The sequence below is a fragment of the Pseudoalteromonas sp. BSi20495 genome (assembly GCF_000241185.1).
In the GTDB taxonomy this organism is placed as follows: domain Bacteria; phylum Pseudomonadota; class Gammaproteobacteria; order Enterobacterales; family Alteromonadaceae; genus Pseudoalteromonas; species Pseudoalteromonas fuliginea.
In genome coordinates, this window is the sequence record NZ_BADY01000095.1 from 1 (window position 1) to 57,671 (window position 57,671).

At 38.4% G+C, this 57,671-nt stretch carries 44 protein-coding genes and 2 pseudogenes; 13 read left to right on the forward strand and 33 right to left on the reverse strand.

Features of this window, described 5'->3' with window-relative positions:
* Positions 1-36: 36 nt before the first annotated feature.
* Positions 37-3,057 carry an immune inhibitor A domain-containing protein gene (locus P20495_RS07530; protein WP_008137080.1) on the reverse strand — a complete coding sequence of 1,007 codons (3,021 nt, stop codon included), beginning with the start codon at positions 3,055-3,057 and terminating at the stop codon, positions 37-39.
* Between the two features lie 487 nt (positions 3,058-3,544).
* On the opposite strand from P20495_RS07530, the gene P20495_RS07525 reads away from it, so the two are divergent.
* The gene (locus tag P20495_RS07525) at positions 3,545-5,269 is read left to right on the forward strand and encodes an acetolactate synthase 3 large subunit (RefSeq protein WP_008137081.1); all 1,725 of its coding nucleotides are present in this window, start codon (positions 3,545-3,547) and stop codon (positions 5,267-5,269) included.
* Positions 5,269-5,766 (forward strand): acetolactate synthase small subunit, encoded by a 498-nt coding sequence (gene ilvN / locus P20495_RS07520; protein WP_007376319.1) that lies wholly within the window; start codon positions 5,269-5,271, stop codon positions 5,764-5,766. Before P20495_RS07525 ends, ilvN begins: the two co-directional genes overlap by 1 nt.
* Before the next feature lie 91 nt (positions 5,767-5,857).
* Here ilvN and P20495_RS07515 read toward each other — a convergent pair whose 3' ends face one another.
* From P20495_RS07515 to P20495_RS07445, 15 genes are all read right to left on the reverse strand, one after another.
* Positions 5,858-6,133 carry an HU family DNA-binding protein gene (locus P20495_RS07515; RefSeq protein WP_002962474.1) on the reverse strand — a complete coding sequence of 92 codons (276 nt, stop codon included), beginning with the start codon at positions 6,131-6,133 and terminating at the stop codon, positions 5,858-5,860.
* Between the two features lie 206 nt (positions 6,134-6,339).
* Positions 6,340-6,879 (reverse strand): DUF3833 domain-containing protein, encoded by a 540-nt coding sequence (locus tag P20495_RS07510; protein WP_007376320.1) that lies wholly within the window; start codon positions 6,877-6,879, stop codon positions 6,340-6,342.
* Position 6,880: 1 nt separating this feature from the next.
* On the reverse strand, positions 6,881-7,369 hold the full coding sequence (locus P20495_RS07505) for a chalcone isomerase family protein (RefSeq protein ID WP_007376321.1): 489 nt from the start codon (positions 7,367-7,369) through the stop codon (positions 6,881-6,883).
* 53 nt (positions 7,370-7,422) lie between these two features.
* Positions 7,423-7,923 carry a DUF2878 domain-containing protein gene (locus P20495_RS07500; RefSeq protein WP_033016037.1) on the reverse strand — a complete coding sequence of 167 codons (501 nt, stop codon included), beginning with the start codon at positions 7,921-7,923 and terminating at the stop codon, positions 7,423-7,425.
* Positions 7,901-9,163: a cyclopropane-fatty-acyl-phospholipid synthase family protein gene (locus P20495_RS07495; protein ID WP_008137087.1), complete on the reverse strand. Its 1,263-nt coding sequence runs from the start codon at positions 9,161-9,163 to the stop codon at positions 7,901-7,903. Before P20495_RS07495 ends, P20495_RS07500 begins: the two co-directional genes overlap by 23 nt.
* A 39-nt stretch (positions 9,164-9,202) precedes the next feature.
* Positions 9,203-9,940, reverse strand: coding sequence for a DUF1365 domain-containing protein (locus P20495_RS07490; RefSeq protein WP_008137089.1), 738 nt, complete (start codon positions 9,938-9,940; stop codon positions 9,203-9,205).
* Positions 9,933-11,189: an NAD(P)/FAD-dependent oxidoreductase gene (locus tag P20495_RS07485; protein WP_008137090.1), complete on the reverse strand. Its 1,257-nt coding sequence runs from the start codon at positions 11,187-11,189 to the stop codon at positions 9,933-9,935. Before P20495_RS07485 ends, P20495_RS07490 begins: the two co-directional genes overlap by 8 nt.
* Complete coding sequence (locus P20495_RS07480; RefSeq protein WP_008137092.1) at positions 11,186-11,896, reverse strand: SDR family NAD(P)-dependent oxidoreductase; 711 nt, start codon at positions 11,894-11,896, stop codon at positions 11,186-11,188. Before P20495_RS07480 ends, P20495_RS07485 begins: the two co-directional genes overlap by 4 nt.
* Positions 11,897-11,898: 2 nt before the next feature.
* Positions 11,899-12,327: a nuclear transport factor 2 family protein gene (locus tag P20495_RS07475; protein WP_007376327.1), complete on the reverse strand. Its 429-nt coding sequence runs from the start codon at positions 12,325-12,327 to the stop codon at positions 11,899-11,901.
* Position 12,328: 1 nt separating this feature from the next.
* Positions 12,329-13,723 carry a deoxyribodipyrimidine photo-lyase gene (gene phrB / locus P20495_RS07470; RefSeq protein ID WP_008137094.1) on the reverse strand — a complete coding sequence of 465 codons (1,395 nt, stop codon included), beginning with the start codon at positions 13,721-13,723 and terminating at the stop codon, positions 12,329-12,331.
* Positions 13,723-14,676, reverse strand: a complete 954-nt coding sequence (locus P20495_RS07465) for a DUF523 and DUF1722 domain-containing protein (protein ID WP_007376329.1) — start codon at positions 14,674-14,676, stop codon at positions 13,723-13,725. Before P20495_RS07465 ends, phrB begins: the two co-directional genes overlap by 1 nt.
* An 8-nt stretch (positions 14,677-14,684) precedes the next feature.
* On the reverse strand, positions 14,685-15,365 hold the full coding sequence (locus P20495_RS07460; RefSeq protein ID WP_008137096.1) for a ChrR family anti-sigma-E factor: 681 nt from the start codon (positions 15,363-15,365) through the stop codon (positions 14,685-14,687).
* On the reverse strand, positions 15,358-15,981 hold the full coding sequence (locus tag P20495_RS07455) for a sigma-70 family RNA polymerase sigma factor (protein WP_002962457.1): 624 nt from the start codon (positions 15,979-15,981) through the stop codon (positions 15,358-15,360). The genes P20495_RS07460 and P20495_RS07455 overlap by 8 nt, the downstream gene beginning before the upstream one ends.
* A gap of 68 nt (positions 15,982-16,049) precedes the next feature.
* Positions 16,050-16,628, reverse strand: a complete 579-nt coding sequence (locus P20495_RS07450) for an LON peptidase substrate-binding domain-containing protein (protein ID WP_008137099.1) — start codon at positions 16,626-16,628, stop codon at positions 16,050-16,052.
* A gap of 235 nt (positions 16,629-16,863) precedes the next feature.
* The gene (locus tag P20495_RS07445; RefSeq protein ID WP_007376333.1) at positions 16,864-17,136 is read right to left on the reverse strand and encodes a hypothetical protein; all 273 of its coding nucleotides are present in this window, start codon (positions 17,134-17,136) and stop codon (positions 16,864-16,866) included.
* 302 nt (positions 17,137-17,438) lie between these two features.
* On the opposite strand from P20495_RS07445, the gene P20495_RS07440 reads away from it, so the two are divergent.
* Positions 17,439-19,130 (forward strand): alkaline phosphatase, encoded by a 1,692-nt coding sequence (locus P20495_RS07440; protein WP_008137102.1) that lies wholly within the window; start codon positions 17,439-17,441, stop codon positions 19,128-19,130.
* Between the two features lie 64 nt (positions 19,131-19,194).
* Here P20495_RS07440 and P20495_RS07435 read toward each other — a convergent pair whose 3' ends face one another.
* From P20495_RS07435 to P20495_RS07425, 3 genes are all read right to left on the reverse strand, one after another.
* Positions 19,195-20,673, reverse strand: coding sequence for a cellulase family glycosylhydrolase (locus P20495_RS07435; protein WP_008137104.1), 1,479 nt, complete (start codon positions 20,671-20,673; stop codon positions 19,195-19,197).
* Between the two features lie 322 nt (positions 20,674-20,995).
* The gene (locus tag P20495_RS07430) at positions 20,996-21,349 is read right to left on the reverse strand and encodes a hypothetical protein (RefSeq protein ID WP_007376336.1); all 354 of its coding nucleotides are present in this window, start codon (positions 21,347-21,349) and stop codon (positions 20,996-20,998) included.
* A 93-nt stretch (positions 21,350-21,442) separates the two neighbouring features.
* Entirely contained in the window at positions 21,443-23,794 is a 2,352-nt protein-coding gene (locus tag P20495_RS07425) for a TonB-dependent receptor (protein WP_008137106.1), read from the reverse strand.
* A gap of 219 nt (positions 23,795-24,013) precedes the next feature.
* Between P20495_RS07425 and P20495_RS07420 the strand changes: the two are divergent.
* Positions 24,014-24,644: pseudogene (locus tag P20495_RS07420) on the forward strand (hemolysin III family protein).
* Positions 24,645-24,842: 198 nt separating this feature from the next.
* Positions 24,843-27,113, forward strand: a complete 2,271-nt coding sequence (locus P20495_RS07415) for a DUF2971 domain-containing protein (RefSeq protein WP_008137110.1) — start codon at positions 24,843-24,845, stop codon at positions 27,111-27,113.
* 340 nt (positions 27,114-27,453) lie between these two features.
* On the opposite strand, the gene P20495_RS07410 is transcribed toward P20495_RS07415, so the two are convergent.
* Positions 27,454-27,765 (reverse strand): MGMT family protein, encoded by a 312-nt coding sequence (locus P20495_RS07410; protein ID WP_008137114.1) that lies wholly within the window; start codon positions 27,763-27,765, stop codon positions 27,454-27,456.
* The gene (locus P20495_RS07405; protein WP_008137116.1) at positions 27,755-28,651 is read right to left on the reverse strand and encodes a LysR family transcriptional regulator; all 897 of its coding nucleotides are present in this window, start codon (positions 28,649-28,651) and stop codon (positions 27,755-27,757) included. Before P20495_RS07405 ends, P20495_RS07410 begins: the two co-directional genes overlap by 11 nt.
* Before the next feature lie 122 nt (positions 28,652-28,773).
* Here P20495_RS07405 and P20495_RS07400 point away from each other — a divergent pair, with 122 nt between their 5' ends.
* Positions 28,774-29,856 carry an efflux RND transporter periplasmic adaptor subunit gene (locus tag P20495_RS07400; protein WP_008137119.1) on the forward strand — a complete coding sequence of 361 codons (1,083 nt, stop codon included), beginning with the start codon at positions 28,774-28,776 and terminating at the stop codon, positions 29,854-29,856.
* 2 nt (positions 29,857-29,858) lie between these two features.
* Complete coding sequence (locus P20495_RS07395; RefSeq protein ID WP_008137120.1) at positions 29,859-32,927, forward strand: efflux RND transporter permease subunit; 3,069 nt, start codon at positions 29,859-29,861, stop codon at positions 32,925-32,927.
* A gap of 120 nt (positions 32,928-33,047) precedes the next feature.
* On the opposite strand, the gene P20495_RS07390 is transcribed toward P20495_RS07395, so the two are convergent.
* The 11 genes and pseudogenes from P20495_RS07390 to P20495_RS07340 form a co-directional block, all read right to left on the reverse strand.
* Positions 33,048-33,371 (reverse strand): PBPRA1643 family SWIM/SEC-C metal-binding motif protein, encoded by a 324-nt coding sequence (locus P20495_RS07390; RefSeq protein WP_033016038.1) that lies wholly within the window; start codon positions 33,369-33,371, stop codon positions 33,048-33,050.
* 333 nt (positions 33,372-33,704) lie between these two features.
* Complete coding sequence (gene rluF, locus P20495_RS07385) at positions 33,705-34,742, reverse strand: 23S rRNA pseudouridine(2604) synthase RluF (RefSeq protein WP_033016048.1); 1,038 nt, start codon at positions 34,740-34,742, stop codon at positions 33,705-33,707.
* A gap of 86 nt (positions 34,743-34,828) precedes the next feature.
* Positions 34,829-35,899 carry a DUF418 domain-containing protein gene (locus P20495_RS07380; RefSeq protein WP_033016050.1) on the reverse strand — a complete coding sequence of 357 codons (1,071 nt, stop codon included), beginning with the start codon at positions 35,897-35,899 and terminating at the stop codon, positions 34,829-34,831.
* 30 nt (positions 35,900-35,929) lie between these two features.
* Positions 35,930-37,144 carry an EAL and HDOD domain-containing protein gene (locus tag P20495_RS07375; RefSeq protein WP_008137128.1) on the reverse strand — a complete coding sequence of 405 codons (1,215 nt, stop codon included), beginning with the start codon at positions 37,142-37,144 and terminating at the stop codon, positions 35,930-35,932.
* A gap of 90 nt (positions 37,145-37,234) precedes the next feature.
* The gene (locus tag P20495_RS07370) at positions 37,235-38,770 is read right to left on the reverse strand and encodes a glycogen synthase (protein ID WP_008137130.1); all 1,536 of its coding nucleotides are present in this window, start codon (positions 38,768-38,770) and stop codon (positions 37,235-37,237) included.
* Positions 38,771-38,856: 86 nt separating this feature from the next.
* Positions 38,857-40,158, reverse strand: a complete 1,302-nt coding sequence (glgC, locus tag P20495_RS07365; RefSeq protein ID WP_008137132.1) for a glucose-1-phosphate adenylyltransferase — start codon at positions 40,156-40,158, stop codon at positions 38,857-38,859.
* 14 nt (positions 40,159-40,172) lie between these two features.
* Positions 40,173-42,710, reverse strand: coding sequence for a glycogen/starch/alpha-glucan phosphorylase (locus P20495_RS07360; RefSeq protein WP_008137134.1), 2,538 nt, complete (start codon positions 42,708-42,710; stop codon positions 40,173-40,175).
* On the reverse strand, positions 42,703-44,766 hold the full coding sequence (gene glgX / locus P20495_RS07355) for a glycogen debranching protein GlgX (RefSeq protein WP_008137136.1): 2,064 nt from the start codon (positions 44,764-44,766) through the stop codon (positions 42,703-42,705). The genes P20495_RS07360 and glgX overlap by 8 nt, the downstream gene beginning before the upstream one ends.
* Positions 44,759-46,988: pseudogene (gene glgB / locus P20495_RS07350) on the reverse strand (1,4-alpha-glucan branching protein GlgB). The gene glgX and the pseudogene glgB overlap by 8 nt, the downstream one beginning before the upstream one ends.
* Positions 46,988-48,979, reverse strand: a complete 1,992-nt coding sequence (gene malQ / locus P20495_RS07345; RefSeq protein ID WP_008137143.1) for a 4-alpha-glucanotransferase — start codon at positions 48,977-48,979, stop codon at positions 46,988-46,990. Before malQ ends, glgB begins: the two are co-directional and overlap by 1 nt.
* Positions 48,980-48,988: 9 nt before the next feature.
* Complete coding sequence (locus P20495_RS07340) at positions 48,989-49,291, reverse strand: isoamylase early set domain-containing protein (RefSeq protein ID WP_008137144.1); 303 nt, start codon at positions 49,289-49,291, stop codon at positions 48,989-48,991.
* Between the two features lie 391 nt (positions 49,292-49,682).
* Between P20495_RS07340 and P20495_RS07335 the strand changes: the two genes are divergently transcribed.
* Positions 49,683-50,627: a hypothetical protein gene (locus P20495_RS07335; protein WP_008137145.1), complete on the forward strand. Its 945-nt coding sequence runs from the start codon at positions 49,683-49,685 to the stop codon at positions 50,625-50,627.
* A gap of 31 nt (positions 50,628-50,658) precedes the next feature.
* Here the strand turns inward: P20495_RS07335 and P20495_RS07330 are convergent, their stop codons facing one another.
* Positions 50,659-51,087: an Lrp/AsnC family transcriptional regulator gene (locus tag P20495_RS07330; protein ID WP_007376357.1), complete on the reverse strand. Its 429-nt coding sequence runs from the start codon at positions 51,085-51,087 to the stop codon at positions 50,659-50,661.
* A gap of 197 nt (positions 51,088-51,284) precedes the next feature.
* On the opposite strand from P20495_RS07330, the gene P20495_RS07325 reads away from it, so the two are divergent.
* From P20495_RS07325 to P20495_RS07305, 5 genes are all read left to right on the forward strand, one after another.
* Entirely contained in the window at positions 51,285-52,490 is a 1,206-nt protein-coding gene (locus tag P20495_RS07325) for an aspartate aminotransferase family protein (protein ID WP_008137148.1), read from the forward strand.
* Positions 52,491-52,540: 50 nt separating this feature from the next.
* Positions 52,541-53,575, forward strand: a complete 1,035-nt coding sequence (gene astA, locus P20495_RS07320; RefSeq protein WP_008137149.1) for an arginine N-succinyltransferase — start codon at positions 52,541-52,543, stop codon at positions 53,573-53,575.
* Between the two features lie 7 nt (positions 53,576-53,582).
* Positions 53,583-55,049: a succinylglutamate-semialdehyde dehydrogenase gene (astD, locus tag P20495_RS07315; protein WP_008137151.1), complete on the forward strand. Its 1,467-nt coding sequence runs from the start codon at positions 53,583-53,585 to the stop codon at positions 55,047-55,049.
* A gap of 35 nt (positions 55,050-55,084) precedes the next feature.
* Positions 55,085-55,888, forward strand: coding sequence for a DUF1338 domain-containing protein (locus P20495_RS07310; protein ID WP_008137152.1), 804 nt, complete (start codon positions 55,085-55,087; stop codon positions 55,886-55,888).
* A gap of 93 nt (positions 55,889-55,981) precedes the next feature.
* The gene (locus tag P20495_RS07305; RefSeq protein ID WP_008137154.1) at positions 55,982-56,809 is read left to right on the forward strand and encodes a hypothetical protein; all 828 of its coding nucleotides are present in this window, start codon (positions 55,982-55,984) and stop codon (positions 56,807-56,809) included.
* The last annotated feature ends 862 nt before the right edge of the window (positions 56,810-57,671 follow it).

Genomic DNA, 57,671 nt, shown 5'->3' on the forward strand with positions numbered 1-57,671 from the left:
TAATTTAGCGGGCTTTTTTATGTTTGCTAACTACGTTTATACTAACCTAGTGTATTTATGCAAGTTAGTATTAAACCTAAATAAGCCCAAAAGTAGTAATCCTAATAAACCTGAAAGTGATCCGCCACTTGAACCCGAACTACTTTGTTGTTTTTGCACAGTAGCAGATAACTCTTTAGTAAAAGTATCATTGGTTTGAGTATCAGTAACATTCAACGTTACGTTATATGTCCCGTCAGTTTGATAAGTATGTATTGGGTTTTGTAAATTTGATAACGCACTGCCATCACCAAAATCCCAACTGTAAGTATAACTATTAAAGCCGCCGGTTACTTGGGCATTAAATTGTGCGCTTAAATCACTAACGGTAGCGTTTGCGTTTATGCTAAGCGGAACAGTTGCAGTTACATCAATCGCTTTAGTTTGCTCCGTGCCTTCGTTATCCGTCACTGTAAGCGTTACTTGGTAATCACCAGAGTATAAATAATTATAAGTAAGCGATTGCGTCGTTAAAGTACTTCCATCCCCTAGCTGCCAATTATAAGTATACGGTGCGACCCCACCTGTAAGCGAAGCCTCAGCTGTTAAAGTTCCTTGGTTTATTTCATATTCAATTTCATTTACAGATAATGGTTCAGCTAGTGTAACTTGAACTACAGCTACTTGATCTGAAGTACCATTACTTGCCATAAACTCAACGTTGTAAGTGCCATAGTCTTGGTATTCATGAGTAGGGGTTAACTCTATGCTTGAGCTACCATCATCAAAATTCCACGTAAATGTATCCGAAGGCGTGAGTGCAAAACCTTCTACATTAAAATTAACGGTTAAACCTGTTTTGGTAAAATTAATACCCTTAGTGACATCGTAATTAAGCTCTACTTCTATGTCTTCACTATCAGCTGACTGATTTATAATATTAAACCCAAAACCAACCTGTGGAAGCATAACACCCGATGGTTTTTGCGCTGAAAAGCTATAATCGTTTTTATCAGTGAACTGGGTAATAGCTGATAAATCATCATCACCTAACCCTGCCCTTTGTTGGTATAGACTAAAAGCAGCATCACGTATTTGAATTGCTGAAGCAGCCGGAGTTTGCGTACTGCCTTTATTTATTGAGCGCTGATCGGCATCTACCACTAATGCAAAACCACTGCCTGGATGCTCGGTAGTGTTATTATCTGCTTGAGATTCATTGCTGTACCACAATAATAACCCCGGTGAGTACTGCTCTGCTTGTAAGCTACTGTCAACGTCTGTGTATGAACGCAATTGTAAATAGTAATGTGATGGTGATGCATATGTGTAATTACCAATTTTTTCAAAGCCATTAAACTCAGTGTTAACTTGATCTTGTGCATTATTTTGCCAAATTAAAGTATCACTTTGCTCAATGCGCATATCATCAACAACAAAACCATAATAATGTGTGTTCGCATCTGTTATGTATTCAATTTTTAAATCAATTGTTTGCCCAGCATAAGCTGATAAATCAAACTTATGGGTCAAATAGCCGTTAGGTTGCTTAGCATCACTATTAAGAAATGAATCACCTGAAATATACGGACCAATATCACCGTAGTATGGATTAAGCGCTTGCGTATAATTACTCGCGATTGGCTCGCCATTTACTTTTACTTGAACTAAATCGTAATCGCGCTCAATACTGTAATAAGCAATAAAGCTTAAAGTAAGTGTCTCAGTTGTGCTTGGTAGCGCTATTGTATTCGCTAAGCTGTTGCTAATATTGTCGCCCGTATTTGAATAGTATTGAAAATCACCTTCTACTGGAGCTCTAAATTTTTCGAGCCTTGGTGGCAGTGTTATTTTTATTTGATTTTGCAGTTGTGAAGTACTCGCAGTATTAATTAATGTTTGCTGTGAGTTAGCCTCTATCTCATCCATATCAAGCGTAAGCTGGTTAACCCAGTTACCCCGGTATCGTTTTTGTAAATACTCAAGCGCATAAGGACTAAACATAACCGGCTCTGAGCCTCTTGGCGAACCAGCCCAACTTCCTGTCGACATAACTGACCAAGACGCGACAGGCTCACCTACCGTGTTAGATTGCAAGTCGTATTCATCCAATAATCCTAAGTTATGTCCAAACTCATGCACTACCACACCAATCCCTGCATCAATAGGGTTAATGGTATAACCAAAGAGCTTAATATTGCTGCCTGCAATCTCGCTCGGCCCGCTATTTTCATCAAACACATAGTAGCGGTGCGACCAAATAGCATCGGTGCTTAGGTAACCGCCACCTGCTTCCTCACCAATACTTGAATGAAAAATCATTACATGGTCAATGATGCCATTAGGTTCATTAACAATACCGTCGCCATCAATATCATCTAAATCGGTTAAATCATAATCCGCTAAATTAATATTAAACTTTGCAACCGCCTTCTCCACAGCCTCTTTAATTAAAGCGGGTGCATTTATATCCCGTGTACTGCCTTGGCGCTCACCATATATTTTTGCATTGCTATCAGCGGTTACCCAGCCATATACCTGTCCGTTAAAGTTTAAGCTGTTCCCCGAAGCCACTTTATAATAATCAGCAGCCGTTTTTAAGCTTTGTCCATCAGGGCCCGTATAACCTTGAGTATTAAAAAGCATTTGCTGATAGTGCTCAGTTGAATATTCAGCGTAAAACATGTCGGTGTCTTGCTCTACAAGCTGATTGTCGTCATGTTTTAGATCAGGAAAATCAATTAAGATAGCTAACACTTTTACATCATTAACACTTTGATCTGGCACTAGTGACGTTGAAAAAGCAACCTGCTGTTTATTTGTGTTTGAAAAAACGTTGGAGGAGGATTTAAATTGCCTAAAGCCATTTTTAATTGAGTGATTGGCAGCTTCTTTATTACTCATATATGACTTAAATGAACTATCTAACTCACTTGAAGATATTTGGTCTCTTTTTTTAAGCCAATATAAAATACGTTCTTCGTTAGTTATACCAACATCATGCGGACTTATATTATTAGCTGCCACTATTGGGCTTAATAGCGTAGTTAAAAGCGCAATTAACATCACTTTTTTCACTGTGTCTTCCTCAAACATAATTATGTAGTAATCATACCTAATAATAGGAATTTAAACAGGCGATAAAAACATATAGTTAACATATGCAATAAAAGTTAATGGTCTCTCACTATTTTTATATCTAAAATCGAACCCACAACCTAAAGTGCATAATTTCTGCTAGTAAACTCAGTTAAACACAGAATTTCTGCAGATTTAAATTAAAAAAAGCCACAAAACGAATTTAAAATGCAAAAAACCGCTTTCAAGGTTGACATAAAGGCTCAAAACCCTTAAAAATAAACCTATACAGAATTTTTAATTTAAAAGCAGTGTTTTGCTAAGTAGAGTAAAAACTATGAACACACACATTAATCTTTTAGTCGTACTCGTACTGGTCTTAGTTATAAGCCCAGCGGGGATGTATTAAAAGGTGATACTGCTTTTTAAAAACCCTCGCACTACGCGGGGGTTTTTTTATGCATAAAAAGCGCACAGAGGAATGAGGATGAGCAAACAAGAATATAATGGTTCTGAACTAGTTGTTCAGGCATTAAAAGATTTAAAGGTTAAATACATATTTGGCTACCCCGGTGGTTCAGTATTAGATTTATACGATGCACTTTTTCAACAAGATGATATTGAACACATACTCGTGCGTCACGAGCAAGCTGCTACGCATATGGCCGACGGCTATGCACGAGCAACTGGTGACGTGGGTGTTGTGCTTGCAACCTCAGGCCCTGGCGCTACAAACTGTATTACAGGTATTGCAACGGCCTACATGGATTCAATTCCTATGGTTGTATTATCAGGCCAAGTACCTACAAATTTAATTGGTGACGATGCATTCCAAGAAACTGATATTGTTGGCTGTTCTCGCCCTATAGTTAAACACAGCTTTAATTGTAGAAGTGCTAAAGACATCCCTGCAATACTCGCTAAAGCCTTTTATATAGCCAGTACAGGTCGTCCAGGCCCAGTTGTAGTTGAACTCCCTAAAGACATGCTAAACCCTGCGATTAAGTTTGAATACGAATTTCCTCAAACAACAGAACTTAGAACCTACAGTCCTAATACTAAAGGTCACTCTAAGCAAATTCGGAAAGCGGTTACTGCCATTTTAGAAGCTAAAAAGCTTGTTATTTATTCGGGTGGCGGCATTGTTATTTCAAACACGTCAGAGCAATTAACACACTTAGTTGAATCGTTAAATGCGCCAATTACAAACACACTAATGGGATTGGGTGGTATTTCAGGTGTGCACCCTAACTTTGTCGGTATGTTAGGCATGCACGGTACACTAGAAGCAAACAAAGCAATGGCTAACGCCGATGTTATTTTGGCATTAGGTGCCCGATTTGATGACAGGGTAACTAATAATGTTCAAAAGTTTTGCCCTAATGCCACAATTGTTCATGTTGATGTTGACCCAACTTCAATTTCTAAAACAATTAAAGCACACATACCAGTTGTAGGTTGTTTAGCAACCGTACTTGAACAACTACAAGCGGGTATTGATAAAAGCCCAATTAAAATAGACCGCAGCGCGCAAGAAGATTGGTGGCGACAAATTATCAGCTGGCGCGAACAAAAGTGCTTAAGCTACAACACTGCTGGCGACAAAATTAAGCCACAAGCTGTAATTGAAGCGGTTTATAAAGCTACTAATGGCGATGCTTACGTAAGTTCTGACGTTGGTCAGCATCAAATGTTTGCAGCGCAATATTATCCATTTAAGCATCCTCGTCAATGGATCAACTCAGGCGGCCTAGGCACCATGGGCTTTGGTTTACCTGCTGCAATGGGCGTAAAGCTAGCCTTTCCTGATAAAGAGTCTGTGTGTATTACGGGTGATGGCTCTATTCAAATGAATATTCAAGAACTATCAACCTGTTTACAGTACAACCTAGCGGTAAAGGTTGTATCACTTAATAACCGCTCTTTAGGTATGGTACGTCAATGGCAAGATATGGTTTACGGCGGACGCCATTCATCATCTTACATGGATTCCCTCCCTGATTTTGTTAAGTTAGTTGAAAGCTACGGACATGTAGGTATTCAAGTAAATACGCTTGATGAACTACAACCTGCAATTGACAGGGCGATGAGCATAAACGACCGCTTAGTCTTTTTAGATATTCTTGTCGACGAAAAAGAGCATGTATATCCAATGCAAATTAAATTAGGTGGCATTGATGAGATGTGGTTACGTAAAGGAGTAAAAGCATAATGCGTCGTATTTTATCTATATTATTAGAAAATGAACCCGGTGCTCTATCACGTATTGTTGGGCTTTTTTCACAACGTGCATACAATATTGATAGCCTGACTGTAGGTACAACTGATGATCAATCATTATCGCGTATCACTATTACCACCATGGGTGATGACCGTGTTGTTGAGCAAATAACAAAGCAAGTTAATAAACTTGTTGATGTATTAAAGATTATAGATTTAACCGAGATGAGTCACATTGAACGCGAGCTTTTATTAGTTAAAGTATTCGCGCAAGATGAATCAACCCGTGCTGCAGTAACCCGTGTGGTCGATGTTTTCCAAGGCGCTATTTTAGATATGGGACGTCAAAGTTACAGCCTACAACTTGTTAGTAGCACAGATAAGATAGAATCATTTTTAGATACGTTGCGACATGAAACTGACATTATTGAAGTTGTGCGCTCAGGTGCTGTAGGCATAGGAAGAGGCGATAAAGCCTTAAAAGCATAACTTACCTATAATTAAGCCATTGAAATTTGGCTTTTTAATAGATAAAAAAAAGGGCTAATTAGCCCTTTTTTTATTTAATTTGTTAAACCTATTAAGGGTTTACTTGGTCTTTAAGACCTTTACCTGCTTTAAAGCTTGGGATAGTTGCTGCTGCGATTTGGATCTCAGCACCCGTTTGCGGGTTACGACCAGTACGTGCCGCACGTTCTTTTACTGAGAAAGTACCAAAACCAACTAACGCTACTGAATCACCTTCTTTTAAAGAAGAAGTTACAGCACCGGTAAACGCGTCAAGAGCACGAGTAGCGGCAGCTTTAGAGATTTCTGCATCAGTAGCAATTTTTTCAACTAATTGAGCTTTATTCATTGTTAGATTCCTATTCGTTATTATTTTGCCTTCGCAAATCCTATCTTTATGTATTTTTAAACAGTTAGCAACAGCAAATTGCATTTTTTGTTTAAAATCTTCAAAAACACATAAAATTTAAATAATTCTCGGTAAAATACAGCATGTTGAGTTAACAACAACTTAATTTAAGTACAATTTTGGTGCAACTTAGGCAACATAATAAACTATATTTTTTCGATAACTAAGGTCACTTCCCCAACCTCGACACCAAACTTAACAATAGATGTGCGGTTTATCAAGCGCGTTTGTGTAACCAAGTACATCCAATCGTCAAAATTAACGTTTAAAGTGCTGTCATCATATGCAAGTTCAACATTATAGTTCCAATGAAATACACTGCCATTACTTTTCCCTTTAGCTACACCAATAACATCATCAGCAGTGCCCGTTAGGCTGTTATCGTTATTAAGCGTTACTTTCCAAATACGTTTTTGTGTTTCACCATCATCGTAAACAAAATCTTCCTCAATAACACCCTGGTTACCATCCCACGTTGCATTCATATCTACGACAAGCTTGCGGGTCAATTCACCCTTAAAGTCTTGTACAACACCATAGGCTTTTAAATTTCCACTAAAAAATGTTTTAAAGTCAAAGTTTGGCGATGTATTTTTATAATGTTCAACATTTGGCGCTGAACAGCTAATTAAAAGTAGAGCTGATAAGCAGATCAATGCTGTTTTTAACGTGTTTAATATATTCATATTAATTCCCTAATAATTGCTTTCGTAGTTTTGGCTCAGAAGTTTTTTCGTCAAGCCAAATTGCTAAAAAGTCACTTGAAAATTGAAGTTCATTTATTTCACCAATTTGTTCATCATTATGATAAAAAACACTCATTCCCTGCTCATTAGTTATCAGCGTTAGCGAATCGCCTTTTCTAATATCAGGCCAAATAGACAATAATTCACTGTCATATTTATCAGCTAGCTCTTTTTTTCCAATATGCTCCCACTGCTCATTTGTTGCTTTTACGATTTCTTTAGCTTCAAAGTCACGTAAATAGGTAAGTTTAAATTTAATAGGATGCGTTCCTGCGCTGTAATTACCTGAAGGGGTAAATAAAACCGCGTCATATACATCCCAAAATAAATACTCCATTCGTGCTTCGCCTACTTTATTAAACTGTGTGTCAGCTAAAACAATTGAAGTTGTAAGCAAATAAAAAGTAACTGCCTTTAGTATAAGTTTCAAAATAAGCTCCCTCGAGTCAATGAGTAATGTTACGAAATGGGAATTGTGGGCGATCAGCGGTTGATGAATAACTTAATTTTTTGGTTTATAAAAAGAATAGCAGTAAACACAGTAGACCAAAGCGCACCGTACACGAGCCAAAACTGCCATAAAGGTAAGCCTAAACTTATTACTTCAAAGCGCGCCCCAGCCCAATAACTTGCTGGCGCAAAAGCTATGCATACTAAAAAGGCCTGCCAAAGTTTTAACCTACCTAAAAAGATCATTGAGGTGTTTAAAGAAAGTAATAATGCAACCCATAAAAAGGCGAGCCATAGAGGAATGGGATAAACTTTAAATTCCAACAAGCCTAACTTTACCGCTATAAACTCTAACAACATTGCTAGAGGTAGGGCTTTAATTAGTAATAAGGTGTCTTGTTTTTTCTGCTTTGACAAACAAAACATTAAAACAATAATTAATCCGCTAAAAAATAGCGAATCAGCCTCAAGCAGCAATGATAAAAACCACACTGCTTGAAATAAAACAAAATTAATAACCGAGCGCAATATCATCGTTATCGCTCATAAACCTCGGTTTACGTGCCATTAAATGCACTGTGCTTGTAGCTCTAGCTCTAAACGCACCTTCGCAATAAGCAAAGTAAAATAACCACAAGCGATAAAAGCGTTCATCAAATTTTGAACGGTCCAAATCTGGCCAGCTTTTTATAAAACGGGTTCGCCAATCAGCTAATGTTCGTGCGTAGTGAGCGCCAATATCATTAACAGTATGAATTACCATGTCGGTATTATTTTTAATCTGCTCACTCATTTCGTTAAGTGATGGCAAACATCCGCCCGGAAAAATATACTGTTGGATAAAGTCAGAATTTTTTAAGTAGTGTTTATAACGCTGATCGCCAATAGTTATAGCTTGTATGAGCATAGCACCATCATCTTTCAACAGTTCACCACATTGGGTGAAAAAGCTAGGTAAGTACTCATGGCCCACCGCTTCTATCATCTCAATAGAAACAAGCTTGTCGTACTTGCCTTTTAATAGTCTGTAATCGAGCTTGAGTAACGTTATTTTATTTTCAAGACCAAGCTCAATAATTTTATTTGCTACGTAATCGTGTTGTTCGTCAGATATGGTTGTTGTTGTAACATGGCAATCATAATGCGTGGCTGCATATATAGCAAAAGCCCCCCACCCTGTACCAATCTCAATAACTGAGTCATTTTTTTGAAGCTCAACTTGCTCACAAATGCGTTTAAGCTTGTATAGTTGAGCCTCTTCAAGTGTCGCTTCTTTTGTAGGATATACAGCACTTGAGTAAAGCATTTCTTTACTTAAAAATGATTCGTACAAATCATTACCTAAGTCGTAATGAGCAACAATATTCTTTTTAGATCCTGATTCAGAATTTTTATTTTTTATATGATTGAACCGGTGTGCGACATTGCTAAAAAATGCGAATTTTTTTTCAAACTCATCAAGTTGCTTTTCATTTATAGCAAATATTTCTATAAATGAGGTTAAGTTATCGCAAGACCAATGCCCAAGAATATACGCTTCGCCTGCGCCAACACTGCCTGACAGAGCAAATGCTTTATACATTGCTTTATCATTTACTGTAACAGTTGCTTTTAGTTCTGAAGATGAATCCCCAAAAATAGTTCTTTCGTTTCCTTCAATCAAAACTATTTGACCAGTTTTAATTGACGAAAAGGCTTTAGTTACTAATTTTTTATATATGTTAGTTAACCAACTCGTGCTTTGTTCACAATTTAAGCTCGACACTTTATCCATTAAAATACCTATTTATTGTTCTAACTATCTGTATATGTTTTATGGCCTACCTGAGTGACCTAAAAAAGGCACTCGCTTTATAAATAACTTTAGCGCTTGATGGTAAATACCTTTAAAGATCGACCACGTCATGGCCGGAAAACGTTTTAGTAACTTACTGACTTCTTGATTAGTAAGCTCTGCACGTTTCAAACGAAGTGTTGCATCAAATAATAATACTTCATCTCGTTTATTTTCAATATGTATCAATGTTTTATCAGGCGACTGTCGAATATGCCAATGATAGTTCATATCTAAATTCATAAAAGGTGATACGGAAAAAACCTTCTTAAAGTTCACTTTTTTCTCTAGGGAGACTAAATAGTAATGGCGTTCATTCCACGGTGTATTACTTACTTCAGCAATCATATACGTAAAGCTATTATCGTTATTACCAAAAAAGTAAAAATTAACAGGGCTAAAATAAACCCCTAAACAGCGTAGTTGCCCAAGCATATAAACATGAGTAAATGTTTCCTTTATACCTAATGAAGAAAGTTGCTTATGAGCACGTTCAATAATGGGAGATTGGTCAGAAGCTGATAAACTTTGTAGGTAATCTGCCTCGTTAAACTTTAAGGCTTTTAAGCCTGATGTACCTAAGTTTTTATGTACACCATTTAATTGCTGAGGATTGTTTAGATCGACCCACATCATATACAAAGGATAGCTAAAACGATGTTCTTTAACAGCAAAACGGCGATGTTTTACATCGCCTAAATAAACTGCACTAGTCAAATTCGACCCCAAGCTGTTTAGCCACATCTACACCACTGTGTACACCATCTTCATGGAAGCCATTGTACCAATAAGCACCACAAAAATAACTATTATTGTTCCCATCAATACTGTGTTTTAATTTTTGAGCAGCAATAGATTCTTGGTTAAATACAGGGTGATGATAGGTAAACTCGCGCAAAATTGTACTTTGACTTATTCCTTCAAGATGATTAAGCGTTACACAAAACTGTGTATCCGATTGTATACCTTGCAAAATATTCATTTGGTAAGTAACAACAGCTGCTTTATCAGTGTTGTTATTAAGTAGGTAGTTCCAGCTTGCCCATGCCGCTTTTCTATCTGGTAAAAGGTTTGTATCGGTGTGCAGCACCACTGAGTTCTCAGTGTAAGCTATTGCACCCAATACTGACTTTTCTTGCTCCGTAGCATCACCAAGTAGTGCAAGCGCCTGATCTGAATGACAAGCAAATATTACTTTATCAAATTTACTTTGCTCACCATTGGCAAACTCTATTGTTACTTCATCATTTTGACGCGTAACAGATTTAATATTTGTATTGAGGTTAATTTTATCGGCAAAGCCTCTGATCAGCGGCTTAATGTACTGACGAGAGCCTCCTGGTACTACATACCACTGTGGTCTATTGGTTACATCTAAAAGCCCATGATTAAAGAAAAACTTAACAAAAAACTCAACGCCTACGTTTTCCATTTCTTTAATACTGGTAGACCAAATAGCCGCGCCCATAGGAAGAATATAATGGTATTTAAAAAAGTCATTAAACTGGTTATCGTTAAGCAATTGCCCTAATGATTGATCAGACTGGTAATCACCTTTTTCATGCATTGCTTTGCACAGTTTATTAAACCTAATAATGTCGTACAATAAACGCCAAAATTTTGGTCTGAAAATATTACGGCGCTGTGCAAACAAACTTGTAAATGTATGGCCATTATATTCAAAACCAGTGGCTTCGTTGTGAACACTAAAGCTCATTTCTGTTTTTTGTTTATTGACACCAATACGCTTTAGCAGTTTTTCAAAGTATGGGTAAGTTCGGTCATTAAACACAATAAAGCCTGTGTCTATTGCGTATTTGAGGCCGCTTACATCAACATCAACTGTTGCAGTGTGACCACCTATGTAATCATTCTTTTCAAAAATGGTTACATCATAATGTTTGTGAAGCAAATGCCCACATGTTAAACCAGATACACCAGTTCCTATTATTGCTATTTTTTTCAACGGGCTAATCCTTTTGCGATTCTAAGCCAAAGTGGGAGTGGTAAAATACGTAATGCTTTTAATATAAGTGTAAAACGATAAGGGAAATGAACGTCTTTGCGGCGTTTTTGAATACCCTTAATCATGTAGTCAGCGGCTTTTTCAGCAGTAACGGCCATAGGCATCGGGAAATCATTTTTACTAGTGAGCGGGGTTTTTACAAAACCTGGATGAACTAAAGTCACATCAACATCATTTAAATCAACAGCTAAGCTTTTTGCTAAATAACTTACACCCGCTTTTGATGCACCATAAGCTTCTGAACGAGGTAGCGCAAGATAAGTAACACTTGAGCTAACTAAAACAAGCTGGCCGCCTGGATTTATTTTAGGGAGTAACGCCTCAAGGCAATACCCCATAGAAAGTAAATTGACGTTTATTACACGCGCAAATAATGCACTATCAAAATTTCGCGCATCATCTATATATTCACAGTTACCGGCGTTTAAGATAACTCGATCAAAATGAGGAAAGCCAATAGTAGACTCTTTTATATCTTGCAGGTTAGTTGCATCAAATTTACAAGCTTGAATATTGTCGTATTTAGCAAGCTCGGCGAGCTTTTCACTATTACGTCCGCAAGCTATAACAGTGTCTCCTAGCTGCGCATATTTAATTGCTAGCTGCTCGCCAATACCTGATGTAGCACCCGTTATAAGTGTGATCATAATTAACCTGTCCTTTTATCAATTAGCTTTATAACGCTACCAAGTAAAGGAATGTGTTTGTATAACAACTCGCCCACATTAAAGTAGTCTCTGTGCTTGATAATTTTGCCATCTTTAAAAATAAGCTTGCTATGACCTTCTACCGAAATAGTTTTACCTGATGAGAGCTTTGGATGTGCATAATGCATAGTCCAATAAATAAAAGCATTGTTACCGCTATTAAACGAATCACTAATATCAAACTGACAATGCTTAACATTGCTGTATAAGTTAGCAAAGTACCTGCGCAATTCTACAATGCCATTAATTTCATGCATCGGATCTATAAACTGTATGTTGTCACAGTAAATATCACTCAATAAATCAAGATTAGTGCTATCAAGCTGTTGGTATATTTCAACAAATTTATCTACTGGTAACTGGTTATCCATATCACACCTTAAATGCAGCAAGTGCACGTTCTCGTGCCGCTTTATGATCAACTATTGCTGGCCAGTAACATTCCTTATCTTTGCCTGTTGCGGCTAAATAAGTGTGTGGAAAATGAATGTGTTTATCTGGCACGTTTTCAAGCTCTGGCAAATACTTACGGATAAACTTGCCCGTTGGATCAAAGCGCTCGCTTTGTCTGATAGGGTTAAAAACTCTAAAGTAAGGCTGAGCATCACACCCAGTACTTGCAGCCCACTGCCAACCACCATTATTAGAGGCTAAATCGCCATCAATTAGGTGCTGCATAAAAAAGCGCTCACCTTCGCGCCAGTCTATTAATAAATGCTTAGTTAAAAAGCTTGCAACAACCATTCGTAAACGATTATGCATCCAACCGGTTTGCTTAAGTTGTAGCATTGCTGCATCCACTAACGGGTAACCTGTACGCCCTTCGCACCATGCTTTAAAATCGCTTTCGCTTTTACGCCACACTACAGCGTTATACTTTTCGTTAAAGTTATCGCCACGCGAAAGCTTCGGAAATTCAGCAATTAAATGCCTGTAAAATTCGCGCCAAACAAGCTCGTTAATCCACGTAAACGTTTTGCTTTTTGATGTAGTTAAAATATCAGGATAACGCTGCTGAATATTAATAAGCAGTTGCTTTGTGCTTACAATACCTAGTGCTAAATACGGGCTTAAACCCGATGTGCCTTTTACACTAGGAATATCACGCTGGTCGTCGTAACTTGTAAGTTTGTCGCATATAAAATTATCAACTACGGTAGAGAGTGTTTCGTCGTCAACCGGCCACTTATCTGAGCACCCATCATTTTTTAGTAAATCACTCTCGTCAAACTCAATAGGGTCAGAAGTTAATGGCCATTGTGTCAAACTAAAGTGTGTATCTTGATACTGCTTTAACCACGCACGTTTAAATGGAGTAAACACTTTATACATTTCATTACTTTGATTTTTTACTGAGCCTGCAGGCGCAATTAAATCACCTTCGTACAAAGTAAAAGTAATAGAAAGCTCATCGCATTCATGCAAAATTGCTTTATCGCGGTTTACTTCATTAAGCTCATATTCTGTATTAGCAATTACGTGTTTTACATCGTTTGCTTTACAAAAGTTAATGAGCTCGCGCGTACAATCACAAAAGCTAGGCGCTTCAATAATATGTAAAGTAATACCGTAATCAGCAAGTTGGGATTGAAGATAAGTAACTCGGCGCTTGAGTAAGTCAATCTGAATAGGCGCTGTTTGGTGTTGTTGCCACTGCTTTTCAGACACAAAAAAAATGGCGTGTTTAGCGCCATTGTTTAGCGCTTGAATTAACGCTTCGTTAGAAAAAAGGCGCAAATCGCGCCTAAACCAAAATAATGTATCCATTAAATACCAAATCGTAGTTTTAAATCGTGAGGGTATGGGTTAAAAAACACTTGTTTTTCGAGGTACTCATTTGGATGAACTTTCAAATGATGCTTTAACAAGGTAAGTGGTACATACAATGGCACCAATCCTTCGCGGTATTCATCTATCGCATCACGAAGTTCTTGTTTTTCAACCTTCGATAAATCAGTTTTAAAGTAGCCTTGTAAATGCATTAGCGTATTGCAATTATTTCTGCGAGAAGCTGGCTTTTTAAGACCTGTCATCAAACCTAAAATATATTCATCAGCAACTGCATTTATATCGTCACCTACAAACGTTCCAAGCAGGTTACCCAAATCACGATAAGCTTGATAATTGTGAGCCATCAACAAATACTTATACTGAGAGTGAAATTGAGTAAGCTTGTGAACCGTAAGCGGCTCTTGTACTAACTTTTGCCAGTTTTTAAATACGTAAATTCTCATTACAAAGTTTTCACGTAAATGCATATCGTTTAAACGCCCGTTTTCTTCACATGGCAATAATGGGTTGTGCTTCATTATTTGCTCAGCAAAAAAACCAACGCCTTCTGAGGTATTACCCGTGCCTGCTTCATTGTATATTTTAATGCGTTCCATACCGCAACTTGGACTTTTCGCGCAAAATACAAATCCACTCAACTCTTTAGCTTGTTCTGTTGCAACTTTTTTACCATATTCGGTAAGTTGTTGACCTACTTCGCCAGTGCCATCTGGGCGACATACTTTAATAGTATCGCCCACTTTAACTTGGCGAATAGTTGGGCGAGGTATCGGTAAACCAACAGCTACTTCCGGACAAAACCGTGTGTATTCAACGTGTTTACCTAGCTCATCCATACAAAAATTTGATTTTTTATGACCCGTATCAAATCTAACTTTTTCGCCTGCTAAGCAGGCGCTTATACCTATTTTTATTATATCTGTGTGCATATATTCTCTTAGTAAATCAAATTACCTATTGGATTTAGTAACTTGCTGAAGCCCTTATTAAAATGTAGCGCACTACTGACAACTGTAAAGCACAAACACCCGTCTTTCGTTAAAGGTGTATGCTGATGACTACCATCTTGCCATATAAAGTCGCCTGGTACGTAACTACCATCTTCGTCACTAAACTCACCATCTAGGAGTAAAGTAACTTCAAATCCAGTATGCGTGTGCTCTGGTATTTCACCACCCGCATCAATGTGTAACAGGCTAGAACGTAGCGCACCATCATCAAGCGAAACTCGAGATCGCGCTAACTTACCAACTTGTGTAAATTTACTATGAGAAATACGCGTTAAAGCACGTGGAAGCTGGTAGTTATGTTCATTTACTTTAATAGAAACAGGCTCTACCTCATAAACTTCGTCGATAGAATCATCAGATGTGATCATATCAAGAACATTCAATTCAAAGTCTTCAAATAACTCAGATTGCTCAGTTTGAACTATCTCAAATTGGACTGGCTCTTCACTAAATAACGCGTCTGCATTACTTGCTTCAATTTTAGCGACTTTAGCTTGGCACACAGGGCACATATCTACATGTATAGAAACGGCTAAACTCAGTGATGTAGCAAGTGATGCATCGCAATACTGTGTCAGTAGAGTTTCACTCGGGTGATGTTTAATCATGCTGATCTCCCATTTCATTACGTAATTTTTGCAAGGCCAAACGTAACCGTGATTTTACCGTGCCTACTGGAATGTTAAGTTGATGTGCAAGTTGCTCTTGCGACATATCTTGAAAATAAACGCCTCTTACCACTTCACGTTGAGCGATTGGTAGCTTGTCTAAATAGCGCTTAATTTGCTTATCTTCTAAATGATCACTGTATTCGTGATGTGTATCCTGTGATTCGTTTAATAACGGCCAAATATCTTCGCTTATGTTTTCTTCTTTGTTACTTTTCATTTTGCGAAGCATATCGAATGAAGCATTACGCATAACGGTATAAACCCACGTAGTCGCTGCACCTTTATCACTGTGATACAAATGTGCTTTACGCCAAACAGACGTTAACGTCTCTTGAACAAGCTCCATTGCTTGAGCTTCAACACCAAACTGCTTAATTCCAAAGCGTTTAATTTTTGGCGCAAAATATTCAAATAAATAGGAAAACGCTTTTTTGTCGCGTGATTGTGCAACGTCTATGAGCGCTTGCATGAGCTCTTTACTCGGCGTTTCTGGCATGGCAGTGTACTTACCTGTATTAGGTTCACAACGTGGTGACTGTTGTTGACTTACCATAATAATTTATCCCGTTATTGCTTTTGTATTAAGTAATACGGGCAATAATTAATTTAGGATCATAAAATTTAGGCAAATTCGTTATTAATCACAGTATGGAGGAAATTCAGTAAGTTATCAAAGTTCGTTTCAAACGCAAGTTGCTGTTTTTTCTCGATAGAAATAGGCAGGAGCTCAAGCCAACGTGCTGCAATCCAAGGCAACTTGTCAAAATGAGTTTTTTTGTACAGTAAACTAAGTTCCGGATTACTTTCAAAGACGTTTAAAAGCGCATCATGTAATAGGTAATGTTTGCCAATTGAGTTGTTAATGTCCTTGTACCAATAAGGCGTCTTACAAGGCGATACCAGCCCATGTCGCAGTTCGTCTTCGTCTTGGTAAGCATCATTAATTTGCACGTTTTTAGATGCATATACATCAATTAATAATACATCGTTATCGTCTTGATCAAAATCGATAATATCAACAAGACAACCTTGCGCACTTATATTAAAAGGCGTGTCATGCTCGAATGTACAAAGCACAAACCCTGTATTATTTTTTAATGCGTTTTTAACCATATTTAAATAGCGAGGCTCAAATATGCGTAATCGCGTATAACCTTCAGGTAACATAAAAATGGGTAATGGAAAAATCGCACGTTTCATAAAGTCTACTTATTTCAAACACTCTGCTTTTACTTACGTGCGCTTTTGCTAAGTCGATCAGCTTTGCATGAATCGAATTAATTACCTACTCCACCATTGGTTAAATATTAAACCAGCTCCCCATGCTTTTTAGTACTTGGACTGAGTAATATGCACTTATCATACTGGCTACTGGCGCTAACATTAAAGCAAATAACCCAAATTCACTGCTCATCGTTTTAATCCTTTAAATGGTTTATTTAACGTTTTTAACACTCGCGTCAGTATTTTTAGACGCAGTATTCTCGGTTAAAACAGCCTCATCTAATATTCCAACTAAAACAGTTTTAGCATCAAAATAAAGCGTTTCTTTTAATGACTTTTCAAGTTCGAATGTTGTTTGCTTAACGTAGCTTGTTACACTTTGAGCTAATATATCAGTAACATCTAGGTCCACTTCTGTTGCGTGTACTTGCGCAGAACCTAATACTAATAAACTTGCCATAGCGATTTTAATTGAATGTTTCATAATGGTATTCCTTGTTTGTATATTGTTTGATTAGACGAAGTTATATAATCAAGGGTTGTGCCAACATGAAAATAAAAATTAAAGTGTTGTAATTAAATAGGTTTTTATAAATTTAATTAATTTCAAAAATTCACACTCTATTAATCTAACCACTTAATTTTATTTTTTGACCAATATTTGGTTAATAATTAAGATCTATTTACCCACGTTAATAAAAGTCACAGTAAATACATTTAGCGTTTATAAAAACGTCATATCTAAACGTTAAAGTTCCATTACTATAAATAATTGAAAAGTGCAGTATGTCTATCTTATCTCGTCGTGGTTTTTTAAAAACATCAGTAGCCAGTGTATTTACCGTTGCTATTTCCAGCGCTATAACAGGCTGCGCTCAAACACTAGCTGACAGACCATTATCAGCAATTGAGTTTAAGCATGGTGTTGCCAGTGGTGATCCACTCAGTAATGCTTTAATAATTTGGACGCGAGCCACAACCTCTCAACCATCTTCCATTGCGACTGTTACATGGGAGCTGGCAAGTGATCCTGATTTTAAAAATATATTACGCAGCGGTTACGAACAAACAGATAAAAGCCGCGACTTTACTATAAAAATAGACGTGCAAGATCTTGCACCAAATACCGAATACTTTTACCGTTTTATGGGTTTGCAAACACAAAGCCCTATAGGCCGAGCTAAAACACTGCCAATAAGTAATGTTGAACAAATAAAAATGGCTGTTGTGTCGTGCTCAAACTACCCTGCTGGGTACTTTAATGCCTACACTGATGCCGCCAAGCAAAAGGATTTAGATGTAGTACTGCATTTAGGAGACTATATTTACGAGTACCCAATGGGTGGATACGCCACTGATAATGCTGAAAAAATTGGCCGCCAATTAGCTGCCGATAACAGCGGTGAAATTATTACTTTAAGTGACTACCGCAAACGCTATGCAATTTATAGAACAGACAAAGGCCTACAAGCACTTCACGCAGCAGCGCCTTTTATTGCAATATGGGATGACCACGAAGTTGCTAATGATACATACAAAAATGGCGCGGAAAATCACAACATTAATGAAGGTGACTTTTTTAAACGTCGTGCAGCGGCTATTCAAGCTTATTACGAATGGCTGCCAATTAGACCGCCTATGGGCGAACAAAGCCCGCAAATATATCGCACGTTTGATTTTGGTAATTTAATAAGCTTACACATGCTAGATACGCGCGTAATAGCACGCGATAAGCAACTCGCCTACAGCGATTACAAAAACCCCGAGACCAAGCAAATGGATATTGCGCGCTTTGTCAGTGATTTAAATAATCCAAAAAGGCAGTTACTAGGTAACACACAACTAAACTGGCTCACGAGTGCAATAACTGAGTCAAATGCAAAGTGGCAAGTATTAGGGCAGCAAGTACTCATGAGCAAAATGTGGCTGCCTACTGAAATATTCTCGCAATCCGATCGCACTAAAATCCCGCTGGTATTAAAAGAGCTTGTTGCCATTAAAAAAGCCGTGTTAGCTAATAAAGCGGTAACACCCGCGCAACTCGCACGCGTAAATACTTTAATGCCTTATAATTTAGATGCGTGGGATGGTTACCCAAGCGAGCGCGAAGCATTATACAAAAGCGTTACCGCATTAAATAAAAAGTTAGTAGTGGTTGCAGGTGATACGCACAATGCGTGGCATGGCACATTAAAAAATGCAAAAGGCGAAAGTGTGGGAGTAGAATTTGCAACACCTGGTGTTACATCCCCGGGTATGGAGCATTATTTAGCGCTTAATACAGCACAAGCAAAGCAGATGGCTGACTCGCTTTCATTGTTAATAAACGACTTAAACTATTGTGACTTATCACACCGTGGGTATATGTTACTGACTATTACTAAAGAGCAAATCACAACCGATTGGCGCTATATAGATAACATAAACTCTCCAAGCTACAACATTGCTGCTCAACACCAAAGTGTCTATAAGGGCTAACATTTTGTATAAAAAGAGAAGGTAAACACATTATTTACCTTCTCGTTTATTTTATTAAACGCGCTTAATTACAACTATAAAGAAGCGTCCACGAAGCATCACTTCCTGGAAGGCTGTTTGTATACCAATTTGCACTGTATGCATTGCCTTGATATTGTATTTTGTCGTCGGTGTTATTGTGTGTAAATGGACCGGCCGAATAATCCTTTTTCACCCAATTAGGGTATGTATTAATACCATTACAATCGGTTGAACTCACAACACTACATCCATTTGCATCAACATTTGTACCTGCGGGTGTATCTGGGCACTGATCAATATCATCATTCACTCCATCATTATCCGCATCACTTTGTGGTTCAACTACTTCAACAGCACAACCCACATCATTAACAGTTTCCCCTGCAGGTGTATTTGGACATTGATCAACACTATCGCTAATACCATCAGCATCGGCATCAGTTACCGCACAACCAATACTATCAACCACTGTATCTGCAGGAGTATTATCACACTGATCAAGGCTGTCACTTATACCATCGCCATCAGAGTCTAAAGCAACGGTACTGCCACCCCAACCTTGAATGATCTCTTTAACTTTAGTGCCTGAAGCGGTTAATGAATTCCAACTGCCGCCAGGGGTGAATAACGAAGCCCCTTCGTTTTTATCATTAATAGACCAGTTAGCGTGACTAATATTGTTTGTTTTAAAAAATGCCATCCATGCATCTGTTTCATTAGCATTAACACCACCATTGCCATCAGCATTAACTGTCCCCCACTCTGTAGCAAACAATGCAATACCGTTGTCGAGTGCTGTTTGCGCTTTATTTCGATATGATTGTCCGTGCGTGCCAGCATAAAAGTGCAGAGTGTAAGCAATATTGGCGCGATCTATCGGATCTTGTGATGCCACATCAACGTCTTGAGACCATGTTGGTGTACCAACCACAATTAAATTATCAGGATCGATTGCTCTAATTTTATCAATTACAGTTTCGGCGTAAGGCTTAATATCGTTAGCCCATGAAATTTGTAACGGCTCGTTATAAATCTCATAAATAACATTATCGTATTGCCCATACTTTGTAGCTACGTCTTCAAAAAATCGAACGGCAGTTGCCTGATCTGTATGTGCTTCATGGCTATGAAAGTCAATAATAACGTACATATCCTCAGCAATAGCAGCATTTACAACAGTATCAAGACGGCTCATATTGCCATCCCAGTCATAATTTAAGCTACCACCAGCACTTGACCCATGGCCTATTGCCGCGCGAATCAATGTTGCATTAAATTCAGACTTAGCACGTGCTACTGTTTCTGCGGTATAAAATTTTTCAGCCCCCCACCCCGTGTTACTCCAGAATAAGCTGGTACCTGCAAAGCTCGTATTTTCACCACCAGCAAGAATTTGATTACCACTAACCGTTAATTTCTCAACAGCGGCATTAGCCATTGTTGAACAACCTAATAATAAAGCTAACGATAAGCTCGTCACTTTAAAGTTCCTTTTGTTGTGATTAATTAAACTGTTATCCATAATATTTCCTTAAATTGAAGTTATCAGTCGTCATTTCGCTGATGTAATAAAGTAAAACCGCAAAAGCAATACAAAGTAATTGTCAATTATATTTTACGTAAGTTAAAAGTACCAACTTATTATTAACATTAACTGAACAAAAAAATTCACGAAGCACTGCCGTGAATTAGGAAAAGGAGAATAAAAGGCATGTTTAACGAAGTTCGAAGATTTTGTCGGGGATATATTGTTTTTTACACTTTTTTTACATTAGGTAAAAATAAAATGTTTAAGTAGAGTAAATAGGTAGCCATCGATTAAGAAACACCACCTTGCATACATTTTAGTCAATTATATTGGGCAACACCTTACGTCCTAAACGATAGGCATCTGCAATACTCAATATCCAAATAACAATCATTAAAGGTACGTACTTATATTCAGCGAGCTGAGCGCAGGCGTTAGATGGTTGTTGCGCGGCTTTTAAAATGGCCGTAACCGACATAGGGATTTTTCCGTGTACAATTTCATTTGCAGTACACTGTGCAATCGCAAATATATCTTGAAAGGTTAAAATTAAAAGAACAGAAAATACCCCCGCAAAAATAGCGCCTATAAGGTGTTTTTTTAAAGAAAAATGCCCCGCTCCAGGATAAACAATGGCGGTAAGTAAAGCAGCTTTAAGATCTGGTTTCATATTTATCCAATATAGAAATTACACTTTTTAAAGTGGTCACATAAAAAAGCCACTTTGCAGTGGCTCAATTAAAATATCAAGTAGTTAAATGTATTATTGTCCGCCAAACCCGAGAGTTAACTCAATACCAACAAAGCGAGGTGCTCCTGCAACAAATGTTGGGTTGCCAAATCCTCCTCCAGTATTACCAGCATCAACTAAATACTCTTTATCTAATAAGTTACTAGCAAATACACTAACAGCCCAGTCATCACCATTTGCGATACCTAAGCGCGCACTGACTAATCCAAGCGCTGGTTGGCTAATATCTAAGCCTGATATTGGCGCATTTGCTGGCTCAAAAAACACTTCAGAGCGGTAGCTATATATCAAAGAGCTCGTTAAATTAAGTGAGTTTGACAATTCTGTTGAATAAAACAGCCCCGTACTAAATGTCCACTCTGGTTGTAATCTAAATTTATTGCCAGCGAGGTTACCGTTATTACTGTCATCATCTATTTCAGCATCAAGGTAAGCCGTATTGGCAAATACCTCAAACTCATTATTAATTAACGCCCTTACTTCAGCCTCTGCGCCAACATTAGTGGCAGAGCCCGCATCTGCAGAAAACGCAACGCCTTCATCATCCTGTAACGTAACCTGAAAGTTAGAGTAATCTTGATAAAATACAGCGACAGAGTAATCTAAACGCCCGTCAAGCGCTTTGCCTTTAATACCGGTTTCGTAGTTCCAAATAATTTCCGCTGGAACTTCTGATATTGAGGCTTCGACATTCCCTTGTTCATCGTTAGCCGAACTTACTTCAAGTACTTCCGAACGACGCCCTTTTGAAACAGTCGCATACATATTTGTGGTAGGGTTTATTATATAAAGCGCATTAAAACGTGGCAGCCAATCATCATAATCAGCATTGCCATAGAATGTTTCACCATTAGTATCAACCGTAAACAATGGCGCTTGCGTCAAAACACTATTGGGTGCAGCAGAGCTATAACCACTGCGCTTTTCTTCTTTTATATAACGAAGACCCGCTGTTAACTCCAGTGCCTCAGTTGCAGCATAAGTTACATCAGCAAACGCTGAGTACGCTTTGTTTTCACCATAGTTTGTAAACTCTAATGAATATGGCAACTCGTTTATTGCACCACCTGTTAATACTGGCGTTAAAATATTAACGCTACCATCATTATTAATACAAGGAACACCTGTACCCAATACGCCTAAGCAATTTAAGAATATAGACTCCTCTGTACTAAATGGAATACGCTGGCTACCCTCTTCTTCAAAGTAACTCACACCAAAAATACTAGTAAACTTATTCTGCGTATAAACAGCGCGTAATTCTTGGCTAAATTGATCGCCCTCAGCAGCTTCTGCAAATTCTAAAAACCATGCCTGCGTACCATCAGCATCAAACACTTCTAAAGAATCAAAGTTACGCCCTGCGGTAATTGAGGTGATTGTTAAATCGTTACTTACATCCCAATTTACAGTCAAATTTAAATCGTTAACTGTGCGCTCCACACCTAAGTCTTTTTTTCCAAACACAGACTCTGCATACGGACTACCTGGCATTTCAACAAAGCTATATGGACTTGTATCACCACCGGTTGGTGCATAAAGCCCATTTTTAAAAGATGTACCCGAGTCATCATTTTTTTCATACGTATACACCAAATCAATCGTTACATCGTCACTAGGTGTAATACGTAAAGACGGACGATAAGAAAAACGCTCAATAGCATGCATATCATCTTGCTTAAACCCAGCCGGATTTTGGGAGTTACTATCTCCTGCAATATTTTTTATAAACCCATCACGTTCACGATAAGTAAAAGCAACACGGCCTTGCATTAAATCATTACCACCCGTTACAAAACCACTAACACCTTTGGCCGAGTAATTACCAACGGATGCTTTTAATTGAGCCGAAAAATCTTTTTCTGGTTTACGTGTTGCTACACTAATAGCCCCCACAGAAGCTGCTGTTCCAAACAGTGTCGCTTGTGGTCCCTTAACCACTTCAATCCCTTCTACATCAAAAAGCTCAAAGTACGAGCCACGAGAGCGTGATACATCTGCTCCGTTATAATAAATAGACACACGAGGTGATGATTGAGACGACCCACTATCAGACGTAATACCACGAATTACAAAGCCCGGGTTGTTAGGGCTTTGCTCTTGAATAACAAGCCCTGGTGTTATTTCAGATAAAGTGTCGAGTTCGCCAATACCTAAGCTTTCTAAAAAGTCGCCATCGTAGGCACTTATTGTTACAGGCACATCTTGTATTGATTGCGCACGCTTTTGAGCAACAACCACTATTTCATCAAGTTCTTTATTTATGGTTTGATCTGCAAAACTATTTGTTGATGTAACGCAAATCATCGCCACAGACAATTTAGTAAGTTTAAGAAAAGGCCGTGTTGTTAATTTATTTTTCATGTTTTTCACTGTTCGTCCGGTTAATTGTTTTTAGGAATTACCGGTAATCTAACGAACTATTACGACTTTTTTACGTCTTATTAATTACGCATTGGTTAAATTGATGTTTCAACTTTATGAAAAATAATAAATTATTGTATTCATATAAAAATTATAAGATTGAAAAACTCAGCGTACACTTGTACACTAAAATTCATTCAAATAGTGGTAGGATCTGTCATGTCGTTAGAAGCGCCCTATTCTAAAAAAGAAGAACAACTAAACGTAATTAGTCATGCACTTGGTATTGTATTTGCCGCATTTGTTATGTGGGATTTATTTAGCCAAGCCACCAGCACTAAAGCGTATATTAGTACTGCAATTTATGGCAGTAGCCTATTTGTGCTGTTTTTGTCATCCACTTTGTACCACGCCAGTATTCAACCGCGCTTAAGAGCCTTTTATAAAAAGTGCGATCACTGCGCCATATACTTATTAATTGCCGGCACCTACACTCCCTTTTTATTAATCTCATTAACCGGTGCTTGGTCATGGGCAACACTTACATTTATTTGGACTGTCGCACTGGCGGGCGTTGCGTACAAAGTATTTGTAAAAAACGGCAATAAAAAAATATCACTCGCCACCTACTTGCTCATGGGTTGGTTTGCACTGGCTATTGTATATCCGCTTTATTCAAGTGTTGATGTAAAAGCACTTTACTGGCTACTTGCCGGCGGTATTTTTTATAGTTTAGGCACTTTTTTTTACAGCGCTAAAAGACACACAATTTAGCCACGCAATTTGGCACTTATTTGTTATTGCTGGGTGTGTTTGCCATTATATTTCAATTAGTAATTATGTTTATTAGGCAGGTAAAGCCAATTAGAATGGTCTGGTTCGAGCGAGGAACGGACATTCACTTTAGCTTGTTTTTGGACAGTTCCGCGTTATGATTTCTGATTAATGCAGGATGTTTGGATAAATTCTGGTAGAGCAAAAGGAAGGAGCTAACCCCGTTAGTCCTTCATAGCATTTATAATAACAAGCGATTTAAATAATGGATGACATGAATAACATTGAAGATAAAAAGATAATCAATTGGATTAAAAACCAAGAATTTTCGAAGCTAACTTCTCTAGATAATTGTTGGCAGTCCCATGAAAATAAATTGTATCTAGGGTTTTATTACTTTATCCAATATCTAAAGCAAGAATGCTTAGATGATGTTATTGCCGAAGCAATTTCACGGTACGGCGATGAATCTTCTGCTTACTGCTACCTTGGGGGTACTGCTGATAAGATTTACAGCTCATTCAATGAGCAGCACATACCAGCCGGTTTCTATCGACACGCTATAAAACTAAACCCAAACAATGCTCACGCCCATTGGGGATTGTTCATTAAGGATGATGATACGAATTCATGTATCAAATCTTTACAACTCGATTATAAAAACAATGAATTTGAGCGATTAGGTCACACAATAGATAACCTGAGCAGATATCACAGCAATAGCTTCTCAGCCTTTACATTTCAAGACTGGCAGTTTATTAAATCTTTAATTCAAGATAGCAAAGTTACTTGTGAGAGGGATATGCTTGTTGTTGTGCTTTTCTATCTTGATGAAGTTGAGGATTGTTTAGCCCTAATAGAATCAATGGATAGCGTAAGTGTTGAAATCATAGAAGCGTATTTAAATCGCAACTTAATCAGTAAAGAGTTTGCGATAAGCAAGCTTTATTGCTGGCAAATCGATAAGTTATTAGGTGACGACTACAAAACAATTTACCAAGCTTATGTCAAGGAATCAGAGGAAGGGAGAGCTAACCCTCTTAGGCAGGTGCTAATACAAAAAGCATTTCAGGCAGGAGAATATAAAGACGTCGTTACTTACCACGAAGAAGCACCAACAAACGATTTATATTACCGAAACGATATAAACGGAGGTCTGTATTACTTGCTAGCGTTGTCATACTTAAAACAACCAGTAAACAAGCAAGTTTTGAAGGTTATTAATGACAAGGCAGACACCTTAGAAGGGGAATCTAAAACTCTATATCAAGCCGTTAGATGTAAACATAAAATTGATGAGCTAGAGCGTCGATTCCTAGAAGAGACACGTTTCAAAAATATGATTGATAACTGGCAAATATATCAAGAAGTGACTAAGGCATTCGACTCCCCCAACTTAATCAACCACCCAACCTATGAGCATTTGAGTAGCTCGTTAAATTCATTAAAAAACAAGTGGAATGATGCATACTACAATACGCAGCTAGCAGAGATGAAAGACAAACTATCTAACGGAGATATGAGCAATGACGATTTCCTGCGTTTATACAACTTAGGCATAGAGTGCAATGAATTTGATTTCGTAATAGAAAATATTACCAAGTTTCATTCTAATAACATACCAACCATCTCATCGTACAATTGTATTGGCGTATGTTATGAGCGCAAAAAAGAACTTAGTCATGCATTTGAATACTACAAGCTTGCTATAAAGTTGATGCGCTTATCAAAGGACTATGATCACATTCTCATTGGTAATTACATTAGCTGTGCACAAAGGTTGCCTGATGTAGAAGTATCAGAAGAAGAATATAACGACTTACGACACAGGTATAATGCTAACTTAGTCAACCAGTTCAAATGGCACACTTTTACAGCAAAATCAGGTCGACTTTTTAAGTATTCCCCTTTTAATGTCAATAGTATTGATGCACTTACAAACCAGTACTTTTATTTGGCGTCAAAAAAACAGTTAAATGACCCCATTGAACTACCGATATTAAGTAAGCTTGATTCGAATAACCTGATAGATACCAACTATCGCATCTGCTCGCTATCGAACAACAATAATTCTATGTTGATGTGGTCTCACTACGCCCAAGAGCACAAAGGTATAATGGTCGAATATTGGTTTGGTGGGGAATTTCCTTACGGGGTTGGCATCGAAAAAGTGAACTATACAGATGAATCTAAAAGAAATTTAGAAAAACATTTATATATTTTTAACCAATACCTTTTAACTAAAAATAACGACTGGTCTTACGAAGATGAAGTTAGAATATTCACTAATGCTAAAGAAAAAATCTACTTTGAGAACTTTAATTACCCGAATACCGATCGCACCAAAATCAACGCTAGTATTCGCAGTATCACGCTAGGATGCGACTTCCCCGATGATAAGAGAAAACTTATAGCAAATATAGCTAACACAATAAATTCCAACAGAGAAAGTTATGCGCCCAAAGTAACTTTGCGAGAAGCTTTTATTTCACAAGATAACTGTTTCGCATTAAAGTATCGAGACATCGAAATTTCAACAATCTAATGAAATAAAACTGCTGGAGGTAAGCCTTGCTTCCTCCCATCTAGTACTTTTGTATATAAAAACTCGCAAATTACCTGAAATAACAATTCGAGCTTTAGTTCATAGTGGGGCAGAAACGAGTTAATCATGAATGACTGCTCATGGCACTCTCCAGCCAGTCGACAACATAAAATATTGATAATAATTGGCAAGGTATTTTACTTTGTCGGTTGGCGTGGCTTCGCCACTTATCCGACCTACGTAAAAAGGTAGGTTGGTTAAGCCAAAGGCGCCACCCAACAGAATATCGATTCACGCCTTGAAGGTCAGCCATGGCACTTACCTGCCCATAATAGTTATATCACTCCCACCGGCACTCGCGCATATTCACTTTGTCGCTTTTAAACAGTATGCCTTCTGATAATAGCTTTTCGCGTTGTTCTTGGTATTTTTCGCTACCCGCTGGAAACGATATTTTACCTTGGCTATTCACTACCCTGTGCCAAGGTATAACCGAGTCGTTTGGCATCACTTTTAATAAGCGCCCCACCAACCGTGAGTTTTGCGGGTAGCCCGCAAGAGCTGCAACTTGCCCATAACTTGCTACTTTTCCTATTGGTATGCCTGCGATAACAGTATAAATAAGTGTTTCTTTATCAATATCAGCGTTCATTTAAATACGCCTCACTAAGTACTTTAAATTGCTCCCAAATAGTACGCGCTACAGGGCCGTGGTGCACTGCATGTTGTCTAAAGGCTCTAATTTGTGCACTAAACTTATGCTCACGGTCAGTTATGTGTATTTCTTGAAGTAAGCCTGCTTTTATTTCAGGGTCGCAGTGCTCTAGGCTCATCATTGCCCAACCTGCGCCTGAGAGTAAAAACGATTTTAAGGTCGATACATCATCAATTTTCATCATGGCCGAGCCTTTTGAGTACGATAGTCTGTCACTGTCGATACTCAAATCACTTTCAAACATGGCTAAACACGGATACGTTTGCAGTTCGCTATAGGTTAGCTTTTGAGGAAGTACGCCTTTAGCGCTGACAATGCCAATATCGAGCCTGCCTATAGGTACGCTTTCTAAATCGCCTGTCGCGTGAAATAAATCAAACCACGGGCCAATGCCTAATTCAGCTTGCCCACTGTTTACTTGCTCTAACGAAATAAAGCGCTTCCCGCTTGTTAAGCTAAATTCCGTGCTGGTAAACAACCTAAAAGTATTACTTATGATCTCGTTGTAACTTTGCATATGGCAAAGTTGTTCGTAACAAATTCTAAATTGGGGCTCATTCCCGAGTGCTAATTCTTTAGCAAGCTGTGCTAACTCGCCGTTCGCATGCAGGAGTTGCTGCGCCTCGCGGTGAAAAATACGCCCTTTTTCAGTAAGCTGTAATCGGTACTTACTTCTATCTAGTAACTCAAATCCTATTTTTTCTTCTAGTTTTTTAATAGCAAGTGTAAGCGCGGGCTGCGTTTTATGTAGCTTTAGTGCTGCCCCACTTAAGCTTGCGCTTTGCACTATGGCATCTAAAATTATTAATTGATTCAGCTTCATATACCGCTCTGCAACATTATAAGTAAAACTTATTGAGTTTCTAAAATTTAATGATTTTTATTTTATATGTTTGCAGCGTATGCTGCACTTAATTATTTTGCCATCACTGCAACGGAGAAGACATGAAACTCTTTCGTCTATGTTTATTAACAACGACCTTACTTAGCTTAATAGCCTGTTCTGAGCCAGAACAACAAGTTAAAGAAGAGCCCATTCGCCCTGTTAAATTATTCAACATAGGTCATGATTCTCAAATTAACATTCGCAGCTTTCCTGCTGAAGTTGTTGCAAACCAAGGGTCATACCTTGCTTTTAGGGTAAACGGCGAACTTATTAAGTTTCCTGTGCTTGCTGGTGAACATGTAGAGAAAGGCCAACTATTGGCAAAGCTCGATCCTGAAGATTTTGAATTGCAATATGATGATAGAAAAGCTAGGTATGAACTTGCAAAATCTCAACTTAACCGAATAGAACAATTATTTGAAAAACGAATTACTAGCCAATCAGAGCTCGATAAAGCAACTGCTGATATGCAAGTTGCTGAATCAGCATTCAAAATAGCTGAAACAAACCTTGAGTACAGTGAATTACGTGCTCCTTTTAGTGGCATCGTCGCTAAAGTATTTGTTAAAAACTTTGAAAATATTCAAGCGAAGCAAAATATATTACGTTTAGAAACCCGCGATTTAATGGACGTTGAAATACAAGTTCCTGAAAAAATAGTTGCACGCTTTAATAAAGGCACTAGCTACCAACCTACTGTTAAATTTGACGGTTACGACGACAAAGAATACACCTTAACGATAAAAGAATGGGATACGCAAGCAGACCCTGCAACACTTACTTATAAAGTTGTTTTTTCTCTGCCTGTACCCGATGACTTTAATTTACTTGCTGGCATGACAGGCAGTGTACTAATTGATTTGAGTAAAGTAACTAACTCACAAGTTGCTTACACAATTTTACCTATCGAATCCGTTTTTTCTGATCCTCAAGAAACCATTAAAAACAATGCATATGTTTGGCTTTACGACGAGCAAACAGGTCAGGTTCATAAGCAAGCGGTAGAAATTGGTCAACTTCATCGCGACGGCATTGAAGTACTAAGCGGCATTAAAGAAGGTCAAATAGTTGTGGCTGCGGGTGTACACTCAATAAAAGAAGGCATGAAGGTACGCGCGTGGAATAAAGAGCGAGGCTTATAACAATGAGCTTTGCACAACTCTCCATAGAAAAAAAAGTAATCAGCTGGATGTTTACGTTGCTGCTATTAATTGGTGGTAGCATATCGTATTTTGATTTAGGGCAATTAGAAGACCCTGAATTTACACTCAAAAAGGCCATGGTTATAACCATGTACCCAGGTGCTTCACCGCAACAAGTTGAAGAAGAAGTAACCTTCCCTATCGAAAATGCGATTCAACAATTACCTTATGTCGATTATGTAACGTCAATTTCGTCAAATGGAAAATCGCAAATTACAGTAGAAATGAAAAGCACCTACCGTAAAGAACAACTGCGACAAATATGGGATGAAATGCGTCGTAAAATTAATGATCTCTCCCCCTCATTACCTACCGGTGTCTACCCAAGTATAATTTTAGATGATTTTGCCGACGTATACGGTGTGATGTATTCGGTTACAGGCGATGGCTATTCGTATGATGAACTTAAAGATTACGTAGACTATTTAAAGCGCGAGCTGGTACTTGTTAAGGGGGTTAGTAAAGTTACCGTTGCTGGAGAGCAGCAAGCACAGGTTATGGTAGAGATATCGACTCGTAAATTAGCGCAATTAGGCATAGCTCCTAGTCATATATTTCAACTTTTACAATCGCAAAACACGGTATCAAACGCGGGTAAAATTCGCGTAGGCGATGAATCAATCCGTTTTCATCCAACGGGTGAGTTTAAAAATGTAAAAGAGCTTGAAACGCTACTGATTTCAAAAACAGGCGCAAGTGAACTAATTTACTTAGGTGATGTAGCCAAGGTACACAGAGAATATGCCGAAGTACCAAGTAATATTATTCGCTACAATAATGAACAAGCATTACTAATAGGTGTGTCATTTACCTCTGGTGTTAACGTGGTTGATATAGGCAAGCATATAGATGAACACTTGGCATCGCTTGAGTATCAACGACCACATGGCATTGATATTAGTTCGGTATACAATCAACCTAAAGAAGTTGAAAAGTCAGTTGATGGATTTATTATCAGCTTGGTTGAAGCTATTGCGATTGTAATTGTGGTTTTGCTTTTGTTTATGGGGCTAAAAAGCGGCATTTTAATTGGTGGTATTTTACTACTGACCGTACTAGGTACATTTATATTTATGAAGTTGTTCGCTATCGATTTACAGCGCATATCGCTTGGGGCACTTATTATTGCCCTAGGGATGCTGGTTGATAACGCAATAGTAGTAACCGAAGGGATACTAATAAACCTTAAACGTGGCCAAACAAAACTCAAAGCAGCAGTTAATATTGTTGAACAAACAAAGTGGCCTTTACTAGGTGCAACAGTCATTGCGGTAACCGCGTTTGCACCAATAGGTTTAAGCTCTGATGCCAGTGGTGAATTTGCCGGTAGCTTATTTTGGGTGCTGTTTATTTCGCTTTTATTAAGTTGGATAACAGCTATTACATTAACGCCATTTTTTGCCAATTTGATGTTTAAAGAAACTCAATTCAAAGGCGAAAATGACCAAGAAGATGAAGACCCATACAAAGGCTTTATTTTTAATGGCTATAAGGCTGTATTAGATTTTTCTCTACACTTTAGAAAAACCACGCTTATATTAATGGTTGTTTTACTGTGTACTGCGGTTGTTGGTTTTGGCTCTGTAAAACAGTCATTCTTTCCTGCCTCTAATACACCTATGTTTTATGTAGATTACTGGCAAGCACAAGGTTCTGATGTTCGCTCAACCCTTGAGGGAGTTAAACAGCTTGAGGCGTTTTTACAAAAAGAAGAACTCGTTGAAGAAGTAACAAGTACCACAGGGCAAGGCGCACCCCGCTTTATGCTTACCTACGCGCCAGAAAAGTCATACCCAGCTTATGGGCAATTGATTGTTCGTGTTGCCGACAGGGAAGCTGTTGCCACTATAATGCAAAAAGTCCGTGATTATTCAAATCAGTATGCGCTTTCTGCACAACTTAAAATTAAACCAATGGAAATAGGCCCTTCTACCGATGCCAAAATAGAAGCCCGTTTTTCGGGCCCTGATCCTGTTATTTTAAGGCAACTGGCCGCTAAAGCCGAAGAACTGATTGGTAACGATGATGGCGCATACAATATTCGTAATGACTGGCGCGCACGTACCAAAATGATTCGCCCACAGTTTAACGAACAAAAAGCACGCCGCTTAGGCATTAGCAAATCAGACTTGGATGATATATTACTCACCAGTTTGTCAGGTAAGCAAGTAGGTGTATATCGTGATGGTACGCAGTTGCTGCCTATTATTGCACGATCCCCAGCTAACGAGCGCTTAAACGTAGAAAGCGTTCACGACCTTCAAATATACAGCCCAGTACTTGGTGTATTTGTACCAGTAACCCAAGTAGTAGACGAGTTTATTGTACAATGGGAAGACAGCCTAATAATGCGCCGCGACCGTAAACGTACTATTACTGTGATGGCCGATCATAATGTACTCGGCGATGAAACCCCAGCTAAACTATTTGCGCGTATTCGCGGCCCAATAGAGAATATGGAACTGCCACGTGGTTACCAACTGGAATGGGGCGGCGAGTTTGAGTCATCAAGCAAGGCTCAAAAAGCAATATTTGGCTCTTTACCATTGGGTTACTTGGCTATGTTTGCAGTAACTGTATTATTATTCAACTCAGTTAAGCAACCTTTGGTAATTTGGGCAACCGTGCCTCTTGCTATTATTGGCGTAAGTGCAGGGTTATTGATTATGAATACACCATTTAGCTTTATGGGTTTGCTTGGTTTGTTAAGCTTAAGCGGTATGTTGATCAAAAATGGGATTGTGTTGGTCGATCAAATAAATCTCGAATTAAGGGAAGGTAAATCGCCCTATGAAGCCGTATTTGACTCTGGTGTGAGTCGTGTGCGCCCAGTTGCTATGGCCGCTATAACCACTATTTTAGGTATGATCCCGCTGCTATTTGACGTGTTCTTCCAGTCAATGGCGGTAACCATAATGTTCGGTTTAGGCTTTGCCACCATACTAACCCTCATTGTAGTGCCAGTACTTTACACGGTTATATTTAGAATTGATTACGAACCGCGTAAGTAGTTAAACATCTAATCGGTTAACATAAAAAAATGCCACTGGCTCAAGGTCAGTGGCTATTTTTATTTAATACCGATGAAAAAAGAAAGGCCACATATTGAGTGGTTAATAAATTAGCCGCAACTACTTTTTGTATTTTTTGCCACTACCACATACACAAGGTGCGTTACGCTCTGGTACTTTATCAAATACTTGTGGTGTTGACTTGCTAAGCGCAAAGTCTAGTTCGCGAATATCTTCTGGTACGTCTGCTTTAATTTCAATCGAAGCAAACAGCGAATGCTCTTCTAGTATTGCTTCTATTTCTGATTGTCGTTCAGCTGAGTTTACAATTAGCGTGAGCGGGTGCAACTCTGTGCCTACCTTTGCGGTACGTTTTGGCGAAAATCCGCTACTGTTATTTTTACCCATTATATCGGGCTTACCCATAAAGAAAAACTTTGACATGCTACTTCTATAACCTTTCTACATTATTAAGACGCCGCATCTTAACAGCTTACCCAACATATAACTAAGTGTACTTGTTAATGCACAATATAAATTAGGCTTTACTGTATATACGCCTAATATAACGACATAAATAAGCTATTTAATGGATTTAAAATAGAGATTTAGACAAACCTTAAATTCGTAATAGAGTGAAATTACGCTGACTCAGCTTAGAGACATTTTAGTATCTAATATCAATCCGTAATAATACTTGATCAATTTGAGGGCTTAAGCCTGACGCTAACTGTGTTAAAAACTTCTGATATACGACCGCATGGACTTAGCTGCACATTATTTTTTTAAACTGAGAATACGGCCTGAGCTTGGTTGTGAGTCTGATTTAGCATTAGACGACTTATTCTCTTTAATACTTTTTGGCTTACCAACATACGTGGTAGAACGCTTTTGATAAGGTGCTTTACTGCGCTCATTTTTGCGCTCGCCATTAGCATTACTACGCTCAGAGTTGCGATTTGAACTTCGCTCAGTATTACGCTCGCCACTTTGTTCGCCTTTATTAAAACGGCGAGGGTTTTCACCCTGAAAGTCACGTTTTTTGGGAGCCGACGGCGTATTATTTTCTGATTGCTTGTTAGCATCAAGCGAATGTTCTTGGGTTTTACCTGAGTCAGAAATCGAGTCGTTTATTTGCGCCATTTCAGTATCAGACAAATGACGCCACTGCCCTACCTTTAAACCTTTTAGTGTTACGTTCATTATACGAGTGCGCTTTAACGTCACCACTTCGTAACCTAAATATTCACACATACGGCGTATTTGACGGTTTAAACCTTGGGTAAGTACTATTTTAAATTCTTTAGGGCCACTTTGCGTGACTTTACATTCTTTAGTGACGGTATCTAAAATAGGCACGCCATTGGCCATTTTTGTAACAAACTGACGATTAAGCGGTTTATCCACCGTAACAACGTATTCTTTTTCGTGATTATTGCCCGCACGCAAAATTTTATTAACGATGTCGCCTTCGTTAGTTAAAAATATAAGCCCTTCAGACGGTCTATCTAAGCGCCCTATTGGAAATATACGCGTAGGATAGTTAACTGCTCGTATAATATTACTTTGAATTTTACTTTCGGTAGTACACGTAATACCAACGGGTTTGTTGTAAGCGATATAAACGCGCTTTGGTGTGGCTTTAAGTGGCTTGCCATCAATTAATACAACATCGGTAGCGGCTACTTTTACGCCCATTTCTGGAGAGTAGCCATTAACGCTGACACGACCCTGCTCAATATATTTATCGGCTTCGCGGCGTGAACAAAATCCTGTTTCACTAATAAATTTATTTAAACGTTTTAATTCGGTCATGGCACTTATAGCGTAGTAATTTTTAAGGCGAGTAGTGTAAACCACCCACACTATTTTTTCGCCCCTAATTTAGAATTTATAGGTGTTTAAGCATTAATTTTTGCTTTAGTTAATTTACGCCATACAAATTCAAGTGGGCCTTGGTTAAAATAGCGGCTGTATATAAAGGTAAATATGAGCTGCAGTACAACTAATGCCGTTGCCAGCACCCAGTAATCAATACGATCAAAACCGAGCACCCAGTGTGTAAACAGCACTTTATATAACAATAGTTGCATGAGTGTTTGGCTAATATACAAGGTAAATGCTAAGCGCCCTGTTTGCTGAATAAGCTTGCCAACGTGTGCGCTGTTATTGCAAAATTTAACAATTAAATGAATATACAGCGTCGCCATTCCAAGTGCCGCAAACATATTTATTAACTCTTGTATGGCATACATAAAGCCACTACTGTATTGCGAGGTATAGAGCCTAAATGCACTCAAGATCGTGGTTGCAATAACGATTGTTACTAGCTGTTTTGTGCTTAAGCCTTCGCTAAATACTCCCTGTTTATACAAGTAAATACCAATGAGCATAATCCCTGCACACATCCACAAGGTCATTATCGGCACTATAAATACCATTAATGCATTCATACCTAAGTTAGAAATAAAATAATCAAAATAATGTGGACTATATAAAGAAATAAAATCTTGAGAGTCGCGATAAATAATATCCACAGGTGCACCATACATAACCAGCCCAGTGGTGATGCCACACAGTAAAATAAATGCAAGACCTCGCCTCAAAAGTAACGCATTATCGCTTTGTAGGTATTTCAGAGTAAACCAACCTGAAATGCCATAAACAAATAAAATATCACCAGCCCAAAGTAAAAACCCATGTGCTAAACCAAACAGTATTAACCAGTAAAGCCTACTTTTTAACTGCACATCAGACTTATAACGTTGCCATTGAATATAAAGCCCAGCCCCAAACAGCAAACTAAACAGCGTTCTAAAACGACCGTCTACAAATAAGGTACTAAAAATATAAATAATAGAGTCACTAACAGGGGCATTACTGTGCGCAATGTAGCCTAATTCAAAAACACCAAAAGCATAGCTATTCATGTAAACTAAGCCCAGTACAGCTATGCCACGAATGAAGTCCATATTGTAATTGCGCATTAAAGCTAATGTCCGTTAAATATTGTTCTTATAGCTGTCGGCCCAATTGACCGACTGCTGGTAGAGTGCAGGCAGTATAGCATTGTCTATATTCAACAAAAGCCCAGCTTGCTCTAGCGCCCACCAGCTTCCAGTTTCGTATGTTCTAACAACATTTAAAATATAGTAAAGGTTATTTTTATCATTTAATAATGCAGCTTTTATCTCATCTGGAAAAGGCAGCTTTTCAACAAGTAAGCTCATCGGTTGATCAAGTATTGCATCAAGCAATGAAAATAAACCGGTTAAAAAAGCCTCTCCAGTTTGGCTCTTTGCTACATTTTTTGCTAAAAGCTCACAAAAACGAGCACGAACAACGCAAACCTGCATTAGCTCAGCAGGCTTTTTTCCTGCTGTATGAGCGGTAACAATAAGGCTCACAAACTTTTTAAGACGATCATGCCCTAAATAGACAAGTGCTTGCTTTAATGACGATATTTGACTTTGTATAGGAAAAACACCACTGTTTATTAAACGCAGTAGTTTATATGCAAGGGCGGCATCTAGCTCAAACAACCCAGATATAACTTTTATATCTGGGTTTGGCTTCATTATTTCAGCATAAATAGCGACAACTAACCCATAATTATAATCGATATCGTTTTGCTTGATCATAGTGGGTTTTGCAAAAAAATAACCTTGGAAATAATCAAACCCCATATCAAAGGCTAATTTATAGTCGTCTTGTGTTTCTATTTTTTCGGCTAATATTTTTATTTGTTTATGTGCTTGCAGCTTTTTAACGATGGGTTGTATTTCGTTAAGCGGTGTCATTCTTATATCAAATTTTATTAATTTGACGAGCTTTAAAAAACGATCCCACTGTGGTTTATACACAAAATCATCGAGTGCGAGTTTATAATTACTATGAAATAAACCTCGGCATAGTTCGTAGTTATCATCGTTTGGCTCAATGGTTTCAAGTAGTTCGATTACAACATCTTGGCAAGGCAAAAAAGCGCATAAGTCGAGCTTCAATGATTCAGGACCAATATTAATGAGTGCTTTTTTACCTGATGTAATATGGCGAGTACCTAAGTTAAGTTGATTCTCCATAATAAGACGAGCGGTCGCTTGGCCTTCTGCAATATCAGGAAAATAATTTTTAGGGCTATCACGAAAAAGTAGCTCGTAAGCTACTACATTTTGACGACGATTAAATATTGCTTGCCTTGCAACAAATACAGACACATTACCTACTTCTTGTTTTTTACATCAGACTAAGTCATTAAACATTAAAGCGATACAATTGTCACTGAACTTTGCAAAGCACGTAATAATTTACCTATATAAGGTTGTTATATAAGCAGTTGCGATTTGCGTCCATGAAAAACGGGCTTGCTCAGCACCCTTTTTTACTTTATGCCACTTTTGAGGTTCTTGCTTTTTAATTGAGAGTGTTTCGTCTAAACAGGTGATTAAATTACTAGTTTGCATGGCTAATGTGTCGCCACTAAAACTAAAACCATTTTCATTATGCTGAACGGTGTCTTTTAATCCGCCAACACTATGCACCAAGCAAGGCTGTCCCGCTCGCATTGCAAGCATTTGACTTATACCACATGGCTCAAACGAACTTGGCATTAAGAACAAATCACCTAGTTGATACATTAAATCACCAACACCTTGACCATAACCTTGCAAAAATAAAAGGTTAGAATTGCGTGACATCGCTTTAGTAAAAAGACTTTCAAGCTCTTTGTCACCCGAACCTAAAACAATGAATCGACCACCGTATTTATTAACTAGTTGGCAAACGTTATCAATCGCTAAAGTACCGTTCACCTGCTGGCACAACAACAAGACTTTTTGCTCTGTAAGTCGCCCTACACTTGTTACTAACGGGCCATTATTTGCTGCTGCTTTAAATTGCTGTAGTCGCTGGTGCGCAATATAATAACCACTTTGAAGCTGCTTATGGTTACTCATCCAGCTAAATAAAGTGTTCTCTATTTTTTTATATAAAGTATTTAAGTCTGCATTTTCATTTGTTAACTTAGGATACTCACAGCCATTTAAAATACCAACCAGCTTGCCTTGTTCTGCCGCATTTTGCAGATCTTGCTCAAGCCCTTCGCCGCCAAAAAAACCATGTTCATAATTACTTGGTTTAAGTACTTCTTGGCTATAGGTTGGTGATACAACATGTACTTTATCGCATAGGTTAATGGCACTGCGCATTGGGTTAAAACAATGCGGATAACGTGGATCACATAAATGTTGACCGTTATAACTAAGCGAAGGAAACCATGCTTCTAGACTCGAGTCATCGTGCTTAAAAGGCCTTATTCCCTGCAGCGCTATGTTATGTACAGTGTAGGCTATATGTATGTTATTTAGTGCGCTATAACGTGGCTCAAATTTAATTAAAACGGCAACACACGCGCTGTGCCAATCATGCAAATGTAATGCATTAGGGCGTGTAAGTACCCCTTGTAATAATGCCTCACAAACTGCGGCATTAAATAAAGCAAACTTGGTTGCATCCGTGGCAAATGGCCTACCGGGTGCATCGTTGCAGTAAACAGTGCCTGATTCACTAAACAATGGGTGGCTAATAACAATTTGGCTGACATTACTTTGCGTTTGTCGTACTTTAAAAAGTGTTAAAACATGTGGCTGTGCATTAAAAGCAACCGTTACTTCACCGAGATAAATACGCTCAATAAACGCAAAGCCGTAATCAGGAATAACAACATCTACAGTTACACCTTGCTCTGCCAACGCCTTTGGTGCATCACGCACTACATCAGCTACTCCACCTACTTTAGCGCCTGGTAACGCGTCGTTCTCTGCTGCAACCATTAATACATGCATTAATTTACTACTTCCTTTAACCTAATGAGCCTGCTCAATAAAGAGCAAGCCTTGTTGTCATGCTTAAAATTAGTTAGCTAGTTTATTTAAGCTAACTTTTTATTTTCATTTGCTTGGCGCGCAAGCTTTTTTGCAAGCTCAGTGAGCATATCACGGGTCACGAGTACGATGCCTTTTTTAGACACTCTAAAGCCATTGTCTTCATCTGTCTTACGATCAAAACCAATTTCTAGTCCTGCTGGTATCTCACAGCTTCTATCTATTATCGCCCGCTTAATTTTGCAGCCTCTATTTATAATTGCACCAGGCAATATAACTGACTGCTCTATCTCGCAAAATGAACGAATATGTACATTTGAAAACAATAAAGACTTTCTAACAGCAGAGCCCGAAATAATACAACCACCAGAAACTGTTGAGTCTAAGGCCATTCCGCGCCTATCATCGTCATCAAAAATAAACTTAGCGGGCGGTAGTTGTTCCTGATAGGTCCAAATTGGCCACATCGGATCGTATAAATCAAGTTGCGGCTCAGGCATTACCAGTTCCATATTAGCTTCCCAGAATGAATCTAGTGTACCCACATCACGCCAATAAGGTTGCCCTTCTTGGTTTGGATCTCTAAATGGGAAGGCAAATACGTTATGCTCTTCTATTATCGCTGGAATAATATCGTGGCCAAAATCGCGACCAGAGCCTTCATTTTCAGCATCTTTTTTGAGCTGTTCGAACAAAAATTCGGTGTTAAATACGTAATTGCCCATTGAAGCTAAACACGTACCTGGCTTACCAGGTACTGAACTTGGCATTGCAGGCTTTTCGTCAAAACGGCAAACACGATTTTCCTCATTAACGGTCATTACACCAAAGGTATCGGCGGCTTCTTCTACGGGTACTTCGATGCAACAAACAGTCATGTCGGCGCCATTTTCTACGTGCTTAGCTAAAAGAGCACCGTAATCCATGCGATATACATGATCGCCCGATAAAATCATCACATATTTTGGTAGTTCATGACGAATAATATCTATATTTTGAAAAACAGCATCGGCGGTTCCACAATACCAATCATCGCCTTGACGCTGCGATGCAGGTAGAATTTCAACCGACTCTCCCAATTCCTTTTTAAAATGCCCCCAAGCACGGTTAACGTGCCTAATAAGTGAATGAGACTTATATTGTGTGGCAATACCAACGCGCCTAACGCCTGAGTTAATACAGTTAGATAACGGAAAGTCGATTATTCGATGTTTACCACCAAAGTAAACCGCAGGCTTTGCTCGCCAGTCAGTCAGTTCATGCAGGCGTGAACCGCGACCTCCAGCCAGTATTAGTGCGTAAGTTTCTCTGGTTAGGCTGCTTATATAACGATTTTCGTAGTTGGGCATAATACTCTCTCCATTTAGTTTTTGCTGTTAGTGGTATGACTTTTAGTTGTCGTTAAGTCTGTTGCACTAATGTTGAGGGGTTCTAAATGCCAAATGTCGTCACTGTATTGGCTTATGGTTCTATCACTTGAAAACATGCCACTGGCTGCTGTATTTAAAATACTCATTTGTGTCCAATAGGCTTGATCAGTGTAGGTCTTATCTACTTGTTTTTGAGCATCAACATAGCTTTCAAAATCATGCGCGACCAACCAAGGATCGTTCGGGCTCTTAATCGCATTGATCACGTCATCAAATAAGCATGGTTCGAATAAATTAAAATGGCCACTTTCTAAAAGCTGCATTACGTTTGCCAAGTCACTATTTTGTGAAATTAAATGCTCTGGATTATAACGTGATTTAATATCATCAATTTGATGTGCTTGAGCACCAAACAAAAAGAAATTATCAGCACCCACGGCATCTCTAATTTCAATATTTGCGCCATCAAGTGTACCTATCGTCAATGCACCATTCATCATGAACTTCATGTTACCGGTACCTGATGCTTCTTTACCTGCGGTAGACACTTGCTCTGACAAATCGGTTGCAGGGCAAATAACTTCCATTGCTGTTACGTTATAATTTGGTAAAAATGCTACGCGTAAATACGGTGCTGCTAATGGATCTTTATTAATAACCTCAGCCACATTGTTGATTAGCTTAATAATTTTTTTAGCCATGTAATAGCCTGGCGCAGCTTTACCGCCGAGTAATACACAACGCGGAACAAGCCCTTGCGTATCACCGCGACGAATACGGTCATATAGATGAATTACATGCAACACATTAAGTAGTTGGCGTTTGTATTCATGAATTCGCTTAACTTGTACGTCAAACATCATCGATACATCGAACTCAACACCGCAACGCGCTTTGACTAAATCAACAAGGCGTTGTTTGTTTTCGCGTTTAGCTGATTGCCACTGAATATGAAAGGTTTGGTCATCAAAAAATCGACGTAGTTGACTAATTTGACTAAAATCGCCTACCCAATCGTTACCAATTTTTTCGCTAATTAATTTGCTTAGAATAGGGTTGCAGTGAGCAAGCCAACGACGTGGTGTTACGCCATTTGTTTTGTTATTAAACTTATCTGGCCACAGTGCATAAAACTCTTTAAACAAGCCCGCTTTTAGTAACTCAGTATGCAGTGCCGCGACTCCATTTACGGAGTAACTACCGACTATTGCTAAATAAGCCATACGAATTTGCGGCTCATCACCTTCTTCAATAAGCGATAGCGCTCGCTGTTTGTTAACATCCCCTGGCCACTGCTGTGCAACTTGGGCTAAAAAACGTGCATTTATCTCGTAAACTATTTCTAAAATACGCGGTAATAACCTTGCAAACAAAGATACTGACCACTTTTCAAGTGCCTCAGGAAGTAAGGTATGATTTGTATAGGCCATTGTTTTAGTAGTAATTTGCCAAGCATCTTCCCAATCAAGTTCGTAGTCATCAATCAAAATACGCATCAGCTCTGCAACAGCAATACTTGGATGCGTGTCGTTTAATTGAAACACATGAAAATCAGAAAAATCAGAAAAACTCTCACCGTGTTGTGCAACCCATTGATCAACAATGTCTTGAATACTCGCAGACGATAAAAAATACTGTTGGCGTAACCTAAGTTCTTTACCATTTTCGCTACTGTCGTTTGGGTAAAGCACCATAGTAATTTGTTCAGCTAGATTTTTTTGTGCTACAGCTTCTGAGTAACTACCAGCATTAAACTCAGTTAGATTAAATTCATCTGTCGCTTCTGACTTCCACAGACGAAGTGTATTAACAATATTATTTTTATAACCAGGAATTGGTACATCATAAGGCACAGCTAATACATCGTGCGAACTCATCCATTGACGATGCTCTCGGCCATATTTATCTGTATAGCTTTGCACATAGCCACTAAACTTAACGCGCTTTGCATGCTCTGGAGCACTCAGTTCCCATGGATGTCCTTCACGAAGCCAGTTGTCGGGTTGTTCTATTTGATTTCCGTCATTTATAGACTGATTAAACATACCGTATTCGTAACGAAGGCCATACCCAATGACAGGCAGGGCCAAACTTGCACAGCTATCTAAAAAACAGGCCGCTAAACGCCCTAAACCACCATTACCTAGCCCTGCATCATGTTCGGCATCTTCAAGCGTTTCGACTGTTGTACAATATTCTTGTAATGCAGAAGCAACTTGATCATCTAAATCTAGATTTAAAATAGCGTTACCCAGTGCTCGTCCCATTAAAAACTCAAGAGAAAGATAAGCCGTTTTACGGCGCTTTTGCTGTCTAATTTGTTGATTGGTTTCTCTGCAACGAGCAACAAGTCGATCGCGAATAGTGAGCGCTAATGCATGATATAAATATAACTGTGATTCACCGACCTTATCTCGGCCGAGGGTGTAATAAAAGTGACGTGTTAAATCATCTTTTAACGTATTTTCATCAATAACAGGGCCTTCTTGCCAACCCTTTACTACACACACTTGTTCATCTTGCTTAGCCATGACCTACTTCCTCTAAATTTGAACTGAAAACCCAGCTACTTTGTGCAGAAATTTCAACCATCGCATCGTTGTTACTACTTACAGATGCATTATTTACACTTGATAAAACCATTTGCCAAGGCGCACTTATTGGAGATTGCGGCAATTGGCAGGAGATTACTTTTTTACTCGCATTAAAAATTATTAAAAGTGCATGTTTATTTTGCTTATCGAGCAAGCTGTACATTAAAAACTGACGCGTATTTTCATGCCAATGCGCGTCAGTCATAGTTACACCTTCTTCGGTAAACCACCTAACTGTAAAGCGCTCATCAATATCATCTAAAAACACACTGTGTTTAAACGCACTGTGGGCACGTCTGATTTTTAGTGCATCGTCTATAAAACGAGTCAATGTATGATTTAATTGTGAGTCTTTCCATGCAAGCCAACTGGTGCGATTATTTTGGCAATAAGCATTATTATTTCCCCCTTGCGAATGCGCTATTTCACTCCCAGATGAGAGCATAGGAACTCCTTTGGACAAAATAAGTGTAAGCAAAAAGTTTTTTTGCTGTTGCAAGCGAAGCGCTGTTATTTTAGGATCATTTGTAAATCCCTCTACACCACAATTAAAAGAATGATTAGCACTGTGACCATCTCGATTTTGCTCACCATTTGCCTCATTGTGTTTTTCTTCGTAGCTAACTAAGTCAGCAAGCGTAAAACCGTCGTGACTCGTTATAAAATTTATACTATTGAGCGGACCGCGCTCACTGTGCTCGAAAATATCAAATGAGCCATGTAAACGTTTGGCAACGGTGGCGATAATGCCTTCTTCACTTTTCCAAAAACGCTTTATTACATCACGATATTGATCGTTCCATTCTCGCCAAGGTGCCGGAAAAGCACCTAACTGATAGCCACCAGGGCCTATATCCCACGGTTCACTAATGAGCTTTACTTTGTTTAAAATAGGATCTTGGGCAACCGCTTGTAAGAAAGTATGAGAAGCGCTAAACCCAGATTGAGAACGCCCTAAAATAGTCGCCAAATCAAACCTGAAGCCATCAACTCCCATTACTTCAACCCAATAACGAAGACTATCGAGTACAAGTTGTAATACACGAGGGTGGTCAATATTAATCGTGTTACCGCATCCAGTATCGTTTATATATAAATCTGGTCGTTCGCTTACAGTGCGGTAATAAGCTAAGTTATCAAAGCCTCTAAGTGACAATATTGGGCCATCATTACCGGCCTCTGCGGTATGGTTGTAAACAACGTCGATAATAACTTCAATGTCGGCCGCATGAAGCTCTCGCACCATTTGCTTAAACTCATTTATATCGTCTTTAACCAAGTAGTCTTTATGAGGTGTAAAAAAGTTAAGCGTGTTGTAACCCCAATAATTTTGCAGCCCTTTACCCGTTAAAAATTGTTCACTAATAAATGAATGAACAGGTAAAAGTTCCACAGCTGTAATACCAAAGCTCTGTAAGTGTTCAATAAAACTGGGATGACTTAGTCCTAAAAATTTCCCTTGTAGGTACTTAGGAATTTCGGGATGACGGCACGTTGCTCCTTTCACATGGCATTCGTATATAACCGTATTTGACCATCTATGGTTTGGCTTTTTATGCGCGTACAACACAGGTGCTGCTACTTTTGACTTAGGTATATCAATCGCATTATTTACGGTGCTTTTAGTGCCGATTGGCATTTGCCCATAATGACGCTCACTCCAAGTAAACTCACCAAATAAGTCTTTTGCGTAAGGGTCTATTAATAGTTTGTTTTCGTTAAACAATTGACCGTGCTTAGGGTTATATTCACCCTCTACTCTAAAGCCATACAAAGCACCTGCATTTAAAGGAAATATATGAATACTCCAAATGCCGCCTTCGTTAATGCTCATTGCCACCTTTAATATTTCTGAATGGCCACTTTTGTCAAATAAACATAAATAAGCTTGAGCTGCTTTTGGTGCATAAAGTGCAAAATTTACACCGCCGTCAGTAACACTTGAACCTAAGGGTTCAACTTGGCCGTGAGTGACTTCAAATTGATTACTCATCTTCGACCTTTTGTAAATAAATAGTAGTTAAACCACCAATGGCAATAGAAATGCTTTGAGCGAACCCATGATTAGGGCTGTCGAAGGTAGTAACTATCTTTGATTCGTTTTGTGTAACGTCTATCCCTGAGCCAAAATAATCGGTTTCATCTGTATTTAAAATTACTTTATAGCGGCCTTTATTTGGCACACCAATGACGTAATTTTGATAAGACTCTGGAGTGAAATTAGCTATAACAACCACTAAATTTCGTGCATTTTTGGCATACCTTACAAAACTTAAAATACTTTGATCGTTATTGTTGTTATCTATCCAATCAAAGCCTGCTGCACTTGTGTCAAGTTCGTACAAAGCAGGTTGGTTTTTATATACATGATTGAGTGTTTTAATTGTTTGTTTTATACCATTGTGACTTTGATGCTCTAATAAGTGCCAATCAAGCGAATGATCGTGGCCCCACTCAGTGCGCTGCGCTATTTCACAACCCATAAACAATAATTTTTTACCTGGATGCGCCCACATAAACGCATAATAAGCTCGAAGGTTTGCAAACTTTTGCCAATCATCCCCTGGCATTTTTTCAATAAGTGAGCCTTTGCCATGCACTACTTCGTCGTGACTCAATGGCAGTATGAAGTTCTCACTAAAGGCGTATACCATCGAAAAGGTTATTTCGTGATGGTGGTGCTGTTTGTAAAGCGGATCGCGTTGCATATAGTGCAAACTATCGTTCATCCAGCCCATATTCCATTTATAGCCAAACCCTAAACCGTTATGCTCAACACTTTGTGTAACACCTGGCCATGCAGTTGATTCTTCGGCTACCATCATGATGCCAGGGTTGTTTTTATAACTTCGTAAATTAACCTGCTTTAGGCACTCGATTGCACCAAGGTTCTCACGTCCACCATAACAATTAGGGATCCATTCACCTTCTTTACGGCTGTAATCTAAATACAACATTGAAGCCACTGCATCTACTCGTAAACCATCAAGCCCAAATTGGTGTAACCAATACATCGCATTAGAAATCAAAAAGCTTTTAACTTCAGGGCGATCGTAATTATAAATATAGGTATTCCAATCGGGATGAAAACCTTGACGCATATCGGCATGTTCGTACAAATGAGTGCCATCAAAACGATGCAAACCATGCGGATCACTTGGAAAATGCCCAGGTACCCAGTCGAGTAAAATACCTAAATTTGCTTTATGGCATTGCTCTACAAAATATTTAAAACTGTTATAGTCACCAAAACGGCTAGTAGGTGCAAATAAACCAACGGGTTGATAGCCCCACGAGCCATCAAACGGGTATTCACTGATAGGCATAAGCTGTAGGTGGGTGAAATTCATTTCAAGTGCATAGCTAACTAGCTTGTCAGCAAGCTCTACGTAACTTAAATAACGATTATTTTCAGCGCGTTGCCATGAGCCTAAATGCACTTCATAAATACTAATTGGTGCATCAATATGGTTACGCTTTTGTCTATTTTTTAAGGCCTGTTCATCAAGAATTATAGGTTCTGGTTTGTATTGCAATACACTGGCAGTACCGGGGGCTTGCTGCATTTTAAACGCATATGGGTCTGCTTTTTCAAACACGTCTCCACTTTGTGCGGTAATTGCAAATTTATAGCACATGTCAGCTTTAAGGCCTGGTATAAATAATTCCCATACACCACTTGCAGGATGAAAGCGCATAAAGTGACGATTAGCTTGCCAAAAATTAAATTCACCAATAATTGATACACTTGCTGCATTTGGCGCCCACACACAAAAACGCACCCCCTCTACATTTTGTTGAGTGCTAAAATGTGCACCAAAGTGTGAGTATGCATGCTCTAAACTACCTTCGTTAAATAAGTACATTGCCTGTGTATCGAGCGCAGTGTCAAAACTGTATTCATCGTAAAACGTAACGGCTGTATTTGTGTATTCAACATCACATTGATATGGCGCGCTTGGCAATGTTTTTAGCTTTGCAATAAACAAATCACTTTGCTTATATCGCAGCGTCTTTTATTTTTTTACCGCCAAGGTTAATTACAACATTCAACGCAGTGGGTAAGTAAAGTCGTAACTCTGTGTCTGTGTTTGTTAGTTTATGTGCCCCAAGAAAGCTAAACGGGTCTTTAAAACGACCTGCGCTTAACGCTTGTACTTGATCATCATAACTATTAAAAGAAGATCCAATATTATCTACTGCTGAGCTACTCATTAACCTTTCCTTATTGAATCTATTGCAGCTAACAAAGAGGCATTTTTACTAAAAATCTCTTCGCAAGTGTGTGTTAAAACACGCCGCCAATTGGGATACTCGGTATCTGTTCCTGGAATATTGACACTGTAAAGCTGCTCATCTAAATCATCTATTTGCAGCGCAAGTAATCGTGATTGCGACTTTGCTAAACATAAGGCAAGTGATTTATAAACGTCCATTGCATTAGCTTGTAGGTTAAGTTCTTTTGTTTGATTGGCATTAATAAAGCGCAATAATCGCTCTTGCTCTTCAACACGTTGGTGGGTTAAGTCGTTGCATTGCTGCTCGTTAATTAAACTATATTGCTGCTTTATATCTAAATCATCGTGTTGCCACCAGCCCATAAAAGGAGGCACATCGTGATTGGCAATCATTAATAAGCAACGTGATGGTAAATCGTTAACCAATAAAAATTCATCATCGTGCTGTTTTTCAAAATAAAATAAGCTGTTAGAAAAAATACCGCTAGAGGCTAAAGCATCTCTTACCTCAGGGGGGACTACACCCAGATCTTCGCCAATAACAATACTTTGATTAATATGCGATTCAATTTTTAAAATTGCGAGTAAATGCTCAAACGGATAATAAACATAACAGCCATCTTGTTTACCATTCGTTTCAAAACACCACCATAAACGCCTAATAGCCATTACATGGTCAATTCTGAGACCACCTACATTTTGCATATTTGCGCGAATAAGTGAGCGATAAAACTCGAAGTGATTATTGCTAAGACTGCGAGGATTGAGTGCCGGAAGCCCCCAGTTTTGACCTGCTTCAGCCCATGGGTCTGGCGGGGCACCAACACTTGCCTCTTGGCTAAATAATGATTGCTGATTTTTAAATTCGACCCCATCGCCAGCACACCCAACAGCTAAATCGTTGATTAAACCAATAGCCATTCCCAGCTCTATACAACTTTTTTGACAAAGTGCTAACTGTAAATACGCTTGCCACTGCAAATAATAGTCAAACGTTAAATTGTCTGATTCAAGGGTATTTAGCGTACTTGTATGAGTGTTACAAAATGCTGTAAACGCTTGTCGACGCTCATTACTGGCAGTTAATTCAAACTGACTATAAAGCGCTTTAAATAACGTATATTTAATACGACTTACGTTTTCGTAATTTATAAATTGATCATTGCTTTGCATGAGAGAAATAACATCATCACTTTGCATTAAAGCATTTAGCTCTGTATTGTTATTAGCGTCGTCACATAAATCAATGGCAATATATAAAGGGTTTAGCAAAGCACGACTGTTAGGGCTATAAGGACTTGCTCGCTCTGGCATATCGGCAAATAATAAATGAAGTGGATTAAGTAAAATATAATCCATATTTTGCGCACTACATAAATGAGTTAACGATAATAAATCGCTAAAATCTCCAACACCTAATAGCGCTTTATTTTTTAAAGTATAAAGCTGAATAGAGAGCCCTGTACGCTTTATATCATCTACTTGATATACTTGTTCAGGAACAGACCAAACCTGTGTATTTGAAAATTGCTCGCCTACTTTTATCGTTGCATCATAATATCCAGCTGGGATAAAAGGTAATTCAAGCGCAACCTCAATATATCGCACGCCATGCAAGTAATATTCACCTGTGACAGGTAAATCACGCATAGTTTGAAATGCCAAGTCAAGACCAAGCGCCTCTACTTTTATGCCTACACATAAATGCTGTTGACGTTCATCTATACGAATCTTTAAGGTATTTTCAGGCCATTCAAGCAAGCTAACACGCGGAACTAATTGCTGCCAAGTAGCTGCATCTAATTCATAGTTAAGATGCGCTATTTGATTAGCATCGTCGGTGTCAATACCACAGCACTGTAAAGCTTGCTTTCGTGTATCGTTGCTAAAAACAACCTGTTCACCAGTGTATTTAGTGAATTCATAACCAATGCCATGCAGATAAAATAACTGCGAAAGAGCGTCCATTTATTGGCCTTAATTTATACGTTGCGTATTCACTATGCTATTTTCTGTGCCAAATGTATTACCAATGTAACCGTCGGCTTGGTGGTCGTTATCCCAAATATCTCCATTGATTAGATAACGAAAATGGAACTGCTGATCAATAGGAAGGCGTTGCTTACATTTAAAAACGCCCTTTTTTTTATTGAGCTTCATTGGCACTGGCTGCCAATCATTAAATTCACCTAACAAACAGACTTGCTCTGCCTCAGGGTGAGTGAACTCAAAAGTAACTTCAGCTTCATCTTTTGTTTTAAAAAAACGTTTATTCAACATAGCAGGCTCCAACTAAACCATAAAGGGTAATTAATCTTTGCCACAGGCCATACAACTAAACAAAAAGGCGATGTGGATTCCATTCAAAATCATTAAACACGTTGTAAGTTAACCAAAACTTTATTTACGCATTATTACAGTGCAGCAATTCTTTTTTTTGCACCTAAAAAGTGCAGTTAGTATCTAAACATTCACTTTTGAAAAGCTCAATATTATAGAGCAATATTTAAACCAACTAGACGTGCCACACTTTATTTATTGTCTAAACTTTTATTAGTACCAAACATGAAATAATTCAAAAGTATTACTTAAACTTATAAAATTCTTTTGTTATGCGCTTTTATAAACGATAATAAACCGCATATTAATACTTTGAAATATCATAATTTTCATGTTGAAAAAAAGCATTCTAATAACTATAGCAATCACCTTTTTAATAATAGCCACACTTATTGGTTCTTCAATCTATACCCTTTATAGCAAAAAAGAAATCTCAGTTGATCCTAAATTAAAAGAAATATCAGGTATAGAATTTGATAAGCAAAAACGCCTATGGGCTATTAACGATGGAGGCAATGAACCCAAACTATATAGGCTCAATAAAGATGGCTCTATCGCCAAAGAAATCTTAGTTGAAAATGCCAAAAACATAGACTGGGAAGATATGACTCAAAACAAGTTTGGGCATTTTTTCCTAGGTGATTTTGGCAATAACAAAAACGACCGCAGATGGCTCACTATTTATAAAATAGAAAACCCAATAGATATAAAAACAGATATAACTCAAGCAGAAATTATAAAGTTTACCTACCCAGAAATGGATGAAAGTCCAATAAAACCCAATAATCGAAATTTTGATTTAGAAGCATTTGTCGCGCTTGGCCGTCATTTATATTTATTTACTAAAAACCGCACTGAACCGTTTGATGGTATTACTAAGGTATATAAAGTGGGCGATCACGCCGCTAACTTTAAAGCTGAGTTAATCGATTCTTTTAAAACATGTACTACATTAGAAAAACTATGTTGGATAACATCAGCAGCCTTAAGTCCTGATCGTAAAAAATTGGTATTACTTGATTCAACCAGTATTTGGTTATTTGAAAACTTTGAAGGTGATAAATTTTTCTCTGGTGATGTATCAAAAATAGACCTAGGGATTGTTACTCAAAAAGAGGCTGTTACGTTCTTTGACGACAACACCATTGTATTCACAGATGAAGAGTTTAAAGGTATTGGCGGTAATGCTTACTTTATTAAGCTTGATGAAGCAAATAAAACTGTGGTGAAAAGAGTAAAAGTGACGCCAAAAATAACCAATGCATCAACAAAGTAATCTGATGCATTGACATAATACATACTCTGGCTCATCGCTTGAATTTGGTTTCTAAAATAACAGACGATGTTGTACGCTCTACCCCATCAAGGTTGCCAATATCGTCTAGCAAATGACTAAGTTGCTCCAAATTTTGTGCTTGAACTACCGCAATTAAATCAAACTCGCCACTTATGGCATAAAGCTGTGAAATGGCATCAATTTGTTTTAGTTCTAAGTTGGTTTTAGTGGTGAGCTTTTGCTTTACTTTTATTGATACATGCGCCGATACCATTTTGTTTAAATAGTCATCTCCGTAGTCTACGCTATACCCTTTAATTACCCCGCTTTCTTCTAACTTTAACATTCTACTTTGCACTGTAGAGCGCGACAGGTTCAATAGTCTGGCAAGGTCAGAAATACTCGCGCGTGCATTTGTTTTTAGTATCGATAATAGCTTTTCGTCTTGTGGAGTTATCATAATGGTTATTTATTTCGTTATTTTGCCTTTTATTCTAACCATTTTTCACAAAATAGCACTGCAATTTTAACTGCGAACCTTCGATAATAGTGTCCTATAAAAAATAATAACGTGTTTGCTCAAGAATAACGGCTATATTCTTCTTTAATTTAGCAACTAATCTTTTATCTAAGCCCATTTAATTTAGGTGTACAAAAATGCAAGTAACTAGAGACTTATTTAACGACGTAATGGTACCAAACTATAATCCATCAGCAATCATTCCAGTTCGTGGTGAAGGTTCACGCGTTTGGGATCAAAATAATAATGAGTTCATTGATTTTGCCGGTGGTATTGCCGTTAACTGTTTAGGTCACTGTCATCCTGCATTAGTTAAAGCATTAAAAGAGCAAGGCGAAAAAATTTGGCATTTATCAAATGTTATGACCAATGAGCCAGCACTTCGTTTAGCTCAAAAAATGGTTGAAGCAACATTCGCTGATAAAGTTTACTTTGCAAACTCAGGCGCAGAAGCAAACGAAGCCGCGCTTAAGTTAGCTCGTCGTTATGCATTGGACGTATATGGCGCTGAAAAATCGCAAATTATTGCCTTTAATAAAGGTTTCCATGGTCGCACATTCTTTACAGTAACTGTGGGCGGGCAAGCGGCTTATTCAGATGGCTTTGGTCCAAAACCTGCTGACATAGTACATTGTGATTTTAACGATATAGCGGCATTTGAAGCGCTGATCAGCGATAAAACATGTGCTGTTATGATGGAGCCATTACAAGGTGAAGGCGGTATTATTTCACCAACAGATGAATTTGCTAAAAAAGTACGCGAACTTTGTACTAAACATAACGCGTTACTTATTTTTGATGAAGTACAAACGGGTGTTGGTCGCACAGGCGATTTATACGCTTATGAAGGTTTAGGGGTTGTTCCTGACATTTTAACAACGGCAAAAGCATTGGGTGGTGGTTTTCCAATTGGCGCTATGATCACTCGTACACCGATTGCTGAGCATTTAAAAGTTGGTACTCACGGTTCTACTTATGGCGGTAATCCGCTAGCTTGTGCTGTAGCTGAAGCCGCATTTGATACCGTAAATACACCAGACGTACTAAACGGTGTTAAAGAGCGCGAGCAATTGTTCCGTGACGGATTAAACGCAATTAACGAAAAGTACAATGTATTTAGCGAAGTACGTGGTAAAGGCTTATTAATTGGCGCAGTACTAAATGACAAATTTGAAGGCCGTGCACGCGACTTTTTAGTAGCCAGTGCTAATAATGGTTTAATGAACCTTGTAGCTGGCATGAATGTAATTCGCTTTACACCGTCTTTAGTTATTCCGTTTGAGGATATTAAAGAAGGCTTAGCGCGCTTTGAAAAAGCAGTTAGCGATGTAGTAAACGGTTAATATAGTTTAACTTAGCACGCCTACAAGCGTGCTATTGGAGCAAGCAATAAATGCAAGTATTACGTCCTATTACTGCCAATGATTTTGACGCGCTTAAACAAATAGCGATTGAATCCGGTCATGGGTTTACCTCTTTACCTGTGGACGATACACAGCTTAAAGAAAAGATTGAACGTGCTGAAAAAAGCTTTGCCAAAAACATTAACCAGCCACTTGATGAAAGCTATTTATTTGTCTTAGAAGACAGTGAAACAGGTGAGGTTATTGGTACAACCGCTATAGAAGCCGCAGTAGGCTTATCGGTGCCTTTATATCATTATCATTTAGGTAAAACAGTACACCACTCGCCTACTTTAAATGTATATAACACCGTTGATATTTTAAGCATGTGTAACGACTACACAGGTTGCTCAGAAATATGCACATTATTTTTGCGCGAAAATAGCCGTAAAGGTTTAACGGGTCGATTTTTATCACGTTCACGCTTTTTGTTTATGGCTCAGCACAGCGAGCGTTTTGCCGATACTGTTATCGCAGAAATGCGCGGTGTTAGCGACGAAGACGGTCATTCTCCTTTTTGGCAATGGCTACAAGAGCACTTTTTTAGTATCGAATTTCCACAAGCGGATCACTTAGTTGGCTTAGGCGATAAGGTATTTATTAGCGAGTTAATGCCTAAATACCCTATTTATGTGAACTTGCTTAGCAAAAAAGCCCAAGCAGTGATTGGGCATGTACATGAAAAAACAAAGCCTGCGCTAAAATTATTAGAAAAAGAAGGGTTTGAGCACAGAGGCTACGTTGACTTATTTGACGCAGGCCCAACAGTTGAAGCAAAGCTTGGAAATATTCGCAGCATTCGCGACTCTCAAGTTTGCCCTGTTACGATTGGCGAGCTTGATCACATATCACAAAATAGCTCTGATACGCTGGCTGTATGTAATCAAGGCGTAAGTGGCTTTAGAGCAACATTTACCAAAGACGCACATTACAATCATGCAAAACATACCCTCGTCATTAGCCAAGATGTGGCTAATGCTCTTAATTTAAGCCAAGGAGATGCAGCGCGATTTTTCCGCCTGTAAATAATTTATGAATACACACCTAATTAATAACCAATGGCATGTGGGACTTGGTCCAGCATTTGAGTCAATCAATCCAAGTAATGGCGATGTGGTATGGCAAGGTAATGGCGCAAACGCCCAGCAAGTAGATTCTGCTATAAAAGCAGCTAGAGCCGCGCAATTACAATGGGCAGACAAACCACTTGAAGAGCGTATCGCCATTTTAGAAAACTTCGCAGCACAATTAAAAGAACACAGCGAAGAATTTGCTACTATTATTGCACGCGAAACGGGTAAGCCATTATGGGAAACCCGTACCGAAGTGGGCGCAATGACAGGCAAAGTAGCTATATCTGTAAAAGCGTACCATGAGCGTACAGGTACAACCGAAAACCCAATGCCCGGTGCTAAAGCGTTTATTAGACACAAACCGCATGGCGTTGTGGCTATTTTTGGTCCGTATAACTTTCCGGGGCATTTACCAAACGGGCATATTGTTCCTGCAATTTTAGCCGGTAATACCGTTGTATTTAAGCCATCAGAATTGACTCCGCACGTTGCAGAATTTACCCTCTCACTTTGGTTAAAAGCAGGTTTGCCAGCGGGTGTTATTAACCTTGTCCAAGGTGAAATTGAAACAGGTAAAGCACTTGCTTCTCATAAAGATATAGATGGCTTGTTTTTTACCGGTAGCTCAAACACAGGCCACTTATTACATAAACAGTTTGCAGGACACCCTGGCAAAATTTTAGCGCTTGAAATGGGCGGCAATAATCCTCTTATTGTAAAAGATGTGAGCGATATAAGCGCTGCTGTGCACGATATTATTCAATCAGGCTTTATTACCTCAGGTCAACGTTGTACGTGTGCACGTCGCTTATTTATTGAAAAATCAGCCAACGGCGATGCTATTTTAGAAAAGCTAATAAGCGCAACTAAAAACATAGTTGTAGACGACAGCTTTGCTACAGAGCAGCCTTTTATGGGTGCAATGATAAGCGAAAAAGCAGCACTGGGTATGGTTGCCGCGCAAAGTGAATTAGTCTCAAAAGGCGCGAAAATCCTTGTTGAACTTAAGCAATTAAAACCAGGCACAGGTTTTGTAAGTCCAGGCATTATTGATGTAACAAGCATTACCGACATGCCAGATGAAGAGCATTTTGGGCCGCTAATTAAAGTGTATCGTTACACCGACTTTGACAGTGCAATTATTGAAGCCAACAACACAAGCTTTGGTTTATCTGCAGGTTTACTTAGCGACAGTGAAGATGATTACACTCACTTTTTAAAGCGCATTCGTGCCGGTATTGTTAACTGGAACCGCCCTATTACAGGAGCCTCTAGTGCAGCTCCATTTGGCGGTATTGGCGCCAGTGGTAATCACAGAGCAAGTGCATACTACGCCGCCGATTATTGCGCATACCCTGTAGCATCTGTGGAGTCAGACAAAGTGAACTTACCGCAAACCCTAGCGCCGGGCTTAGTAATTGAATAAGCAATAAAACCAAATTTTAGATTTAAGGACTTAACATGCATACTGATGTAAATACATTATTTGAGAACCTTTGGGAAAACTATTTAAACGTAACTCCATCGGCAGATAAAATTCATGACCTTTTAGGTTCAACGCAAAAAGATGACATCATTAACGATCATATTGCGCTGCGTACATTTAATATAGAAAAAGTGAGTCTTGAAAAGCTCGCCGCTCACTTTTTAGCAATTGGTTACAAAGAATGTGGTGAGTACCACTTTGAAGCTAAAAAACTTTACGCAAAACACTATGAGCATAGCGATCCTAATCAGCCAAAAGTATTTATCTCTGAACTATTAGTAGAAAAATGCTCGCCAGAGTTACAAGCCATCGTGACAGGTATGGTAAGTCAAATTGACGAAAGTGCAGTTACAGCAGACAACTTTTTATATTCAGGCACGCATTGGCAAGTAAGCACCGATACTTACAAACAACTGCTAGCTGAAAGCGAATATGCAGCGTGGATGTCGGCGTGGGGTTACCGTGCCAATCACTTTACCGTAAATATTAATACGCTTGCTAAGTTTGATAACATTCATGATGTTAACCAAGCCCTAAAAGACGCAGGTTTTTCGCTTAATACATCAGGCGGCGAGGTTAAAGGCTCTCCAGAGGTGTTACTAGAGCAATCGTCAACACTTGCTGATGAATACTCAGTTACTTTTAGTGACGGTGATATGAGCATCCCTAGCTGTTTTTATGAGTTTGCTATTCGTTACCCTAAAGCAGACGGTGAGCTTTATACTGGTTTTGTTGCAGCCTCTGCTGACAAAATATTTGAAAGCACCAACGCTCGATAATAAAATTCAAATTTAGTACAAAAAAGCCCGAAAGGGCTTTTTATAAAGACAACACTGGAGATACTTGGTATTTTTAAAGAAAAAGGCATAAATATGAAGTTTTTTAAAATATGTATTCTTATCAGTTTATTAGTTACACCTTCTTTAATTTATGCGACCCCCTCCCTCACTATTTTATCTTATTCGTATTTTTCAGATGAAGATGCCGATTCAAGAGCCGGCGAACAATACTATAATTTTTTTCAGCCAATTTTGAGCACGTATTTTTATACCGTTTTAACGAGAACAAATCATGCTCGATTAATTAAACGTTTATCGACTAACGAGGCTGTTTGTAGCTTTAATTTAATAAAAACAAAAGCTCGAAACAAACAGCTTATCTTTTCTCAAATTCCAACTTATATGCATCAGCAACGCAAATTATTCGGTTTCAAAAACACTTTAAAAGATTTACCTACAAAAGTTTCTATTTCAAAATTACTTAATAACAAACACACCTTTGCCATAGTTAGTTCCACAAGTTATCAACAATTAGATGCGATATTTTCGGATTATAGAACCCAAGTAGCAAAAATAACAGGCGCAAACAGCTTTGCTCAACTTAGCCAATTATTAATTCATAAACGTGTTGATATGATCATCGATTATGAAAACACTATGAAAATGAACTTAACAGATACGCAATTTTCTCAGCTAGAAAGTCGAGACATTAGTGAATACCCCGAGTTTATAAATGGGTACTTTGCTTGTAGTAAAACTTTAGAAGGAAAAAAAGCAATCGCCTTAATTGATAATTACATGAAAACACCTGCAGCCTATGATTTTTTAAAGCAGACTCACCATAATTCGACTTCGCCAGAGGTAGCAGAGCGGATGATGGCAATATATAAAACTACGTTTAATATAGCTCAACACAAATGAATATTAAGATTCTCGATTCATTTTGTTAATCGGTAAGCTCAACTAAATAAGTTAATGCTATTAATGCGCTTAATTCAGGTGGTATTTCCCTGTGCCATACAGTGTAGATGCACTTCCGCTTGACGTGTTTTTTGCGCTAATAAACTCAACAACTACCTAAGCATCTGGAACAGTGCAAATTGTTGCAGAACCTTGTCGTTTCATTGTGACAACCTGTGTGACAAGTATTATCATTAATAATGGGGCAGTCTGTTTGTAAAGGCAAAACACGGTACTACTTATACGGTAGTATTTACGGTTCATTTTGCGGTTTAATGTTTGATGAAGCGAACTCCCCACCCGACAGTGCTAAACAATAAAACCAGTATTTTGATTCTATATTTCAAGCCCTACTTGCGACAATATAAATGAAATTATCAGCCTATTCAGTTACCTAAATTGAACAACAGTGGTTTAATTATCAGATGTACGATGGGCGCTTATAAAATTAGCTACGACAACCCACTACAACGTTTAAACGTGCAGAAATCATCGCTTCAAATGAGCAAGCAAAAAACAATGTTTGACGGCTTAACAAAATACTTGTGTAACTGCCCTATTTTATAGTTTCACCATTAAAACGAAGTTGCTCGTCCCAACTGCATTTTTTAGATAAATCACATATAATTTTCATTCTACTAAATAGACTATTTTTCTTATTTAGAGAGTTAGAATCCCGCCCCTTCCGTCATAAATCAGTACTTAACAACTAATTTAAAACAAATAAATGAAAGTTAAAGCTATTTACATTCTAAAAAATAGTGTTAATGTTTATGGTGATTTATTAATCAAAAGTAAGTCAAATAACAATGAATTAGGGAAA

Bases quoted from the DNA above. Each gene is read 5' to 3' on its own strand.
- P20495_RS07325 (WP_008137148.1), top strand. From the start codon at position 51,285: ATGCAAGTAACTAGAGACTTATTTAACGACGTAATGGTACCAAACTAT.
- glgX (WP_008137136.1), bottom strand. From the start codon at position 44,766: ATGAGTAATCAATTTGAAGTCACTCACGGCCAAGTTGAACCCTTAGGT.
- P20495_RS07425 (WP_008137106.1), bottom strand. From the start codon at position 23,794: ATGAAAAATAAATTAACAACACGGCCTTTTCTTAAACTTACTAAATTG.
- glgC (WP_008137132.1), bottom strand. From the start codon at position 40,158: ATGCCCAACTACGAAAATCGTTATATAAGCAGCCTAACCAGAGAAACT.
- P20495_RS07410 (WP_008137114.1), bottom strand. From the start codon at position 27,765: ATGAACGCTGATATTGATAAAGAAACACTTATTTATACTGTTATCGCA.
- astA (WP_008137149.1), top strand. From the start codon at position 52,541: ATGCAAGTATTACGTCCTATTACTGCCAATGATTTTGACGCGCTTAAA.
- P20495_RS07515 (WP_002962474.1), bottom strand. From the start codon at position 6,133: ATGAATAAAGCTCAATTAGTTGAAAAAATTGCTACTGATGCAGAAATC.
- P20495_RS07525 (WP_008137081.1), top strand. From the start codon at position 3,545: ATGAGCAAACAAGAATATAATGGTTCTGAACTAGTTGTTCAGGCATTA.
- P20495_RS07305 (WP_008137154.1), top strand. From the start codon at position 55,982: ATGAAGTTTTTTAAAATATGTATTCTTATCAGTTTATTAGTTACACCT.
- P20495_RS07310 (WP_008137152.1), top strand. From the start codon at position 55,085: ATGCATACTGATGTAAATACATTATTTGAGAACCTTTGGGAAAACTAT.
- P20495_RS07330 (WP_007376357.1), bottom strand. From the start codon at position 51,087: ATGATAACTCCACAAGACGAAAAGCTATTATCGATACTAAAAACAAAT.
- P20495_RS07445 (WP_007376333.1), bottom strand. From the start codon at position 17,136: ATGAAACATTCAATTAAAATCGCTATGGCAAGTTTATTAGTATTAGGT.
- P20495_RS07440 (WP_008137102.1), top strand. From the start codon at position 17,439: ATGTCTATCTTATCTCGTCGTGGTTTTTTAAAAACATCAGTAGCCAGT.
- P20495_RS07495 (WP_008137087.1), bottom strand. From the start codon at position 9,163: ATGGATAAAGTGTCGAGCTTAAATTGTGAACAAAGCACGAGTTGGTTA.
- P20495_RS07370 (WP_008137130.1), bottom strand. From the start codon at position 38,770: ATGCATGTATTAATGGTTGCAGCAGAGAACGACGCGTTACCAGGCGCT.
- P20495_RS07500 (WP_033016037.1), bottom strand. From the start codon at position 7,923: ATGATATTGCGCTCGGTTATTAATTTTGTTTTATTTCAAGCAGTGTGG.
- P20495_RS07455 (WP_002962457.1), bottom strand. From the start codon at position 15,981: ATGGTAAGTCAACAACAGTCACCACGTTGTGAACCTAATACAGGTAAG.
- P20495_RS07360 (WP_008137134.1), bottom strand. From the start codon at position 42,710: ATGGCTAAGCAAGATGAACAAGTGTGTGTAGTAAAGGGTTGGCAAGAA.
- P20495_RS07390 (WP_033016038.1), bottom strand. From the start codon at position 33,371: ATGTCAAAGTTTTTCTTTATGGGTAAGCCCGATATAATGGGTAAAAAT.
- P20495_RS07340 (WP_008137144.1), bottom strand. From the start codon at position 49,291: ATGTTGAATAAACGTTTTTTTAAAACAAAAGATGAAGCTGAAGTTACT.
- P20495_RS07510 (WP_007376320.1), bottom strand. From the start codon at position 6,879: ATGAATATATTAAACACGTTAAAAACAGCATTGATCTGCTTATCAGCT.
- ilvN (WP_007376319.1), top strand. From the start codon at position 5,269: ATGCGTCGTATTTTATCTATATTATTAGAAAATGAACCCGGTGCTCTA.
- P20495_RS07480 (WP_008137092.1), bottom strand. From the start codon at position 11,896: ATGATCACACTTATAACGGGTGCTACATCAGGTATTGGCGAGCAGCTA.
- astD (WP_008137151.1), top strand. From the start codon at position 53,583: ATGAATACACACCTAATTAATAACCAATGGCATGTGGGACTTGGTCCA.
- P20495_RS07430 (WP_007376336.1), bottom strand. From the start codon at position 21,349: ATGAAACCAGATCTTAAAGCTGCTTTACTTACCGCCATTGTTTATCCT.
- P20495_RS07380 (WP_033016050.1), bottom strand. From the start codon at position 35,899: ATGGACTTCATTCGTGGCATAGCTGTACTGGGCTTAGTTTACATGAAT.
- phrB (WP_008137094.1), bottom strand. From the start codon at position 13,723: ATGGATACATTATTTTGGTTTAGGCGCGATTTGCGCCTTTTTTCTAAC.
- P20495_RS07405 (WP_008137116.1), bottom strand. From the start codon at position 28,651: ATGAAGCTGAATCAATTAATAATTTTAGATGCCATAGTGCAAAGCGCA.
- malQ (WP_008137143.1), bottom strand. From the start codon at position 48,979: ATGGACGCTCTTTCGCAGTTATTTTATCTGCATGGCATTGGTTATGAA.
- P20495_RS07465 (WP_007376329.1), bottom strand. From the start codon at position 14,676: ATGCACACAGATATAATAAAAATAGGTATAAGCGCCTGCTTAGCAGGC.
- rluF (WP_033016048.1), bottom strand. From the start codon at position 34,742: ATGACCGAATTAAAACGTTTAAATAAATTTATTAGTGAAACAGGATTT.
- P20495_RS07415 (WP_008137110.1), top strand. From the start codon at position 24,843: ATGAATAACATTGAAGATAAAAAGATAATCAATTGGATTAAAAACCAA.
- P20495_RS07400 (WP_008137119.1), top strand. From the start codon at position 28,774: ATGAAACTCTTTCGTCTATGTTTATTAACAACGACCTTACTTAGCTTA.
- P20495_RS07435 (WP_008137104.1), bottom strand. From the start codon at position 20,673: ATGGATAACAGTTTAATTAATCACAACAAAAGGAACTTTAAAGTGACG.
- P20495_RS07395 (WP_008137120.1), top strand. From the start codon at position 29,859: ATGAGCTTTGCACAACTCTCCATAGAAAAAAAAGTAATCAGCTGGATG.
- P20495_RS07335 (WP_008137145.1), top strand. From the start codon at position 49,683: ATGTTGAAAAAAAGCATTCTAATAACTATAGCAATCACCTTTTTAATA.
- P20495_RS07460 (WP_008137096.1), bottom strand. From the start codon at position 15,365: ATGATTAAACATCACCCGAGTGAAACTCTACTGACACAGTATTGCGAT.
- P20495_RS07450 (WP_008137099.1), bottom strand. From the start codon at position 16,628: ATGAAACGTGCGATTTTTCCATTACCCATTTTTATGTTACCTGAAGGT.
- P20495_RS07475 (WP_007376327.1), bottom strand. From the start codon at position 12,327: ATGGATAACCAGTTACCAGTAGATAAATTTGTTGAAATATACCAACAG.